Here is a 54,172-nt window from a genome sequence, read left to right as displayed (position 1 = left end):
ACTGCGCAGATGCATTGTCGCCGCTCCTGGCCGCTGGCTACTTGCCATGACGGGCAGCGCCCGACCCACAACGGGCATTCGACTTTCTCCAAAGCGGCAACGGTTGCGCAGGTGTCGATTTTTGGTCTCTTCGAGGATGCGCTCGCGGACGTACGCGCCGTATTGGCGCGAACAGCGGCTTCGGGCGAATGATCTGCTGCGCGAGTGCGGCCAGCGGCTGGAAAGGTCATAGACCAGCGGTACGGTCGCTGCCCGCGAGCATCCGCGCTACGGGTGCGAAAAACCGCAATGTTCCTGCGGGCGCTTTTTTCCGTTTCGTCGAGAGCCGTGGAGATTTTGGGCTGTCGCCCATGTACGGACTGCCTGTCGCACGGTAATCATCTGACTGCTGTCAACCCCGGCAGCGCCTTCAGATAGACCATCGACACACCTATGTCCCTGTCCGTACTTGAAATGCACTCCGTAGAGCTGTTCTGCCAGCGGCCACCGGGTGGCTGTTATGTCATCTGCGACGAACGGCACTATAAAGCGTGCCTCGGCAAGGCCGCAGACCTTGAGAGGGCCAGGGCGGAGACGCGGGAATTTCTTGCTATCGCCGCACTGAATCGCAGGAAGTGGGAGGAGGACCGGAAGCTGGTCAGGAATCTCATTGGCCGCAGCTGGCTGTTTTTTCATAGGGTCCGGGACCGCGATCCTGACGCCGATGGCTGGTGGGTCATCGTTGCGCTTCTCGAAGAGGTTCGCCGGGGCAAACTGCTTGCCGTTAAAGGTCCGCGTCACGGCCTGTTTCCGTCACCGTACAGCAGCACGCCGTTAATGAATCCCGTAGCGAGGACAGGCAGTCACCCGGACGGCGAACCCATTTTGTCCGTCCAGTATGATCCGGCCACCTGGCAAACCCAACTGAACGCTGCCCGCGCAGCCAGAGCTAGCGATAGAGGCGCATCAACGCTGCTCGGCGACGCGCAGCCGTTTGAGTATGTGCCTGATGCGTTGAGCGGCGATGTGGTTGAACTCGCCGCGAGCACGAACAACCCAAACTACGCGGCGAAGATGCTGGGGTATGACCGCAAGACGTTTGGGGCTATCTTGCACAGGTTCAAGCCAGGCAATGGCTTGGGGCCAGCCGATAACGTCATCTGGCATGACAACGGCGACGTGTACTTTAATGGTAACCACATCGGAAATTTTCATGACTGGGCAAACTGAGGCCGCTCCAATGGCAGATCACCAACTTGCGCACGCGACCTTTTACATATCTGGCGACTCATTGGAGCCAGCCTTTTGGACGGCGTATTTCGACATCAAGCCGGATACAGCGATTACCAAGGGACAGCCGTTCACCACACCGTCTGGGCGACCGAGCAGCGCGCCGGGCCGCGTTGGCCTTTGGGGCGTGCGCAGTGAGGGCGCAGTTCGTAGCGATTCACTTGAGCCGCATTTGCGTTACCTGATTGGGCGCCTGAATCTGCCGAGAGCGGAACTTGGCCAACTGCTCGCAGACAAGGGACTTCGGATGCGCTTCTTCTGTTACTGGTACAACGAGAGCGGCGACCGCGTGCCTGATGTGCCCGACGATATTCGCACCATGATGGAAGCCATGGGCGGCACGGTTGAGATTGATGAATATCGATAGAGCCTCGCTCGAATGCACAAGCCGATCCTCGCGAGTCGGCTTTTTTGTGCGAGCTTGTAAGGCACAGCGCGAGTGTTATGGGCCGCACTTCTGAACTAATCCTCTATGCCGCAAACATACACGGCCCACGCTTCCATCATCGGGCGGCGCTGTTCCAAATGGTTGTCCCGCTGAGGTAGTAAGGCGACCGTCCCGCCTTTGATCGGAATGACTTCGGCCCCGGCCTTGATCCGGTCAAGGTAATCGGCCCAGCGATATCGACCCGCTTTCAACGGACTGACCGCGCTCTTCCATCCAGGCGAGCGCAACGGCTTTGAATGAATTGGCAGCAGCAAGGCGGGCGGCGCGTTTCCGGCCTTTTTGGCTTCCCCGGGATCAATGTTTTGCTGCCAGTTTTTCGCGGGCGTCGTCCCGACGCTTGCGGGCATCGGCAAGCGGCACGTCTGGATAGACGCCAAGTGCGAGGCTCTTTTCCTTTCCGGCGAAACGGTACTTGAAAATCCATCGCTTGCTGCCCGTTGGCGTGACAAGCAGCAGGCCGCCACCGTTGTACAGCTTCTGCTGTTTTTTACCCGGCTTCGTGTTACGGATCGTGACATCGGTCAGCGCCATGTTTGCGTCTCCGGTTGTCGCGCCGCTGCTGGGGGCGTTTTCCATCCGACGGGCGCTTGAATCTTGGCAACCCCCGAAATGACCCCCTGGTGGGGGTTGTAATCGCTGGTGAACCCTTGGAGACTGCAGCAAACAAAAGCCCCGCTCAGCGATAGCTGTCGGGGCTTCGTGATGAACCGTTGAAACCGGTTGAAGAGTGTTTGGTGCCCAGGGCCGGAATCGAACCGGCACGCCTTGCGGCGGGGGATTTTGAGTCCCCTGCGTCTACCAATTTCACCACCTGGGCAGATACTGCAGCGCGCGCATCGGGAGTTCAGCGCGCGAGGAAGACGCAGATTATGGCCGAAAATCGGTAGACGGGCAAGTCGATTGCCTTCACCCGCCGCAGCGCGTTCGCGGCGAGCGGTGCTCAGACCGTGCGCGAGAATCGTGTGAGCGTCTGCTCGCCCAGATAGCGGTCAAATACCATCGCGAGATTGCGCACGAGCATGCGGCCGGCCATTCGCACTTCGAGCTTGCGTGCGCCGAGCGAGATCAGCCCGTCGTCCTCGAATGAACGCAGACGCGAGAGTTCCGGCGCGAACGTGTCGGCGAAGTGGATGCCGTACGCCGCTTCGAATTCGTCGAAGCGCAGTTCGAGGTTGCACATCAGCTGCGTGATCACGTCGCGCCGCAGACGGTCGTCGGCGGACAGGCGGATGCCGCGCGCGATCGCGAGCCGGCCCGCATCGATCGAGTCGGTGTAAGCGGGCAGCTCTCGCGCGTTCTGCGCGTACACGTCGCCGACCTTGCCGATCGACGAGGCGCCAAAACCGATCAGATCGCACTCGGCCCGCGTGCTATAGCCCTGGAAATTGCGATGCAGCGTGCGCTGCGCCTGCGCGCGAGCGAGCTCGTCGGTGGGCAGCGCGAAGTGATCCATGCCGATGTACACATAGCCCGCTTCAGTCAGCCGTTCGACGACCCGTTGCAGCAGAGCCAGCCGCTCCTCGCTCGACGGCAGCGTCGCGGGATCCATCTGGCGCTGCATCTTGAAGAGCTGCGGCATGTGCGCATACGCGAACACCGACAGCCGGTCCGGCGCCAGTTCGAGCATCGTGTCGAGCGTGCGGCTGAAGCTCGCGACGGTTTGATGCGGCAGCCCGTAAATCAGATCGACGCCGATCGAATGAAAACCGTACGTGCGCGCCGCCTGCATCACCGATGCGGTCATCTCGAACGGCTGGATGCGATTGATCGCCTGCTGCACGCGCGGATCGAAGTCCTGCACGCCCAGGCTCAGCCGGTTGAAGCCGAGGCGGCGCAGAAACGCGACCGTGTCGGGCGACGCCTCGCGCGGATCGACCTCGATCGAATATTCGGCTCGATCGTCGGACAGAAGTTTGAAGTGCTCGCGCGTCGCGGCCATCAGCTCGGCCATCTCGTCATGCGACAAAAACGTCGGCGTGCCGCCGCCCCAATGCAATTGCGAGACGGGCCGCTGCGTATCGAAACACGCGGCCTGCAAACCGATTTCGCGTTTGAGCCGCTCAAGGTACGGGCGCGCATGCGCGCGATTTCTCGTCACGACCTTGTTGCAGCCGCAGTAGAAGCACACGGTGTCGCAAAACGGAATGTGGAAGTACAGAGACAGATCGGTCGACGCGGCACCCGGGTCGGCGGCGGCGCGGTGATAGTCGGCGGTGTCGAACGATTCGCGGAACTGCGGCGCGGTCGGATAGGACGTATACCGGGGACCGTTCGCGCTGTAGCGCGCGAGCAGGTCGGGGCGGAACAGGGCGTCGGTTTGGGACATGAGCGGTGTCGGACGGTGGGCGGCTCTCGCAGCGTGCCGCGTGTCATGGTCAGTCAGCAGCTTCGAGTTTACGTGCGTGCCCGCGGCACCCGATTGTGTAAAAAGGTCACACGGACAGGCAGTGGCACAATGCGGGTCTGGCAATACGTTGCCAAGGTTTGAGTTCAGGAAAGATGACGTGGATCAAAGGTTGAACGGTGCATGGGTGGACGCTCACGCGTGCCGTCCCGATTGCGGCGCGTGCTGTATCGCGCCGTCGATTTCGAGCCCGATTCCAGGCATGCCGAACGGCAAGCCGGCGGGCGTGCGCTGCGTGCAACTCGGCGACGATCTGCGCTGCGCGATCTTCGGCCGGCCGGAGCGGCCCGCATGCTGCTCGGGTCTGCAGCCGCAACTCGAGATGTGCGGCGCGAATCGCGGCGAAGCGCTCGCGTGGCTCACGCAACTCGAGGCGCAAACACAACCGGCATCCCATCCATGACGCACGGCATGTGGTAAACGCCGTCGCTGACCACACCCGTCAACGCAAGCCGATGTCCGCAAGGGCTTCCACAGGAGATTTCGCATGACTCGACCCGCAGCGCCGGCCCGGCGCCGCTTTCTGCGCGCTGCGCTGACCGGCTGCAGCGTGCTTGGCATCACTGTGTCGCTCGCGGCTTGCGCGAGCCCGACGTTTCCGTTCATGCCGTCGCACTACACGTTCTCGCAGAAGCAGGTGCAGGAGGCCGTGCAGCGCAAGTTCCCGTATCAGCGCACGGTGTCGCAGGTGTTCGATGTCGCGCTGAGCAATCCGGTGGTGGGCATGCTGCCCGATGCGAACCGCGTGCAGGTAAAGCTCGACGCGCGTTTCGCGAGTCCGTTCCTGCGGCAGCCGGTCGATGGCGTGTTCACGCTGTCGAGTGAACTTGCATACGACGCGGCGAGCCGTTCGGTGATCCTCAAGTCGCCGAGTGTCGACAACGTCAGCGTGAGCGGCGAGGCGCAGATGTACACGCAGCAGATCAACGCGGCCGCGGCGCTGCTCGCGACCCAATTGCTGACCAACTATCCGATCTACACGTTCAAGCCCGAGCAACTGCAATTTGCCGGCGTCAACTACGAACCCGGTACAATCACGATCCTTACAAACGGCATACGCGTGCAGATCGTCGAAAGATGACTGGCACGCGCGGCCACGTGGGCCGCGCATGCCAGTCATGACCGTGCGGGCCCATTTCGTTGTGACAACCTACCGCGATAAGGGGCACGGATGGATTGGTTACTGGCTTGCAAGGCGCTGATTCTCGGCGTGGTCGAGGGTTTGACGGAGTTCTTGCCGGTGTCGAGCACCGGGCATTTGATTGTCGTCGGCAGTCTGCTGGATTTCTCCGACGAGCACGCGAAGACCTTCGATGTCGTGATCCAGCTCGGCGCGATTCTCGCCGTGTGCTGGGAGTTTCGCCGCCGCATCGGCAACGTGATCGTGGGGCTGCCGAGCCGGCCCGAGGCGCGCCGCTTCGCGCTGAACGTGATCATTGCGACGATTCCGGCAGTCGTGCTCGGCCTGCTGTTCGAGAAGTCGATCAAGGAGGCGCTGTTTTCACCGGTGCCGGTCGCGTTTGCGCTGGTCGCGGGTGGCGTCGTGATCCTGTGGGCGGAGGCGCGCCAGCGCGCGCGCGGCGACGCGGCGGTGCGGGTGCGCAGCATCGACGATCTGAGCCCGCTCGATGCGTTGAGAGTCGGCCTCGCGCAGTGCTTCGCGCTGATTCCGGGGACCTCGCGCTCGGGCTCGACGATCATCGGCGGCATGCTGTTCGGCATCGAGCGCCGCGCCGCGACCGAGTTTTCATTCTTTCTCGCGATTCCGATCATCTTCGGCGCGACGGCCTACGAGCTGTACAAGGACTGGCACCTGCTCACCACCGATGCGCTCGGCAGCTTCGCGCTCGGCTTCGCGGCCGCGTTCGTCAGTGCGTTCGTCTGCATCCGCTGGCTGCTGCGCTATGTCGCGTCGCACGACTTCACGGTGTTCGCGTGGTATCGGATCGGCTTTGGCCTGCTGATCCTGCTGATCGGTTATAGCGGCGGGTTGAGCTGGGCCGATTGAGATTTGCCGTGCGATGAAAAAAGGTCCGCGTATGTGCGGACCTTTTTTCGTTGGCTTGCCGTCTCGTCGCGTTACGCGGCGCCGCGCTTGCGGAACACGAGGTCCCACACGCCGTGGCCGAGCCGCAGGCCGCGCCGTTCGAACTTCGTCACCGGACGATAGTCGGGCCGCGGCGCGTAGGTGTCGGCGGTGTTTTCGAGCCGCGGATCGGCGCCGAGCACTTCGAGCATCTGTTCGGCGTAGTTCTGCCAGTCGGTCGCGCAATGCAGATACGCATCCGGCTTCAGACGCGACACGAGCAGGGCGACGAACTTCGGCTGGATCAGCCGGCGCTTGTGATGGCGCGCCTTGTGCCACGGGTCGGGGAAAAAGATGTGCACGCCGTCGAGGCTGTCGGGCGCGATCATGTGCTCGAGCACTTCGACCGCGTCGTGCTGGATGATGCGGATGTTCGTCAGCGACTGCTCGCCGATCAGCTTCAGCAACGCGCCGACGCCGGGCTCGTGGACTTCGACGCCCAGGAAGTCGTCGGAGGGACGGTGCGCGGCGATCTCCGCGGTGGTGGCGCCCATGCCGAAGCCGATCTCCAGCACGCGCGGCGCTTCGCGGCCGAACACGCCGGTCCAGTCGGGTTGTTGTGGTGCATAGGGCACGACGAAGCGCGGGCCGAACTCATCGAGCGCGCGGCGCTGGCCGGTCGACACGCGACCTGCGCGCGTGACGAAGCTGCGGATGCGGCGGTAATGAAGCGTGTCTGCCGGCGTTGCACCCGGCGTGCCGTCGACGTCGTTCGTCTCGTTGCCGGCGGGCTGGTCGGCTGCGCTCGTGGGGGGCGGGGCGTCGTCCGGGAGACCGGAGTCGTTTGGATCGTGGATCATCGTCGATGCTGCTGCAAGGGTGGGGGCTGCGCGGCTTGCGCGCTGTGCCGGGCCGTTGCTACTACAAAAAAGCCGCCTTCAGGGAGGCGGCTCTTGCTGGATTCCGCTGAACACTCAGCGGGAAAGTGGAGCGGGCGATGGGAATCGAACCCACGGCTCTAGCTTGGGAAGCTAGGGTATTACCATTATACGACGCCCGCAGAACTCGCGATTTTACAGGCTTTTGGGCCGTTTGGGCAGGGGTATGGCTCGCGCGCACGAGCAGCCGACCCGTCTTTTCGCTTCTGCGGTTCGAACGGCGCGAGCCTTCAGACTTTGTCTGCGCCTGCCGTTAATCCGAATACTGCCCAACACCGTGCGCTTGCGCTCCCGCAAGCCGGCACAAACCCGGCGCTTCCCATCCCGATCAAGAGATCTTCCCAAGATGCAGTGGCTTTCCAATCTGAAACTGAGCCAGAAGCTTGTCGGCTCCTTGATGCTGTGCGCGTTCGTAACGGCCATCGTCGGCACGGTCGGTGTGCTGAAGGTGCGCGAAGTCGCGACGATGCAAACCGAAATGTACGACCGCGAATTCGTGCCTGTGCGCGACGACGGCACCGCCGCGTGGCAGGCGGCTTCGCACTTCCGGCGCCTCTATTCGTACATCCTGAATCCGGAGCCGGCAGGCCGCGCCGATACGGTGCGCCTGAATCACGGCGGTGAAGCGGCGATGCTGTCGGCATTCGACTACGAGCGCAAGCATGCGACCACCGACGCGCAGAAGCAATTGCTGAGCGACTTCGACGCCGCCTATCCGGCCTATATGAGTTCGGTCGCGAAGGTGATGGCGCTGGCCGATCAGGGCGATCAGAGCGGCGCGCTCGCCGAGCTCAAATCGACCACCGACCCGCTGCACGTCAAGCTGCGCACGCTGATGATCAAGCTGTCCGACGTGCGGGACGAGTTGGCCAGGCAGCGTGTCGCGAACGGCGTCGAGATGGTTCGCTCGGTGACGTGGTGGATCGCGAGCTGCGCGGTCGTCGGCGTCGCGGTTGCGATCGGCCTGGGGCTGCTGGTGACGCGCGCGGTCGTGCGGCAGATCGGCGGCGAACCGGCCGAAGTCGCGAAGGTCGTCGAGCAGATCGCGGGCGGCGACTTGAGCCAGCGACTGCACACCGGCGCCGCCGACGACGGCAGCATCTTGCGCGCGGTCGCGCACATGCAGGAGCGTCTCGCGGCGACGATCGGTTCGATTCGCGAAAGCGCCGAGTCGGTCAGCATCGCTTCGCAGCAGATCGCGAGCGGCAACATCGATCTGTCCGCTCGCACCGAAGAGCAGGCCGCTTCGCTCGAACAGACCGCGGCGAGCATGTCGGAATTGACGCAGACCGTCACCCGCAACAGCGACAACGCGCGCAACGCGAGCGCGCTCGCGACTGAGGCGGCACAGGTCGCCAACACCGGCAACACTGCCGTCGAGGGCATGGTGCGCACCATCGGTGATATCAGCGGCAGTTCGACGAAAATCTCGGAGATCACCGGCGTGATCGAGGGCATTGCGTTCCAAACCAATATTCTCGCGTTGAACGCGGCGGTCGAGGCCGCGCGCGCGGGCGAGCAGGGGCGCGGTTTCGCGGTGGTCGCGAGCGAGGTGCGCAACCTCGCGCAGCGCTCGGCGAGCGCGGCCAAGGAGATCAAGGAGATGATCACGACGTCGGTCGCGATCATCGAAGGCGGCACGCAGCAGGCAGCCGAAGTCAGCACGACGATGGCGGATATCAAGGCCGCGATTCATCGCGTGTCGGATATCGTCAGCGAGATCGCAACGGCCTCCGAAGAGCAGAACCGCAGCATTCACCAGGTCGGCCAGGCCGTCACGCAGATGGATGAGACCACGCAGCGGAACGCGGCGCTCGTCGAACAGGCCGCGGCGGCCGCGCAATCGCTCGAGACGCAGGCGCGCAGGATGAAGAAGACGGTGTCGGTGTTCCGGACGGGGGAGAGCCGCGATTTCGCGGCAGCCGTGTAGAAGCCGCGCCGACTCAAGCGGCCGCCGCGCGTCAGCCCAACTTTCCCGCGCAATCAGCTCAGATCACAATATAAGTCAGCTGAACCGCCGCGCGCGTGACGACCATCTGCAGCACCTGCACGATCACGAACAGCAGGATCGGCGACAGATCGATACCGCCGAATTTCGGCAGCACGCGACGCAACGGATTCAGAAACGGCGCGGTCAGCTGATACAGAATCGGCATCGCGGGCGAACGCGGATTGAGCCACGACAGCAGCGCCATCAGGATCGTCATCCAGATGATCAGATTGAGCGCCCACTTGATCGCGGTGAGCACCGCGACGATCAGCAGCGTCGGCACGAGCGTCAGCGGATCCGCGCCCGTCAGCACGATCATCAGGACGACGTAGATGATCGCGGCGATCAGCGTCGCGACCACGCTCGCCCAGTCGATGTTGCGCGTGCTCGGCAGGATGCGCCGCAGCGGCAGCACGATCCAGTTGGTCGCCTGCAGCACGGCGTTCGAGACCGGGTTGTACGGCGGCAGGCGCACAACCTGTAGCCACGCGCGCAACAGCAGCGCGGCGCCAAACAGCGTGAAAACGGTATTGAGCAGAAAACGGGCGATATCGCCAAACATCTCGTGTCCTTATGCTTCTGATGACGGCCGCCGACCGGCCGCGGGCTGCCGGCGTCGCCCGATCGGTGCGTGCCGGCGGTTTTCTGGATTTACCCGGTTAGCCAACCGGAGGTTCGACGTCATTGCGCGCCGCCTCCCGATGGCTGTCTGTCCGGCATCACACGGAAATCCGGACCTCGCTGATCAGGATTGTGCCGTTGCCGCCGTCGGTGTAGTTCGGGATATCCGCTAATAGTTGCTCGGACGCGGGCTTGAACACTTTATAGAAGTCGTCCGCGCTATCGAACAGGAAGTGTCCCGCGGCCACGTAAGGCGGTGGCGTGCCGGGCGGCCCGGCGTTCAGGCCCGCGTCGACCGACCAGCCTTTCAGCGCCGGCCCGAACAGCTTCGCCGCGAGCGGCATATGGGTCGCGCAGTAGTAGTCCATGTCGAAGCGGCCGTTTTCCCGGTACGGGTAGAGGATGCTGACCTTGATCATTGTGCGTTCTCGTCTGTTGGTCCCGAAGCGCGGCGCGGGTCGTCGCGTGGTTCGCCCGGCGCGCCGGACGTCACATTATCACGGCTTACTTGACGCTTGCACCTGCCGCGGCCTGATTCAGCGAGCGGCCCAGCGATTCTTCCACAGCTTCGGAGATCGCTTCAATCGTCGCGGCCGGCGTTGCGCGACGTCGGGCGAGGTTGACCGCGCGGCGCGTCAGCAGACCATACAGCGCGGCATGGTCGCCGCCGAAGCCTTCGAGCAGCGCGAGCTGCTTCTCGACGACACCCGTGTCGCCGCGCGATACCGGCCCCGCGAGCGCGTTCGGCAGGCCTTTGTCGCGCGCGGTTTCGATCGTGCCGGCGAGCATCGGCAGCAGCGCGCGCAGCGCGTCGTCTTCGGCGAAGCCGAGCGTGCGCCACAACGCCACGCATTCGGCGAGGCTGCAGAGCGCGAAGCTCGCCGCGTAGTGCGCGGCGGCGTGATACAGCATGCGGCCGCCCGGCGGAATCGACAGCGGATGGCAGCGCAGCGCGAGCGCGAGCGCGGTCAGCGTCTCCTTCAGTTCGCCGTCGGCTTCGATCGTCACCGAGCAGCCGACGATACGCTCGAGATCGGCGAGCTCGCCGCTAAATAGATACAACGGATGAAAGCCGCCGATCGCCGCGCCCTGATCGCGCGCTGGCGCGAGCAGTTCGACCGGCGAGGCGCCGCTGCAGTGCACGAGCGCTTTGCCGGGGTGGCTGGCCGCATTGCCTCCAAAGCGGAGTGTGTGCGCTGTCGTACCGATGCTGTCGTCAGGAACGGCTAAAAAAACGATATCGGCGGCGTCGACGGCCTGTTGCGGGTCGTCAGTGGCCGCGCAGTGTGCGATCTGGGCGGCGAGCCGGTGCGCGGAATCGGCCGAGCGGCTCGCCACCGCGGTGACCGGATAGCCGGCGCGCGCAAACGCGAGCGCGAGACAACGCGCGAGCCGCCCCGCGCCGATGAAGCCGACGCGCGGCAAGGAAGACTGGGACATGGTCACCTGCTCCAGACGGATCGTGTGAACGGGAAAGCAGCAGTATCTCGCATCCGGCGAAGCGCGGCCGCGATCCGGCCCCTTGCACGGTTCGACAGCGGTCGTCGGATAAGTTTGCGGGCGATATGGCGCCAACGTTCGGTCATCGGGTGGCGTGACGCCCACGGTTGTGAAAACTGTTCACAATCGTGACAGGAACAGTGGTCGACGAGCCGGTTTTGGCGGTCGTATTTTCCGTACTTCGTTCGCAGTCAGAAATTCGGGAGGGTCGAGATGAGTATTTTTTCTTACCGAAAGCACTTGCGGTTCCTGACGCGCGCCCAGCGCCGTCGCTGGTGGGATCAGAAAAAACGCCTTACGCCGCGCGTGCGGATCAGCGGCGCATACGTGCCGCCCAACGTGTCCCGCGAATTCGTGTACGTGAAGGTCGGCTAGTCGCGCGGTCTTCGCAGGTGACAAAATGCCCGGCCTCGAGCAATTGAGCCGGGCATTTTTTGTTGGGAATTTTCTTCCGGCTGTCAGGATTGAAGCGAATTTGTAATTAAAGATTACCGATGCGCGAACTCAAACCCCCGCGCTCGATCAGACCTGTGACGCGCGGCCCGTCGCCCGCGTGCAACCCCTTGATTCCCGGCTGATTTCGCTCAGGTCGCGGCGGCGCGTAGGCGCGCTCGCGCCGCGCTCGGCAAAACGCTTCGGCTCGCCCTTGCAATTTGCAACAAATGCGAACAGTTCGGCCGGGGCTTTTTAGATACATTGATTTCGCAGCATGCGAGGCATGCGCAGTCGGCGACCTTGGCAGGCCGCGCTAGGAGAATAGAAGTGAAAAAGATCGTTCCGTTTGTCGTTGCAGCCGCACTCGGCTTGGGACTTGCCGGGACCGCTGAGGCAGGTGTTTCCGTCGGTATCGGCCTTGGGGTGCCGATCGCGCCGGCCTATCCGGTCTATGCGGCGCCGCCGCCTGTCTATTACGCCCCGCCGCCTGCGCCGGTGTACGCGCCGCCGGTTGTGTTCGCGCCGGCTCCGGTGGTGGTCGGAGGCTATTACGGCTATGGCCGCCCTTACTATCGTGGCTACTACCACGGCTACTATCGCGGCTACGGGCACTCGTACTATCGTCATTAAGAAGGGCGGGCGGGCCTGACGCGCGTGGGAACGTCGACGGCGTAACGCCGGCTTGTGCCGGGTTACGTCGTTTCTTTTTGTGTCGCTGTTTTTTGCTTTCCGCAGCGTTCCTGGCTGATGTCGCGCGCTCGCGCGAGCGCCGTTCCAAAGCATCGAGGAAGCTGGGAGAATGGCTGCTTCGCCACCGCCCCAGGAGAGTTTCGCCGATGCAAGCGCTTCCCGCTCCCACCTTCGATGACGTCCTCGACGCCGCCGCGCGTCTCGAAGGCGTCGCGCACCGCACCCCCGTTCTGACGTCGAGCACATTCGACGAGCGCACTGGCGCGTCGGTGTTCTTCAAGTGCGAAAACTTCCAGCGCATGGGCGCGTTCAAGTTCCGCGGCGCGTACAACGCGATTTCGCATTTCGATGCGGAGCAGCGCAAGGCGGGCGTGCTGACCTATTCGTCGGGCAATCACGCGCAGGCGATCGCGCTGTCGGCGCGCCTCGCCGGCATTCACGCGACGATCGTGATGCCGCACGACGCACCCGAGGCCAAGGTCGCCGCGACCAAAGGCTACGGCGGCGAAGTGATCAGCTACGACCGCTACAAGGAAAATCGCGAGGAAATCGGCCGCCGGCTCGCCGAAGAGCGCGGCATGACGCTGATCCCGCCGTACGATCATCCGCACGTGATCGCCGGCCAGGGCACCGCGGTCAAAGAACTGATCGACGAAACCGGCCCGCTCGACATGTTGTTCGTGTGCCTCGGCGGTGGCGGGTTGATCAGCGGCAGCGCATTGTCGGCGGCCGCGCTGAGCCCGGCCTGCACGGTGATCGGCATCGAGCCCGAGGCGGGCAACGACGGCCAGCAGTCGCTCGCACGCGGCGAGATCGTTCATATCGACGCGCCGCGCACGATTGCCGATGGCGCCGCCTCGACGCATCTGGGCCACTATACGTTCGCGGTCATCCGCCAGTTGGTCGCGCGAATCGAAACGGTCAGCGATGCGCAACTGATCGAGACGATGCGCTTTTTCGCGCAGCGCATGAAGATCGTCGTCGAACCGACTGGTTGTCTCGCGGCGGCGGCGGTGCTGAACGGCGTCGTGCCGGTGAAGGGCAAGCGCGTCGGCGTGGTGGTGAGCGGTGGCAATGTCGATCTGCCGAAGCTCGCGCAGTACCTCGCATGAGCGGCTCACGTCGAGTCGCATGAAGAAAAACGGCTCGCCGATGCGAGCCTTTTTTTGTTCGCGAGCCGCTTCAGCTTGCCACTTGCGCGGTGCTCTGCACGATCAGATCGCGATACCCGTTGACGATCACGCTGTACGAGAAATAGGCGAACAGCAGCGCCGACAGAACGTGACACGCGCGCAGCAGACCGGCGCCCGCGCGCTTGCGTCCGTGGCTGCCGAGCCCGCAGATGAAAAGCGTCCAGCACAGGCCGCCCAGAAAGAATCCGCCGAGGAAGATCAGCGCGGTTGTCGGGCTCGTTGCGCCGGCCTTCGCGATCAGCGCGCCGCCGACCGCTGCGAACCACAGGATCGCCGACGGCGACGACACCGCGAGCAGCACGCCGCGCAGAAACCCGCGCCATGCCGACTGATGCGGCGCAGCCGCGTCGCCTTCGCCGGCAACAGCTTGCGCCGCGGCCGGGAACATCGCTTCACGCGCCATCTTCCAGGTGAGAAACAGGAGGATCGCCGCGCCGCCGATCCATACGACCCAGCGCACCGATTCGAACTGCAGCAGCGCGGCCATGCCCGCGAGCGCGAGCGTCGCGTAAATGAGATCGCCGACGCACGAGCCGAGGCCGAGCCAGAAGCCCGGCCGAAAGCCGTGCGACAGCGTCAGCGAAATGATCGCGACGTTGACGAGACCGATATCGAGGCACAGCGACAAGGACAGAAAAAAGCCGTCCGACATCATTGAAAAAGCGTGCATCCGCGCGAGCGCTCCATCCGTTATTGATTGTGTTGTCCCGCGCGCGTTACAGGTCGAGGCCCAACTCGTTCCACAAGCTATCGATACGCTGTTTGACCGCGTCGTCCATCACGATCGGGCGGCCCCATTCGCGGTCGGTTTCGCCCGGCCACTTGTTGGTTGCGTCGAGCCCCATCTTCGAGCCGAGGCCGGCTACCGGCGACGCGAAATCGAGATAGTCGATCGGCGTGCGGTCGACGAGCACCGTGTCGCGCGTCGGGTCCACTCGCGTGGTGATCGCCCAGATCACTTCCTTCCAGTCCCGGATATTGACGTCCTCATCGACGACGACGATGAACTTCGTATACATGAACTGCCGCAGGAAGCTCCACACGCCGAACATCACGCGTTTCGCGTGGCCGGGGTAGCTCTTCTTGATTTGCACGATCGCCATGCGGTAACTGCAGCCTTCGGGCGGCAGATAGAAGTCCGTGATCTCGGTGAACTGCTTCTGCAGCAGCGGTACGAACACTTCGTTCAGCGCGACGCCGAGCACCGCCGGCTCGTCGGGCGGTCTGCCGGTGTAGGTGGAGTGATAGATCGCGTCGCGGCGCATCGTGATGCGCTCGACCGTGAAGACCGGGAACCACTCCTGTTCGTTGTAGTAGCCGGTGTGATCGCCATACGGGCCTTCGAGCGCGTGTTCGTACGTGGCCGACGCACCCTTCGACGGACGCGGCGGTGCGCCGGCCGGGGCGGGCGAGGGCGCGCCTTCCTGCGGATAGATGAAGCCCTCGAGCACGATCTCGGCGCGCGCGGGGACCTGCAGACCGTCGACGCCCGGTGTGACGCATTTCGCGAGCTCGGTGCGCCCGCCGCGCAGCAGGCCGGCGAACTGGTATTCGGACAGCGTGTCGGGTACCGGCGTGACGGCGCCGAGAATCGTCGCCGGGTCCGCTCCGAGCACGACGGCCACCGGATACGGCTTGCCGGGATTTTTAAGCGCGAACTCACGAAAATCGAGCGCGCCGCCGCGATGCGCCAGCCAGCGCATGATCAGCTTGTTACGCCCGATCAGTTGCTGGCGATAGATACCCAGGTTTTGTCGACTCTTGTTCGGCCCCTTCGTGACAGTCAGACCCCAGGTGATCAACGGCCCGGCATCGCCGGGCCAGCAGGTCTGAATGGGCAATTTGGCAAGGTCGACGTCATTGCCTTCCCAGACGATTTCCTGGCAGGGCGGTGCGTTGACCGTCTTCGGCGCCATGTCCCACACGGCCTTCGCTAGCGACAGCAGCTTGCCGGCGTCCTTGAGCCCTTTCGGCGGCTCGGGTTCCTTCAACGCGGAGAGTAGCCGACCGACATCGCGCAGCGATTCGAGCGCCGCCTGGTCGCCCGCGCCCGCTTCGGCATCGATGCCCATGCCAAGCGCGACGCGGCGCGGCGTGCCGAACAGATTGCCGAGCACCGGGCACGCGTGCCGCTCGGTGTTCTCGAACAACAGAGCCGGGCCGCCCGCGCGGAGCACACGGTCGCAAAGTTCGGTCATTTCGAGATTCGGCGACACTTTTCGCGAAATTCGGCGCAATTCACCGATCGCCTCGAGGCGGCCGATGAAATCGCGTAAGTCTTTGTATTTCATCTGTGACGGTTCAGGGCCGCATGCACGGCGCATAGGACGGGGAGGCAGGAGGAACGGCGTTGGTACCTATCTGACGCAAAAAACGATTGTCGATTTTACCTGCGTTAGCCGCCGCACGTAGATCGACCAAATGGTCTAGTCCAAACAGCCAGGGTCGGATCGCCCGAAACGCGCATTGAGCGCGGTTCTCGGGTGACTGAACACTGTTCATAATTACGAAAAGTTATCATTCTTATATTCTATAGTGTTGACGATCTATAAAACCGTGCATAGAATCCGTCCACATTGGTTGCAGGGCGTTAACCTTTTTACCGTCGCCCCCGGTCCTCAGACGCAACGCGTCACCGTTTTGCTTCCCTGCAGGGTAGAACGGCATTATTGAAGTCCCTCACCAGCGTCCACCAACGCTGGTTTTTCGCGTGGGAGCCAAGCCCGATACACATCGAGTATGTGTGGGCTGTTTTTGAGATGGCTCCCAAAACGGTATATGTTGCCGTTTTCCCGACGTCGCTGCTGCCCAACCAGAGAGCACGCGATGTCTTGACTCTGCGAGCGCGCCGTACCGCCTGATTTGTCCCGGCGGAGTTCGCGGATCATGCAAGATGGGAGATCTGAATGAACGCCTGGTTATCGTGGCGTCCCGATGAGCGTATTGCGCAGATTGTGCGCGGTGCGCTGCGCAGCGGGACGCGACTGAGTCATCACCTATTCAGCATTGTCGGCGGGATCGCCGTGGTGCTGGCTCTCGCACTGTGGCTGATGCCGACCTGGCGCGGCGCGCTCGCCGCGCGTCTGATGCCGGTCATTTCCGCCGCCGTGCAAGCGGGCCCCGCCCGCCTGCTGCAAGGCAATCCGCTGCCCGCCATCGGACCGACCAGAAACGCCGACGCATCCTCCGACGAACCGCTGTCGGCCAATTCGCCGAACATGCTGACCACGCCGAGTCCCACCGATGGCTCGAACGACGGCAGCATGACCCTCACCGCGGCCACCACCGGCTTCGACGGCGCGTTCGACGGCGCCGGCACGTCGGGCACGAGCGCCGCCGCGCTCAACGGCCTCGATCCGCGCACGATGCAGGGCGTCAGCGCGCTCGCACGTCTGATTCCGCAGCAGCGCGTGTCCGCCGATGCACGCGATGACCGCGTGCTCGTGTCGAGCCACGAGCAGGACCTGGTCGCGTCGTACCTCGCGCGGCGTTATCGCGTCGCTCAGGAGCCCGTCGGCGAGCTCGTAAAAGCCGCGTTCGACACCGGCCGCGAAGTCGGCCTCGATCCGCTGCTGCTGCTGTCAGTGATGGCGATCGAATCGGGCTTCAATCCGTACGCCGAGAGCGGCGTCGGCGCGCAGGGCCTGATGCAGGTGATGTCGAAGGTGCATTCGGACAAATTCCAGTATTTCGGCGGCCAAAGCGCGGCGCTCCAACCGCTCGCGAACATCAAGGTCGGCGCGCTCGTGCTGAAGGATTGCATCGCGCGTGGCGGCTCGCTGCCGGGCGGCCTGCGTCTGTACGTCGGCTCCACCACGCCGGATGACGGCGGGTACGGCGCGAAGGTGATGGCCGAGCGCGGTCGTCTGCGCGACGTCGCGCGCGGCCGTAAGGTGCCGATCAATGCGCCGCAAGCTCCGGTGCTGACCGCGTCGGCCACGCCGTCGCCAGCCGCGGCGACGAGTGGTGGCAACGGCAAGCGCGTTCAGGTGACGCTGCAAGGCGGTCACGCGCTGAGCCAGGCGACGCCGGCGGTGCATACGCAGCCGGCCGATCAGGACGACGCGAGCGCCAATTCGACGACGCGCCACGTGGCGTCGGCCTCGGAGCTGGGGGCTTGAGTTAGACGTTGCCGTGCCGCATGAAAACAACAAGGACACCCTCGGGTGTCCTTTTTTGCGTCTGGCACGGTTGCTGCCGAATCAATCCCGATGCGTCAATGCCGCCCGAACAGCTTTGCCAGCCGCTCGACCGCCTCTTCGAGCTTTGGATAGGCGGTCGCATACGACAGCCGGATGTAGTCCTTCGGCGCGTGCGTGCCGAAGTCCATGCCCGGCACCAGCACGACCCCGGCATCGTGCAGCATCGCCTTCGTGAGCGCCGCGCTGTCGCCGGCCGCCGGATGCGCAACGCCTCGGCAGTCCGCGTACACGTAGAACGCGCCGTCCGGCATCACCGGCACGGAGAAGCCGAGCGATTCGAGCGCCGGCGCGATGAAGTCGCGGCGTCGCTTGAATTCGAGGCGCCGCGCTTCGTAGATCGCGATCGTCTCCGGCTCGAAACAGGCGAGCGCCGCGTGCTGCGCGAGCGCCGACGCGCAGATGAACAGGTTCTGCGCGAGCTTTTCGAACGCGCTGACCATCGCGGGAGGCACGACGAGCCAGCCGAGCCGCCAGCCGGTCATGTTGAAGTACTTCGAGAAGCTGTTGACGGTGACCACGTCGTCGCCGAACGACAGCGCCGACACCGGCTTGGCGTCGTAGCTGAGGCCCTGGTAGATCTCGTCGACGATCGAGAAGCCGCCGCGCGCGCGCACGGCCTTGACGATGCGCTCGAGTTCGGCCGGCTCGATCGACGTGCCGGTCGGATTCGACGGCGACGCGAGCAGCACGCCGCGGGTGCGCTCGCCCCACAGGCGTTCGACGTCGGCGGCGGTCAGCTGGAAGCGCTCGGCCGGCCCGCTCGGCACCATCACCGGCTTGCCTTCGGCGGCGATTACGAAATGGCGGTTGCACGGATAGCACGGGTCGGGCATCAATACTTCGTCGTCGCGATCGACGAGCGCCGCGCACGCCAGCAAGAGCGCGGCCGATGCGCCCGCGGTCACCACGATCCGCGCCGGATCGACGTCGATGCCGTAGAACTCGGCGTAATGCGCGGAAATCGCATCGCGCAGCGCGTGCACGCCGAGCGCGCTGGTGTACTGCGTGACGCCGCGGCGCAGCGCGCTCGCGGCCGCCTCGATGACCGGCTCGGGCGCCGTGAAATCCGGCTCGCCGATGCCCATGTGAATGATGTCGCGCCCCGCGCGTTCGAGCAGCACGGCCTCCTTGGCCAGTTCCATCACGTAGAAAGGCTGGATGGCATCGACGCGCGCGGCAAGCCGCACGAGAGGTTCGGTCACGGAGTTCATACGGTCAGTCCAGTTCAGAAGCAGGACGGCGCCTACCCATCAAATGATGCGTTCATCGATGCGCGCAGCGCCGTCCTTGCGGGCGATCGAGGTGCTTCGCCCTGTGCAGTGCGACGTGGCAGGGAGCCGATGCGCGGCATGGCCCCACCGGCGCCGCGCTCAGCTCTTGCGAGCCGCCTGCGTCTCGGTGGCGCGCAGTTGCGCCGAGAGCTTGTCGAGCACGCCGTTCACGTACTTGTAGCCGTCCGAGCCGCCGAACGTCTTGGTCAGCTCGACCGCTTCGTTGATGACCACGCGATACGGAATGTCGACGTGATTCTTCAGTTCGAACGCGGCGACCAGCAGCACCGCGCGTTCGACCGGCGACAGTTGATCGATCGGACGGTCGAGGCACGGCGCGATCGCGGCGGAAAGTGCTTCGGAATCGCGCATCACGCCATGCAGGATCGCGTCCAGGTGCTCGTGATCGGCCTTGTCGTAACCTTGCGCGCCGCGTAGTTGCGCGTCGATCTCACCGCCGGGCGAGCCCGACAGCAGCCACTGGTAAAGCCCCTGCGTGGCCAGTTCGCGGGAGCGTCGGCGTGCGCTCTTCATGCCTCTTCCTCGTCGTCTTCGTCTTCATCTTCGTCATCGCCGCCGAGTTGCTCGAGCGCGACCGCGAGGTTCGCCATTTCGACAGCCACGCGCGCGGCGTCGCGACCCTTCTCGGTCATGCGCGCGACGGCTTGCTCGTCGTTCTCGGTGGTCAGCACCGCGTTCGCGACCGGAATGCCGAAGTCGAGGCCGATGCGCGTGATGCCCGCGCCGCTTTCGTTCGAAACCAGCTCGAAGTGGTAGGTCTCGCCGCGGATCACCGCGCCGAGCGCGATCAGCGCGTCGAATTGCGCACTTTCCGCGAGCTTTTGCAGCGCGAGCGGGATTTCCAGCGCGCCCGGCACCGTGACGAGCAGCACGTCTTCGCCGGTCACGCCGAGGCGTTCGAGTTCTTCGATGCAGGAGTCGGCGAGGCCGTTGCAGACGGGTTCGTTAAAGCGCGCCTGGACGATGCCGATGCGCAGTCCGTCGCCGTCGAGATTCGGTTGGTATTGTCCGATTTCCATATGAATTCCGTAGTGTTTGAGTGGGCGCGAGGCGCGTGAGTGGCCGGATCAGAGTTGCGGGGCTTGCGTTTTGCTGCCGGGCATCGGAATGAAGCCCGTGACTTCGAGACCATAACCCGACATGCTGCCGAGCTTGCGTGGATTCGACAGCACCTGCATCTTGCCGACGCCGAGATCGCGCAGAATCTGCGCGCCGATGCCGTAGGTCTTGAAGTCGACCGGCCGGCGCTTCAGCGCGTCCGCTTTTTCCTTCGAGTCGAACGCCTTGAAGACGTCGATCAGATGGTCTTTCGAGTCGCCGCAGTTCAGCAGTACGACCACGCCGAGATCGCGTTCTGCGATTTCCTGGATGGCCGCGTCCAGCGTCCACGAATGGGTGGATTCGCCGACTTCGAGCAGATCCAGCACCGACAGCGGCTCGTGCACGCGCACCGGCGTGTCGCGATCGGGCATCGGCGTGCCGCGCACCAGCGCGATGTGCGGCTGGCCGCTCGGCTGATCGAGATACATGACCGCGCGGAACGCGCCGTGCGCGGTTTGCATCGTACGTTCGCAGACACGCTCGACGATCGACTCGGTGCGGCTGCGATAGTGAATCAGATCGGCGATCGTGCCGGTCTTCAGGCCGTGCTCGTTGCCGAACTCGAGCAGGTCCGGCAGACGCGCCATCGTGCCGTCGTCCTTGATCACTTCGCAGATCACCGCGGCAGGCGTGAGGCCCGCGAGCCTCGTGAAGTCGCAGCCGGCCTCGGTATGGCCGGCGCGCACCAGCACGCCGCCCGGCTGGGCCATGATCGGGAAGATATGGCCCGGCTGCACGATGTGCTCGGCTTTCGCGTCCGGCGCGACCGCGGCCGCGATCGTGCGGGCCCGGTCGGCCGCCGAGATGCCGGTCGTCACGCCTTCGGCCGCTTCGATGCTGACCGTGAACGCGGTGCCGTACTGCGTGCCGTTGCGGTAGGTCATCAGCGGCAGGTTCAGCTGCTGGCAGCGATCCTGGGTCAGCGTCAGGCAGATCAGGCCGCGGCCGTAGCGAGCCATGAAATTGATCGCTTCCGGAGTGACAAACTCGGCGGCGATCACGAGGTCGCCCTCGTTCTCGCGGTCTTCTTCGTCGACGAGGATCACCATCCGGCCGGCTTTCAGTTCGGCAATGATCTCTTGGGTGGAGGCGAGCGTCATGTTGGCGAGTTTTTCGGGAAAGCGCGTATTTTACGCCACGCGCGAGCCCAAGTCGCCTCCGCCAGACGACATAGGCCGTTCGGCCGACCGTGACGAGCCGGGCGGGGTTGCCATGCTCGTCGAAACGGTGGGCGCGCGCGCGAGTGGCGTTGGCGGCAACGCGAAGTGTGCTCCAGCGCGGCCCGCTTTACGGATTGCAATAGTGCGGAACGGTACTTGCGACGCAGCAGGCAGCTTCGTCTCACTACCACCTGGAGACCGGAATGTCGGGGACCGTCGGCTGTTGCATCAATGAAGGGCGTCACGCGCGCGCGCAAGGAGCGCGTCGATGAAGCGCGGCGCCACGAGCGGGGGCTCGTCGCAAGCGCCCGTGAGCGCGCTGCGCGCGAGCGCGTACCGCATTCCGACCGACGCGCCGGAGGCCGACGGCACGTTCGCGTGGGACGCGACGACGCTGGTCGTCGTCGAGGTCGACGCGGGCGGCGACACCGGCATCGGCTACACGTACAGCGATGCGTGCATCGTCGCGCTGATCCAGGGCGCGCTCGCCGCCTGCGTGCTGAATTACGACGGATTGGACGTCGGCGCGCATTGGCAACGGTTGCAACGCCAGGTGCGCAATCTCGGCCGCGCGGGACTGGCCGCGACAGCCATTTCGGCAATCGACTGCGCGCTGTGGGACCTGAAGGCGAAGCTGCTCGGCGTGCCGCTCGTCGGGCTGCTCGGCGCGTTGCGCCCGGCCGTGCCGGCTTACGGCAGCGGCGGCTTCACCACGTATACGAACCAGCGCTTGCAGCAGCAGTTCGCCGGCTGGGTCGCGCAGGACGGCTGCCGGTGGGTAAAGATGAAAATCGGCAGCGAGCCGGACAAGGACCCGGCGCGCGTCGCGGCGGCGCGCGCGGCGATCGGCGGCGCGGGCCTGTTCGTCGACGCGAACGGCGCGTTCACGCCGCAACGGGCGCTGTACTACGCGCAACGTTTCGCCGAGCACCAGGTGAGCTGGTTCGAGGAGCCCGTGTCTTCGGACGACGAAGCGGGCCTGCGCGGCGTACGCGAGCGCGTGCCGGCCGGCATGGAGATCGCCGCCGGCGAATACGGCTACACGCTCGACGACTTCCGCCACCTGCTCGCGGCGGGGGCCGTCGATGTGCTGCAGGCCGACGCGAGCCGTTGCGGCGGCATCACCGGCTTTCTGCAGGCCGCCGCGCTGTGCGACGCGTATCACGTGCCGCTGTCCGCGCATTGCGCACCGGCGCTGCATCTGCACGTCGCGTGCGCGGCGCCGCGCTTGCGCCATCAGGAGTGGTTCCATGACCACGTCCGGATCGAAGCCATGCTGTTCGACGGTGCGCCGCGGTTGCGCGACGGCCAGATGGAGCCGGATCTGTCGCGGCCCGGTTGCGGGCTCGAGTTCAAGCATGGTGACGCCGAGCGCTACCTCATCAAATAAAGCAAGGCCACGACAAGGAAGGGATATCGATGGGCTCTTCACGCGTACCCGGATTGCTGTACACGGCGGCGGCGGTGACGGCCGTCGCGGCCTTGGCCGCGCGCGGCGCGGGAAGACCTGAGTCGCATCGCGAACGGCGTGAGAGCGGCCCGCAACACCACGAGCGTCGGGCATCCGTGACGTTCCCGACGTGTGCCGCCCGCAGCCATCAGCGCGCGCCGGCGCGCGTGCACGCGAGCGAACCCACCGCCGAGGTGGAGGCACACGTCGAAGCGGCCCGCACCTTCAACCACAGCTCCGCGCTGCTCGCGCTGTCGGTGCTCGCCGACAGCGCGATGGAGCACTACCGCGGCTCGTTCGACAACCCCGCGATGTTCACGCCACTCGTCAGCGCGACTCTGTCGCTCGCCGCGGGCCTGCATGGTGGCGCGGATCGTCGCGGCCAGACGCATCGCGCGCGCCATGCGATCTATCTGGCCGCGGCGGCTTCGGGCATCGCCGGCACGGGCTTCCATTTCTACAACGTGATGAAGCGGCCGGGCGGCTGGAGCTGGAACAACCTGTTTCACGCGGCACCGCTCGGCGCGCCGAGCGCGTTGCTGCTGTCAGGCGCGCTCGGTGCCGTCGCCGAACGCTTGCGCGACGAGCCCGCAGACGACCCGCAACTGCTCGGCATGCCGGCCGGTCAGGCGCTCGGTCTGCTGGTCGCGGCGGGTCTCGTCGGCACGGTGGGGGAGGCCGCGCTGCTGCATTTTCGTGGCGCGTTTCAGCATCGCGCGATGTACGCGCCGGTCAGCATTGCGCCCATCACCGCCGCGCTGCTCGCGCATGCCGCGCTGTCCGCTCCGCGCGAGCGCTGGTACACGCGGCTCTGGTTACGCGTCACGACCGTGCTCGGCTTTGTCGGCGCGGGTTTTCACGCGCGCGGGATCGCGCGTCGTCAGGGCGGCTGGCGCAACTGGAGCCAGAATCTGTTCGACGGGCCGCCGCTGCCCGCGCCGCCGAGCTTTTCCGCGCTGGCGCTCGCCGGGCTCGCCGCACTGCGTCTGCGGGAGACTGAAAAATGACCAACCGACCACGCTCGACCCGAGTTACCCGCTATCCCGGCTACGACGTGCTCGACAAACGCACGACGCCGTCGTGGGACGCGCACACCCGCGCGGTGATCGCCGAACGCCTCGCGACACCACTCGAGCCGCGCTTTTTCAACGCGGTCGAATGGCTCGCGGTCACGTCGCTGTGCGCCCGCATCGTGCCGCAAGCGAATGCGCAACCGGTGGTGCCGCTCGCCGCCCTGCTCGACGCGCGGCTCGCCGGCAATGGCAACGACGGCTACCGCGACGCCCGTTTGCCGCCGATGCGCGACGCCTGGCGCATCGGGCTCGCCGCGCTCGATGCCGAGTGCCGCGAACGGGGCGGCCTGCCGTTCGCGAGCCTCGCAGAGGACACGCAGATCGCGCTGCTCGGCGAGATGCAGCGCGGCGAACTGACGAACCCCGCGTGGCGCGGCATGCCGTCGAAGCTGTTCTTCGGCGAGCGCGTGCTGCACGACATCTGCGGGCTCTACTACTCGCACCCGCACGCGTGGAGCGAGATCGGCTTCGGCGGCCCGGCGAATCCGCGCGGCTATGTGCGCATGTACCTGAACCGGCGCGATCCGTGGGAGGCGGTCGAAGCGACGCCCGACACCCATGAGCAGGCCGCGAAGGAGAACCGCCGTGTCCGATGACGCGCAGCAACGGCCACGCGGCAAGGACGGCCGCGCACCCGATGTGTTCCAGCGCGGCGGCTGGGTGCCGATGCGCACGTACGCTGACAGCGAGGAAGTCGATTTCGCGATCGTCGGCACCGGCGCCGGCGGTGGCACGCTTGCGTGCCGGCTTGCGGAAAAAGGCTTCAAGGTCGTCGCGTTCGATGCCGGCGCGTGGTGGCGTCCGCTCGAAGAGTTCGCGTCTGACGAAGCGCATCAGGAAAAACTGTTCTGGACCGACGAGCGCATCTGCGACGGCGACAATCCGTTGAAGCTCGGCAACAACAACAGCGGCAAGGCGGTGGGCGGCAGCACGGTCCATTTCGCGATGGTGTCGCTGCGCTTTCGGCCCGAGTGGTTCAAGTCGCGCAGCGTGCTCGGCTATGGCGCCGACTGGCCGCTCGACTGGCGCGAGATGTGGCACTACTACGGCGAGGTCGAGGACGCGCTGAAAATCTCCGGACCGGTGAACTATCCGTGGGGGCCGAAGCGGCCGCGTTATCCGTATCGCGCGCATGAGCTGAACGCGGCGGCGCTGGTGCTCGCGCGCGGCGCCGAGGCGCTCGGCATCGGCTGGAGCCCGACGCCGCTCGCGACCCTCTCCGCGCCCCGTGGCCGCGCGCATCCGTGCGTGTACCGCGGCTTTTGCGTGTCCGGCTGCGCGACCAACGCGAAGCAAAGCGCGCTCGTCACGTGGATCCCGCGTGCGCTGCGAGCCGGCGCCGAGGTGCGCGATCTGGCGATGGTCGGCCGCGTCGTCACCAACGACGCGGGGCTCGCCACCGGCGTCGAATATCTGCGCGAAGGACGCTGGCGATTCCAGCGCGCGAAGCACGTGGCGGTGGCCGGCTACGCGATCGAAACGCCGCGCCTGTTGCTGATGTCGGCCAACAGCCGCTTTCCCGACGGACTCGCGAACAGTTCGGGACTCGTAGGCAAAAACCTGATGGCGCAGTCGAATCAGGGCGTCTACGGCACCTTCGATGAAGACATCCGCTGGTACAAGGGGCCGCCGTCGCTCGCGCTCACCGAGCACTGGAACTACGAAGACAAGGGCAAAGATTTTTTCGGCGGCTACTGCTACATGAGCCAGGGGCCGCTGCCGAACGGATGGGTCGCGGTGCAGAATGGCCGCGGCTTGTGGGGCGACGCGCTCGGCGCGGAGATGCTCAAGTACAACCACCAGGCGGGGCTGAAGATCGTCGGCGAGATGCTGCCGCAGCAGCGCAACCGCGTGACGCTTGCCGACGAGAAGGACCAGTACGGGCTGCCGATCGCGCGCGTCACCTATTCATGGTGCGACAACGACAAGCGGCTCATCGCGCATTCGCTCGACTTCATGGAGCAGGCGCTCGCGGCCGCGGGCGGCAAGGAGATCTGGCGCGAGACCGACGACACCTGCCACCTGAACGGCACCGCGCGCATGGGTGACGATCCGTCGACGAGCGTCGTCGACGCGGACTGCCGCAGTTGGGACATCCGCAACCTGTGGGTGTGCGACGGCTCGGTGTTTCCGACCGTGGGCGGCGTGAATCCGTCGCTGACGATTCAGGCGATCGCGTGTCGCACCGCCGAGCGCATCGCCGCGCTAGCCGCGCGCGGCGAGTTGTAGGGGCAGTGTTGCCCGCGCGCATGAACCGCAGTCCGAAACGACGGAGTACTCACTGCGCGATCCGGGTGGTTACACAACATGCTCTCCATGCATCGAACATTGACTTACGTCATGTTTGAGGCGCAAAAACGGGCCTCATTTTCGATGCCCCACCTGCATGGTGCAATGCAAAATCCATAGAAAGGCCGGGCTTGCTGGCCTCACCATACCCTGCAGGTATGAAAAAGGACAGGAAAAGTATTGGACGGGCCAAACGGGCGAAGGGTATAAAAACATCCAATGAACTCACTTCCCGCCGCAGCCGCCATGACCCAAGCGACCATCGAACGTATCGAAACCCGCCTCGTCGATCTGCCGACGATCCGCCCTCACAAGCTGTCGGTCGCCACGATGTACGGGCAGACGCTGATGCTGGTCAAGGTCTACTGCAGCGACGGCATCGTCGGGATTGGCGAAGGCACCACGATCGCCGGCATGGCCTACGGCCCGGAAAGCCCCGAAGCAATGAAGCTCGCGATCGACGCCTACTTCGCCCCGGCGATGATCGGCAAGGACGCGACGCAGATCCAGGCGCTGATGGCGCACCTCGGCAAGCTGGTCAAGGTCAATCATTTCTCGAAGAGCGCGCTCGAAACCGCGCTGCTCGACGCGCAAGGCAAACGTCTCGGCGTGCCGGTGAGCGAGCTGCTCGGCGGCCGTCGCCGTGAGCGCCTGCCGGTTGCGTGGACGCTCGCGTCGGGCGATACGGCGAAGGACATCGCCGAAGCCGAGCACATGCTCGACGTGCGCCGCCACAAGGTCTTCAAGCTGAAGATCGGCGCGAAGGAACTGAAGACCGACATCAAACACGTCACCGAGATCAAGAAAGCGGTCGGCGAGCGCGCCGCGGTGCGCGTCGACGTGAACATGGCGTGGAGCGAGACCCAGGCCGCCTGGGCGATTCCGGCGCTGGCCGATGCGGGCTGCGATCTGGTCGAGCAGCCGGTCGCGTCCGCCGCGGCGCTCGCGCGACTGATGCGCCGCTTCCCGGTCGCGCTGATGGCCGACGAAGTCTTGCAAGGCCCGGACAGCGCGTTCGAGATCGCGAAGAACGGCGGCGCCGATGTGTTCGCGATCAAGATCGAACAGAGCGGGGGCCTGTTCGCCGCGCAGCGCGTGGCCGCGATCGCAGATGCCGCCGGCATCGAGTTGTACGGCGGCACGATGCTCGAAGGTGCGTGCAGCACGGTGGCGTCGGCGCATCTGTTCGCGAGCTTCGCGAATCTGCAATGGGGCACCGAGCTGTTCGGGCCGTTGCTGATCACCGAAGAAATTCTGACCACGCCGCTCGACTACAGCGACTTCGAACTGACCGTGCCGAAAGGCCCGGGTCTCGGCATCGAACTCGACGAGGCGAAGGTCGAGCGATTCACGCGAGACGGGCTGATGAAGGTCACCCGCTAAACGGATTTAGATCAAGAGGATTCAACGATGCTTTTCCATGTGCGAATGGACGTGCACCTGCCGGTCGACATGCCGGCCGAAGTGGCGAACGAAATCAAGACCCGCGAGAAGGCTTACTCGCAGGAGCTCCAGCGTAGCGGCAAGTGGCGTCATATCTGGCGCCTCGTTGGCGAGTACGCGAATTACAGCATCTTCGATGTAGAGAGCAATGCCGAACTTCACGACATTCTGTCCGGCTTGCCTCTGTTCCCGTACATGAAGATTTCGGTGACGCCTCTGTGTCGTCACCCGTCGTCGATTCGGGACGGCGACATCTGAGCCCAGGGGCCAGGCGCTTTTGACGGCGAGCGCATCCAAAGCCATCTTTTCCCCCTATACCAACTGGAGACAGTCATCGTGAGCGTCAAAGTATTTGAAACCAAAGAAGTGCAGGATCTGCTGAAAGCCGCTTCCAACGTCGATGCCGGGAGTGGCAACGCGCGTTTCCAGCAGATCGTTTTCCGTCTGCTGGGCGACCTGTTCAAGGCAATCGATGACCTCGACATCACGCCCGACGAAGTCTGGGCCGGCGTCAACTATCTGAACAAGCTCGGTCAGGACGGCGAAGCGGCGCTGCTCGCGGCCGGCCTCGGTCTCGAGAAGTATCTCGACATCCGCATGGACGCCGAGGACAAGAAGATCGGTCTCGAAGGCGGCACGCCGCGTACGATCGAAGGCCCGCTGTACGTCGCCGGCGCGACGGTGCGCGAGGGCGTCTCGAAGATCGACATCAACCCGGACGAAGACGCGGGCCCGCTGGTGATTCGCGGCACGGTCAAGGATCTGGACGGCAAGCCGGTCGCCGGCGCGGTCGTCGAGTGCTGGCACGCGAACTCGAAGGGCTTCTACTCGCACTTCGATCCGACCGGCGCGCAGAGCGACTTCAACCTGCGCGGCGCGGTGAAGACCGGCGCCGACGGCAAGTACGAGGTCCGCACGCTGATGCCGGTAGGCTACGGCTGCCCGCCGCACGGCTCGACGCAGCAGTTGCTGAACGTGCTGGGCCGTCACGGCAACCGTCCGGCGCACGTGCACTTCTTCGTCAGCAGCGACGGCCATCGCAAGCTGACCACGCAGTTCAACATCGAAGGCGATCCGCTGATCTGGGACGACTTCGCGTACGCAACGCGCGAAGAGCTGATTCCGCCGGTCGTCGAGAAAAGCGGTGGCGCGGCGCTGGGCCTGAAGGCCGATACGTACAAGGAGATCGAGTTCAACTTCACGATCACGCCGCTGGTCCAGGGTAAGGACAACCAGCTCGTCCATCGTCCGCGCGCTTCGGCCGAAGCGTAATCGCACGAGGCGGCGCCGTGGCGACACGGCCGCTGCCTTTCGTTGCCAACGGCCGGTGGTCTTTGCCGGCCGAATCCCTGAAGCGTCGTGCTGCCGTTGCTTGGCGTTCTGGGCGAGTCGTCGCAAGGGGCGCTCGCAAGGCTCGAGCAACAGCGAAGAACCGGTCGCGCCCGCGGGAGAAGACGGCGGTCGCGGGGAGTCCGCGTTGCTCGCGGCCGCCGCGACGCCTGCGCCGGAGTGAGCCGTATCGCCACTCGCGTGCGGTAGATTGAAAACGAAATTCGTTTCGACCGCCACAGGCTGATTGTCCATGCCCGTGAGCGCGCTGCGCTGGGCACGCCGCGATGCCTGAAGGGCGAGGTTGTCGAACGCTGGATTGCCGGACGAGACTTCGACGACCGCGTCGCTGATCAGTCCACGTTCGTCGACCGATGCACGCACGATCGCATGGGGACGCGGCGCCTGCGCGACCGCAGCGCCGGAGCAGGTGCGGCTCTTTCATTGTGTTTGTCAGCTTCGGATCGTGCACGCGCGCTGGGTCACGGCCCCGGATTCGCCTCGCTCAAACCGGCTTGCTGCGCGGATCGATCGCTGTCCCGATACGCACCGAGCATGCGCTCCAGGTATCGCGTAACGGTCTCGAGGGAAGTGGCCAGGTTACGTCGAGGATGGATCGCCATCGCGCGGCGCATTGAGCATCCGCTCCACATAGCGCGCAATCAGATCGATCTCCAGATTCACTTTTACCCCGTCGTGCAGATGCTTGAGCGCCGTCACCTGCACGGTATGCGGAATCAGATTGATCGAGAACTCGCAGCCGTCGTCGCGATCAACGACGGAGTTCACGGTCAGGCTCACGCCATTGACCGTAATCGATCCCTTGTACGCGAGATAACGACCGATGTCGCGCGGCGCGAGAATGCGCAGCTCGTGCGATTCGCCGACCGGGGCGAAACGCGTGACGATACCGAGTCCGTCGACGTGTCCGGACACGATATGTCCACCGAGCCGGTCATGTGCGCGCAGCGCTTTCTCGAGATTGACCTCGCCGGTTTCGCCGAGACCGGCCGTGCGGTTCAGGCTCTCGCGCGACACGTCGACCTCGAACGAATGAGCGGTCTTCGCGACCACCGTCATGCAGGCGCCCTGGATCGTGATGCTGTCGCCGAACTGCACATCGGCGAGGTCGAGCCCGCCCGCCTCGACGTTCAGGCGCACGCCCGCGTCGCCGCCCGTGCCGAGCGGCTTGACTGATTCGATGCGGCCCACTGCCGCGACGATTCCTGTAAACATCGTGCTAGTCCTTGATCATTTCGAAACGGTGGGAGACACGGTGTCGGTCCCGGGTAAGGCTGTCGGCGCGAAACGCGCGAGGATCCGCAGATCGTCGCCGATCCGCTCGACCGTGTGGAAATTCAGCTTCACGCGGTCTTCGAGCTGGTCGGGCGCGTCCAGATTGAACATGCTCATCGAGTCCACGCCGAGCAGGCTCGGCGCGAGATAGACCAGCAGTTCATCGACGCAGCCTTCGCGCAGCAGCGAACCGTTCAGCTTGTAGCCGGCTTCGACGTGCAGCTCGTTGACGTGACGCTCGCCGAGCACGCTCAGCATGCGCGGGAGATCCACCTTGCCGAACGCGTTCGGCAGCGGCACGATCTCGGCGCCGCGCTCGCGCAGCGCGCTCGCGCGTTCTTCGAGACGCGCGTCGAGCTCGCCGCAGAAGATCAGCGTCGGCGCGCCGGCCAGGATCAGCGCGTCGAGCGGCACGTCGAGCTGGCTGTCGATCAGCACGCGGTGCGGTTGGCGCGGCGTATCGACCGCGCGCACGGTCATGCGCGGATTGTCCTCGCGCACAGTGCCGATGCCGGTCAGGATCGCCGACGCGCGCGCACGCCACGCATGACCGTCGGCCCGCGCGGCCGCGCTCGTGATCCACTGGCTCTCACCCGACGGCAAGCCGGTGCGGCCATCGAGCGACGCCGCCACTTTCATGCGCACCCACGGACGGCCGCGCGTCATGCGCGACACGAAGCCGATGTTCAGCTCCCGCGCTTCGTTCGCGAGCAGCCCGCAGCGTACTTCGATACCGGCTTCGCGCAGCATCGCGAGACCGCGGCCGGAGACCTGCGGGTTGGGATCTTCCATCGCCGCGATCACGCGGCCGATCTGCGCTTCGATCAGCGCGTTCGCGCACGGCGGCGTGCGGCCGAAATGGCTGCACGGTTCGAGCGTCACGTAGGCGGTCGCGCCGCGCAGGTCGTGGCCGCGCGAGCGCGCGTCCTTCAGCGCGCGAATTTCGGCGTGATCCTGGCCGGCCGGCTGCGTGAAGCCTTCGCCGATCACCTCGCCGTTTCTGACGAGCACGCAACCGACCCGCGGATTCGGGTCGGCCGTGTACATGCCGCGCTTCGCGAGCGCGAGCGCGCGTTCCATGTGGACGAAATCGGTTTGCGAGAACATCGGTGTCCGTTGTGGTGCGGTGTCTGGGTCGTGCGAGTTGCGGCCTTTGCTTCGGGCCCGGCTTCAGCCTTTCAACGCTGCGAACGCGCCGCGCGCGGCGTCGATCGTCGCGTCGATCACCGCGTCGTCGTGCGCGCTCGACACGAAGCCGGCCTCATACGCGGACGGCGCGAAGTACACGCCCGCGTCGAGCATCTTGTGGAAGAACGCGTTGAAGCGCGGCACATCGCTCTTCGTGACGTCGGCGAAGCTCGTCGGGGTCGATTCGCGAAAGTAGATGCCGAACATGCCGCCGAGCGCATCGGCCGCGAACGGCACGTCCGCTTCGCGTGCCGCCCGCGCGAGCCCTTGCGCGAGACGCGTGGTGCGCGCGGCGAGCGTGTCGTAGAAGCCGGGCGCCTGGATCAGCTGCAGCGTCTTCAGGCCGGCCGCGACCGCGATCGGATTGCCCGACAGCGTGCCCGCCTGATAGACGCCGCCGAGCGGCGCGAGGTGAGCCATGATGTCGCGCCGGCCGCCGAACGCCGCCGCCGGCATGCCGCCGCCGATTACCTTGCCGAGGCAGGTGAGGTCCGGCGTGATGCCGTAGAGTTGCTGCGCGCCGCCGAGCGCGACGCGGAAGCCGCACATCACTTCGTCGAAAATCAGCACCGCGCCGTACTCGGTGCACAGGCGCCGCAGCGCCTGCAGGAATTCAGGGGTCGCGCGCACGAGGTTCATGTTGCCAGCGACCGGCTCGACGATCACCGAGGCGATCTCGTTGCCGAACGCCTTGAACGCTTCTTCGAGCTCGGCGACGTTGTTGTATTCGAGCACGGTGGTGTGCTTCGCGATATCGACCGGCACGCCCGCCGAGGTCGGATTGCCGAAGGTCAGCAGGCCCGAGCCGGCCTTCACGAGCAGGCTGTCCGCGTGGCCGTGATAGCAGCCTTCGAACTTGACGATGCGGCTGCGGTTCGTGAAGCCGCGCGCGAGACGCAGCGCGCTCATCGTCGCCTCGGTGCCGCTCGACACCATGCGCACCTGTTCGATCGACGGCACCAGCTTGCAGATTTCCTCGGCGATCTCGACTTCCGACTCGGTCGGCGCGCCGAACGAAAAGCCATTCACGAGCGCGCGCTGCACGGCTTCCAGCACTTCGGGATGAACGTGGCCGAGGATCATGGGGCCCCACGAGCCGATGTAGTCGGTATAGCGCTGGCCGTCCGCGTCCCAGAAGTACGGGCCTTGCGCGCGCTCGATGAAACGCGGTGTGCCGCCGACGGAACGGAAAGCGCGCACCGGCGAATTCACGCCGCCCGGGATCGTGCGTTGCGCGCGTTCGAAGAGGGTTTCGTTTCTGGACATGGCGATGGCTGGAATAGGGAGCAGGGGTTGCGCAGCGGCGCAAAGGGCCTCGGACGATTCCCGCGGACCCTTCGCGCGATGCTGGGGTGGATCGAGAAATTGTACCGGAGTCGGCGCCTGCGGGCTGTGCGGGCGGGCGGTCGCGGCGGCGCGTGTTTCGCCTAGCTGCCCGGTGCGGGTATCGTCGGCGGCTTGCGCCTGCCGGTCAATTCGGCCCAGCGCTTCTCCAGCGCGCCTTCGGCGATCGGCTTGATGATCGTGCCCGAGCTTTGCGCATCCCACGTCTGCACCGAGAACGGATGCACACGCAGCTGATCGCGCGTGATGACCGGCGCGTGATGCGCATCGACGAGCCAGTCGTAGACGAAATCGATGCACAGCCGGTAGCCGCGTTTGGTCGACGCGTCGGGGACTTCGTAGGGCGCGCGCGTCACGTAGCCCGAACCGAAGATGCCCTTCGGCTCCTGCGCGACGCGATGCAGGAACACGCGATCGCCGGGCAGGATGCCGCGCGCAAAGCCGCAGCCCCACACGTCGGCCACCGCGTCGCCGGCCGCCACGCGTTTCGCGATGTCGGGCAACTCGGGCCACGGCCATTTTTTGGGGCTCCAGATGAGCAGGAAGGCGGTCATCGCGGGTTCGAACGGGATCAGGGGGAAGGCTGTTGCGCGACGTCGAGCCTTTATGTCGGGCCGTCAAGCTGCGCATACGGAAGCGCGTTGGGCATGCTGGCGGCAGCTTAACCGATCGAGGCTGATTGCGCCGCGCCGCGCCGCGCCGCGCGGTGCTGTCGCGCAACGTCCACGCAGCGGGCCACGAGCGCCGTCAGCGGATTAACCGTCGCGTACAATCGAGCCGGTCAACTGATGGCCGTTCCCGCTTCACCCGTTCCGCTGCCGATGCCGGCGCGGCGTTCCATCCGGATTTCCCATGTCTCACGTCGTCAGACGCCGGCCCGATGGCCGGCTGATCCTGTTGCTCGGCGCGCTGGCCGCGTGCGGGCCGATTTCCATCGACATGTATCTGCCGAGCCTGCCGACCATCGCGCAGGCCTTCGCGGTCGGCACGGGCGCCGCGCAATCGACGCTGACGAGCTTCATGTTCGGCTTTTCGATCGGCATGCTGCTGTACGGTCCGCTGTCCGATACGTATGGCCGTCGGCCGATCCTGCTTGGCGGCATCATCATGTATGCGCTCGCGAGCATCGCCTGCTCGCTGTCGGTCTCGATCGGCTCGCTGGTCGGTTTCCGCTTCGTGCAGGCGTTGGGCGCGGGCGCGGCGTCGGTGCTGGCTCGCGCGATCGCGCGCGACGCGCACGAGCCGGGCGACGCGGCGCGCGTCCTGTCGATGATCGCGATCGTCACGGCGATCGGTCCACTGCTCGCGCCGCTGATCGGCGGACAGTTGCTGCTGCTGGGCGGCTGGCGCGCCGTGTTCGTCGCGCTGACGCTGTTCGGTTCCGTGTGCGCGGTGACCGCATTCCTGAAGGTGCCGGAGACGTGGCCGCGCGAGATGCGCGCGCAGTCGGCGCTGCTGAAGTCGTTCGGCGCGTATGGCACGCTGCTGCGCGATCCGGTCGCGTGGGGACACATGTTGTGCGGCGGCATGGCGTTCGCGTCGATGTTCGCGTACATCACGGCGACGCCGTTCGTATACATCGAGTATTTCCACGTGTCCGCGCAGCACTATGGATTCCTGTTCGCGCTGAACATCGTCGGCATCATGTTCGGCAATTACCTGAACACGCGGCTCGTCGGCCGGCTCGGGCCGGTGCCGATCATCTCGTTCGCGGCGACCGTGAGCTTCGTCGCGTCGCTGTTCGTGTCCGTCGTGTCGCTGACGGGGTGGGGCGGCTTATGGTCGATCGTGTTCGGGCTGTTCTTTGTCGTCAGCGTGGTGGGCGTGTTGTCCGCCAACTGCACGACCGATCTGATGCATCGCTATCCCGCCAACGCGGGCGCCGCGGCGGCCGTGTTCGGCGCGGTGCAGCTCGCGCTCGGCGCACTGTCGAGCCTCGCGGTCGGACTGTGGCAGGACGGCACGCCGAAGGGCATGGGTATCGTGGTCGGCGTGGCGGGCTGTCTGTGCTTTGTCGGACGCATGCTCGTGATGCGTTGGCACGGGACGAAGTCGCCGGTTGCGGCTGTGTGAGCGTGTTGTTCGGATATCGAGGGTGAGCGCTGCGCGAGCGCTGTGAAAACGGCGTGAAAACCGGATGGCGATCGTGCTATTGCGGCTGTGGGCATCGGCCGACGCGTGAGTTCATCGGACGCGTCTCCGGAAAACACCTGGTGTTGCGCGCGCACCACCGTGCGTTGCGGTTTGCATTGCTATGATGAAGTCACTGTTCCTCGGAGCGGCACTCATGGCGATCAAAGACCTGATGAACGGCGAACGGCAATTTGCGGCATTCGCCGAAGCGCAACGGCTGGCCGACAGCGGCGCTTATTACGATTACACCGACATCGAATACGTCTTGCGCTTTGATCACGGGTTGACGGATGTATCGGCTCTGCTCGATAGCCAGTTGATGCATCGCGATCTGAATCGTCGTTGCGCGGATGCGCGCGAAAAGCTCGAGATGGCGGACGCGTGATGCGTGATGCGTCGTGCGCGGGTTCGTGCTGAATGAAGCACGGCGATGAATCGCTCCGAGATTTTCACTTCTGGAGTGGTCGATGACCGATAGCACGCACGCCTCACGTTTGCCCCACACCGACAATCCGGCCGCGCTGGCGAAACCCGGCGGCCACTACAGTCATGTCGCGGTCGCGAATGGCTTCGTCTTCGTGTCCGGGCAGTTGCCGATCAACGCGCAAGGCGAAAAGCTCGCCGATGCGTCGTTCGACGCGCAGGCCGAACAGGTTCTGGCCAATGTGAAGGCGGCGCTCGAAAGCGTCGGCAGCAGCGTCGCGCAACTGGTGCAGGTACGCGTGTATGTCGTCGATGTCGAACATTGGGCGAGCTTCAATCAGATCTATGCGGGCTGGGCCGGCGAGGCAAGGCCGGCGCGCGCGGTCGTGCCGGTGCCGCAGTTGCACTATGGGTTCAAGATCGAGGTTGAGGCGGTGGCGGTGGTTTAGGTCGTGATGGTGGGTACGGGGGCCGTGCATGTTTGCGACATAGAGGATTAATTCAGAAGTGCGGCCCATAACACTCGCGCTGTGCCTTACAAGGTCGCACAAAAAAGCCGACTCGCGAGGATCGGCTTGTGAATTCGAGCGAGGCTCTATCGATATTCATCGATCTCAGCGGTGCCGCCCATGGTTTCCATCATGGTGCGAATATCGTCGGGCACATCAGGCACGCGGTCGCCGCTCTCGTTGTCCCAATAACAGAAGAAACGCATCTGTGCGCCCTTGTCTGCGAGTAGCTGGCGCAAGTCATCTCGCGGCAAGTTCAGGCGATCAATAAGATAGCGGAGATGCGGTTCCAGGGAGTCGCTACGAACGGCGGCTTTGCTTCTCACCCCCCATACGCCGGTACGCCCCGGAACGCTGCTCAGTCGCCCCGACGGAGTCATAAACCGCTCCCCTTTGACTATCGCCGTATCCGGTGTAACGCTGAAATATCGGGTCCAGACTTCGGGATCTAAATCATCCCCGGCTATCGAAAATGATGCATGTGCGAGTTGATGTGCGTTCATCGTATGAAGATCAGTTTGCATAGTCCTGCATATTGCCGATGATGTTTTTCTAGATTCGTCGCCGAGCAGCGTTGACGCGCCTCTATTGCCAGCCCTGGCTGCGCGCGCAGCGCCCGCAATCCGCGAGCGCATCCTCGAAGAGACCAAAATCGACAATTGCGCAGCCTATGAAGGCGAACAGCAACACGCCGGGGCGCACGGCGACATTGCACGGCTTCCGTTCAAGCTCCCGCGATTGGGCCAGCGAACAGGGCTATGCGCGCGACCTTGCCGAGCGGGCGCTTGCCCATACCGTGTCGAACAAGATTTAGGCGGCTTATCACCGCACCGATTTGATGGAACAGCGCCGGCCGATGATGGAAGTGTGGGCCGTGCCTGTTTGCAGCATAGAGGATTAATTCAGAAGTGCGGCCCATAACACTCGCGCTATGCCTTGCAGGGTTGCAAAAAAAGCCAATTCCCGAGCATCGGCTTGTGCATTCGAGCGAGGCTCTATCGATATTCATCGATCTCGACCGTGCCGCCCATGGCTTCCATCATGGTGCGAATATCGTCGGGCACGTCAGGCACGCGGTCGCCGCTCTCGTTGTCCCAATAGCAGAAGAAGCGCATCTGCGCGCAAGTGCGCTCGATGAGTTCTCGCAAATCGGCACGGGGTAGCCCGAGGTGGCCCACCAGATAGCGAAGATGAGGCGTCAGATCGTCGCTCATTATTGCCTCCGCGCTCGAAACGATCCATGTGCCTTGCCGCCAAGGAATGCTGCTCATCATGCCGGACGGCATTAACCTGGGCTGCCCTTTGGCTCCCGCGCGAGATGGTGATACGCCAAAATAGTTCGTCCAGAATTCGGGCGGCTCGGTGTCCTGATAGATCGTGAACGCTGCGTGGGCGAGTTTGTGTTCGGGTGCCATCTCTGTTTCTCTCAGGGTGCCCAGCTATGCATGTTGTCGATGATCGCGCCTCTGAACTCGACATTCCCATCGTCGTGCCAAATAACGTTGTCGTCCCCGCGCATTCGATTGTCTTCTTTCATCATATGGATCATCCTGCCGAAGGTCTTGCGGTCATACCCCAGCATCTTCGCCGCGTAGTTTGGGTTGTTCGTGCTCTCGGCGAGTTCAACCACATCGCCGCTCAACGCATCAGGCACATACTCAAACGGCTGCGCGTCGCCGAGCAGCGTTGATGAGCCTCTATCGCCAGCCCTGGCTGCCCGCGCAGCGTTCAACCGGGTTTGCCAGGTGGCCGGATCATACTGGACGGACAAAATGGGTTCGCCGTCCGGGTGACTGCCTGTCCTCGCTATGGGATTCATTAACGGCGTGCTGCTGTACGGTGACGGAAACAGGCCATTACGCGGACCTTTAACGGCAAGCAGTTTGCCCCGGCGAATCTCTTCGAGAAGAGCAACGATCACCCACCAGCCATCGGTATCAGGGTTGCGGTCCCGTACATCATGAAAAAACAGCCAGTGACTGCCAATGAGATTCCTAATCAGTTTCCGGTCCTCCTCCCACTTCCTGCGATTCAGTGCGGCGATAGCAAGAAATTCCCGGGTCTCCGCCCTAGCCCTCTGAAGGTCTGCGGCCTTGCCGAGGCACGCCTTATAGTGCCATTCGTCGCAGATGACATAACAGGCACCCGGTGGCCGCTGGCAGAACAGCTCCACGGAGTGCATTTCAAATACGGACAGGGACATGGGTGTGTCGATGGTCTATCTGAAGTCGCTGCCGGAGTTGACAGCAGTCAGATAATTACTGTGCGACAGGCAGTCCGTACATGGGCGACCGCCCAAAATCTCGACGGCTCTCGACGAAACGGAAAAAAGCGCCCGCACGAACATTGCGGCTTTTCGCGCCCGTAGCGCGGATGCTCGCGGGCAGCGACCGTACCGCTGGTCTATCAGAGCGGAGAACTGCTCCACCTCGGGCCAGAAAAACAAAAAGCCCGTAAGTCACTGAACTTACGGGGTTTTTCTTGAAAGCCTGGCGGAGGCGGTGAGATTCGAACTCACGGAAGGATTGCTCCTTCGCCGGTTTTCAAGACCGGTGCCTTAAACCACTCGGCCACACCTCCAAGCCGCAAATTGTAACCTGAAAAGATTTCGCTGCCGAGTCTAGGTGACCCGCCATCACTGCGGATCTTTCAGGAACAGCGTCTGCAAGTCGTTCAGGAACGCCTGCCCAAGCGGCGTCGGCGCGATCCGTTCGTGGTCGCGTGTGATCAGCTTGCGCTGTTCCGCTACCTGCAACGCCGGCTCGATCGTCGTGATCGACAGGCCCGTGCGCTCGATGAACCGATGCACCGGAAATCCTTCTACCAGGCGCAGCGCGTTCAGCATGAACTCGAACGGCAGATCGCGCGGCCCGACCTCATGCTCTTCCTGCACGCTTGCACCAGCCCTGGCCTGCTCGATGAACGTGGTCGGATGTTTGTAGCGCGCCTGGCGCACGATGCGATTAGGAAACGACAGCTTCGTATGCGCGCCCGCGCCGATGCCGAGATAGTCGCCGAAGCGCCAGTAGTTCAGATTGTGTTTGCTCTGCCGATGCGGCTGCGCATACGCGGACACCTCGTAGCGCCCGTAGCCGGCCTCGGCGGTGCGTTGATGAATCCAGTCCTGCATGTCCGCGGACGCGTCATCGTCGGGCAACGCGGGCGGAAACTTGGCGAATAGCGTGTTCGGTTCGAGCGTCAGGTGATACAGCGACAGATGCGGCGGGGCAAACGACAACGCCGTTTCCACGTCGGCCTGACATTCGGCGAGCGTTTGCCTGGGCAGCGCGAACATCAGGTCGAGGTTGAAGTTGTCGAACGTGGTCGCGGCGACTTCGACCGCGTGGCGTGCCTGCGCCGCGTCGTGAATGCGGCCGAGCGCCTTCAGATGCGTTTCGTTGAAACTCTGGATGCCCACCGACAGCCGGTTCACGCCGCTCGCGCGAAACTGCGCGAACTTGTCGGCTTCGAACGTGCCGGGGTTCGCTTCGAGCGTGATTTCCGCGTCGGCGTCGAGCGGCAGCAGCGCGCGAATATCCGACAGCATGCGATCGAGCCCCGCCGCCGACAGCAAACTAGGCGTGCCGCCGCCGATGAACACCGTATGCACCTGGCGGCCCCAGATCAGTGGCAAGGCCATTTCCAGGTCGGCGCGCAACGCGTCGAGGTAGTCGTTCTCCGGGAACGTCTCGCCTTTCCACTCGTGCGAATTGAAGTCGCAGTAGGGGCACTTGCGCACGCACCACGGGAAATGCACGTACAGCGCAAGTGGCGGCAGCGACGTCAAACGGATGCTGCCCGGCGACGTGAACGCACTGACGACACCCTTGCCGATGTCCGCCGGCGTCGATCGGATCGGAATCACGCTTCCCCCGACAGACGCGCGAGCAGTTGCCGCAGCGCGATCGCGCGATGGCTGCTCGCGTTCTTGACCGCCGGCTCGAGTTCGGCGGCGCTCGCGTTCAGCGACGGCAGATAGAAGTACGGGTCGTAACCGAAGCCATGCTCGCCGCGCGGCGCGTCCAGGATTTCGCCATGCCAGCGGCCTTCGGCGATCAGCGGTTCGGGATCGTCCGCGTGACGCACGAGTGCGAGCACGCAGTAGTAATAGCCGCGGCGGTCGCTCACGTCCCGCAGTTCGTCGACGAGGCGCGCGTTGTTCGCCGCGTCGCTTTTCTCGCCGCCGGCGAGTTGCGCGAAGCGGGCCGAGTAGACGCCCGGCGCGCCGCGCAGCGCGCGCACGCAAAGGCCCGAGTCGTCGGCGAGCGCGGGCAGGCCGGTGAGCCGCGCAGCGTGACGGGCCTTCGTCAGCGCGTTTTCAACGAAGGTGGGATGCGGTTCTTCCGCTTCCGGCACGTTGAGTTCGCCTTGCGCGATCAACTCGATGCCGGCCGCGCCGAGCAGCGCCGCAAATTCGCGCAGCTTGCCCGCGTTGTTCGACGCGAGCACGACCTTTTTCAGCGGCATTCCCGACGTTACGCCGTGAGCATTGTTCCCGCCACCGTCCTGACGAACCTCATTCACTGCTGCACTCCCAGCGCCTCTTTCTGCTTCGCGATCAGCGTGCTGATGCCGTCGCTCGCGAGATCGAGCAGCGCATTCATTTCTTCGCGCGAGAACGGCACGCCTTCCGCGGTACCCTGAATTTCGACGAAGCCGCCCGCCCCCGTCATTACGACGTTCATGTCGGTGTCGCACTGCGAGTCTTCGTCGTAGTCGAGGTCGAGCACCGGCACGCCGTCGTACACGCCGACCGAAATCGCGGCGACGTAATCCAGGATCGGCGAGCTTTCGATGCGGCCCGTGGCAAGCAATCTGGCGACCGCATCATGCGCGGCGACGAACGCGCCCGTAATGCTCGCGGTGCGTGTGCCGCCATCGGCCTGGATCACGTCGCAGTCGAGATTGAGCGTGCGCGCGCCGAGCTTCTCGAGATCGAACACCGAGCGCAGCGCGCGGCCGATCAGCCGCTGGATTTCCTGCGTGCGGCCGGTTTGTTTGCCGCGCGCGGCTTCACGGTCGCTGCGGGTATGGGTGGCGCGCGGCAGCATGCCGTATTCGGCGGTGAGCCAGCCCTGGCCGCGATCGCGCAGAAACGGCGGTACGCTCTCGCTGACGCTCGCGGTGCAGATCACCTTGGTGTCGCCGAATTCGACCAGCACCGAGCCCTCCGCATGCTTCGTGTAGTGACGCGTGATGCGCACGTCGCGCAACTGGTGGGGCTGGCGGCCGCTGGGGCGTTGGGTGTCGTTGCTCATGTCGGAATGGGTCGGGATGGGCTGGAGGAGGGCGGAGGAAAAACGCTAATTTTACCGCCGATCGGATAGGGCGGTTGCCCATACGGATGGCTGCGACAAAAATGGGATAATGCCGATTCCCCGCCCCGCGTCTCGTACACGCCGGGCGATCCGCTTCTCAGGCCATCGTCTACCGCATGGCCCCAATCGCGAGAAATACGATGATCTACAGCATGACTGGCTATGCGAGCGCCACGCGCGAACTCGTGGCAGCCTCGGGCACGGGTGGCGTCAGCGTGTCGGTCGAATTGCGCACGGTGAACTCGCGCTTTCTCGATCTGAACTTCCGCATGCCGGAAGACGTGCGCGTCGTCGAACCGACGCTGCGCGAGATGCTGATGAACAAGCTGTCGCGCGGCAAGGTCGACATTCGCGTGAATCTGCAGCGCAGCGAGCAGTCGGCGAACGCGGGCGCGATCAACCGCGACGCGCTCGCGCAACTCGCGCAGCTGGAACGCACGGTGCTCGGCACGTTTCCTGAAGCGGGCCGTCTGCGCACCGGCGAAATTCTGCGCTGGCCGGGCGTGCTCGCCGAAAGCGGCATCGCGCCCGAGACGCTGCGCGAAGCGGTGCTCGGATGCGGCAAGCAGGCGATCGCGGACCTGATCGACGTGCGCGCGCGTGAAGGCGCGCAACTCGCGACGATGCTGCTCGCCAACGTCACCGAAATGGAGACGATCGTCGTGAAGATCACCCCGCTCGTGCCCGAACTGATTGCGCGACATCAGCAGAAAATCGTCGAGCGTCTGCAGGAAGCGCTCGGCATCGCCGCGCCGGATGCGGCCGTGACGATCGTATCGCGCGAAGAGATCAACGAGCGGATTCGCCAGGAAGTGACGATGTACGGCATTCGCATCGACATCGCCGAAGAGCTGTCGCGCCTCACCGCGCACCTGAACGAAACGCGTCACGTGATCGAGAAGGGCGGCAAGGTCGGCAAGCGGCTCGACTTCATGATGCAGGAGCTGAACCGCGAAGCGAACACGCTCGGTTCGAAGGCGGCGGCGAAGGAACTCGCGGATTCGTCGATGACGCTGAAGCTCTTGATCGAACAGATGCGCGAGCAGGTACAGAATCTCGAATAAGGCTGGAGCACCACACATCATGACCGACCACCATCCACGCGAAACCGGCGCGGCGCGCCATTCGTACGCCGGCGCGTATCCCGGCAACCTGTTCATGGTCGTCGCGCCGTCGGGCGCGGGCAAGTCGACGCTCGTGAACGCGCTGCTCGCGAGCGACGACGCGATCCGTCTGTCGATCTCCTACACGACGCGCCCGCCGCGTCCGAAGGAGCAGGACGGCGAGCACTATCACTTCACGAGCGTCGAAGATTTCATGCAGCGTCACGACGCGGGCGAGTTTCTCGAAAGCGCGGAAGTGCACGGCAACTATTACGGCACGTCGCGCGTGTGGATCGAGGAGCAGATGAAAAACGGCCATGACGTGCTGCTCGAAATCGACTGGCAGGGTGCGCAGCAGGTGAAGAAGCAATTCAACAACGCGGTGGAGATCTTCATTCTGCCGCCGTCGCTCGAAGCGCTCGAAGAGCGTCTGAAAAAGCGCGGCCAGGACGAGCCGAACGTAATCACGCGACGCTTGCTCGCGGCGGGCGGCGAGATCGCGCACGCGGCCGAAGCGGAGTACGTCGTGATCAACGAGAACTTCGATCGCGCGCTGGCGGAGTTGCAGTGCCTCGTCGGCGCGACGCGCTCGCGCTTCGCGTCGCAGTACGCGCGTCACACGCAGCTTTTCATGCAGCTCGGCATCCACCTGCCGCACGCGTGAGCGCGGCGTGGTGTCAAGCACATAAGGTAGAATAAGCAACATACTGAGAAGGAACCCAACATGGCCCGCATTACCGTCGAAGACTGCCTCAAACAGATCCCGAACCGTTTCGAACTCGCGCTTGCCGCAACCTATCGCGCGCGTCAGCTCGCTCAAGGCCACACGCCGAAAATCGAAAGCCGCGACAAGCCCACCGTCCTCGCGCTGCGTGAAATCGCATCGGGTCAGGTCGGCGTCGAAATGCTGAAGAAGGTGCCGGTCTAAGGCGCAAGGATTTTCGTTTTCGACTTGCCGGTATTCGCCACACCGGATTGCTCAACGTGCAGAACTGTGTCCAACCCTGACCGCTACCGGAGGCGACCATGAGTGCTACCCCGCCCACCGCCACGGAAGCGGAGCACGACACCGACTCGCCGTCCTCTGCACGCAAGTACATCGACGCGGTCCTCGAGCAATCGTTTCGCCATCTGTTCGGGCCGACCGCCACGCCGGAGCAGCCGCGCCGGCATGATGTCGTCTCCATCGCCAATCTGACGTCTGCGCTGTCCGGCTATCTGCAGCCGGAAGAGATCAAGGACATCAAGGCGGCGTTCCACTTCAGCGACGAAGCCCACCTCGGCCAGTATCGCCAGAGCGGCGAGCCCTACATCACGCATCCGGTCGCCGTCGCGGAAATCTGCGCGGGCTGGAATCTCGACGCCCAGGCGATCATGGCGGCGCTGCTGCACGACGTGATGGAAGACCAGGGCGTGACCAAGGCAGAGCTCGCCGAGCGCTTCGGCGCGAAGGTCGCGGAACTGGTCGACGGGTTGTCCAAGCTGGACAAGATGGAGTTTCGCAATCGCGAGGAAGCGCAAGCGGAGAATTTCCGCAAGATGCTGCTCGCGATGGCGCGCGACGTGCGCGTAATCCTCGTGAAGCTCGCCGACCGGCTGCACAACATGCGCACGCTCGGCGCGGTGCCGTCGGAGAAACGTCGCCGTGTCGCGCGCGAAACGCTAGACATTTACGCGCCGATCGCTCACCGGCTCGGCCTGAATAATACCTATCGCGAGCTGCAGGACCTGAGTTTCGCGAACTTCAACCCGCACCGTTACGCGACACTCGAAAAAGCCGTGAAGGCGGCGCGCGGCAATCGTCGCGAGGTGGTCGGCAAGATTCTCGAATCGGTGCAGCGCGCGATTGCGGACGCGAAGCTCGACGCCGAAGTCACCGGTCGCGAGAAAACCATCTTCAGCATTTACAAGAAGATGCGCGACAAGCAGCTGTCGTTTTCGCAGGTGCTCGACGTGTATGGTTTTCGCGTGGTCGTCGAGAGCGCGCTCGAGTGTTATACCTGCATCGGCGCGTTGCATGCGCTTTTCAAGCCTGTTCCGGGCAAGTTCAAGGATTACATCGCGATCCCGAAGGTGAACGGCTATCAGTCGCTGCACACCACGCTCGTCGGCCCGTTCGGCGCACCGATCGAGTTTCAGGTGCGCACACGCAAGATGCACGAGATCGCCGAGGCGGGCGTTGCCGCGCACTGGCTGTACAAGAACGGCAGCGCGGATCTGAACGACGTGCAGAAGCGTGCGCACCAGTGGCTGAAGTCGCTGCTCGACATTCAGAGCGAAGCGGGCGATTCGAGCGAATTCCTCGAGCACGTGAAGATCGACCTGTTCCCGGATGCGGTCTACGTGTTCACGCCGAAGTCGAAGATCATGGCGCTGCCGCGCGGCGCCACCGCGCTCGACTTCGCGTACTCGATCCACAGCGACCTCGGCAACCAGTGCGTCGCGGTGAAGATCAACAACGAGCTGTTGCCGTTGCGTACCGAGCTGAAGAGCGGCGACATCGTCGAAGTCATCACGGCGCCGTATTCGAAGCCGAACCCCGCATGGCTCGGCTTCGTGCGCAGCGGCAAGGCGCGCTCGGCGATCCGTCATTATCTGAAGACGATGCGTCTGAACGAGTCGGTGCAGCTCGGCGAGCGTCTCGTCGATCAGGCGTTGAAGGGCTATGGCCTTGCGCTATCGGATGTGACACCGGAGGCGTGGGAAAAGCTCGTGCAGTGGACGGGCAACAAGAACCGTCAGGAAATTTTCGCGGACATCGGTCTCGGCCGGCGAGTCGCCGCGGTGATGGCCAAGCGCATCGAAGTGCTGATGAGCGGGCGCGACGCCGACGACGACGGCTCGCGCTCCGAGTCCGGTTCGACGCCGCACGCGCCGCCGGTCGTCATCACCGGTACCGAGGGCATGTCGGTGCAGCTGTCCGCGTGTTGCCGTCCGATTCCGGGCGACGACATCATGGGCTATATCGGCATCGGTCTCGGCATGGCGATTCATACCACCGACTGCCGCGTCGCGCAGCGTATCCACCGGCGCGATCCGGGCCGCTGGATCGACGTCGCTTGGGCACCGCAGCCGGGGCGGCTGTTCGATGTCGCGGTCAAGGTACTGGTCAAGAACACCAAGGGCGTGTTCGCCCGCGTAGCGGCCGACATCACATCGGCGGACGCGAACATCGTCCATATCGCGATGGACGAAGATCTGTCGCAGGAATCCACGATTCTGCGCTTCGTGATCCAGGTCAGCGACCGGGTGCATCTGGCCAATGTGATGCGGCGCGTGCGCACGAATCCCGATGTGATGCGCATCACGCGTGAGCGGCCGAGTGAAGAGGGGCATCACCGCCACGACGGCGGCATGCGCATCGACCGCGAGCGCGCGGATTACTGAACGGCTTCCGGCTGGGCGTCGGCGCGGCTTGGACTGGCGCTTCACGCCAGTCAGGCATCTTTCGTGCGGCGGCTCAGGATACAACTCAAGGCTGGTCTCACCTGAACTCCAGGGGGAACGCAGATGAACGTGTCCGACCTCGCTGACGTGGCGCTCGATTACTGGGTGGCGCGCAGCCTGCACGACTTCGTGCGCGAAATCTACTTTACCGATAGTGGCGAGACTGTTGCGATCCGCGGCAACGATCGTGGTCGTCCGTGGGACGGGCGTTTCACGCCTTCCGCATCATGGGAGGCGGCTGCCGTTGTGCTCGAGCGCGCGATGCGGCTCGACGTGCGCGAGCAGAGCGATAAAGGGGCGGTATGCGTCGCTGAGTTCAAGGGCGGGCAGCGAGCCTCGGAGGGAATGGGCGACTCGCTGCGCATTGCTTTGCTGCGGGCGTTTGTCGTGAGCCGTTTCGGCGATACCGTCGACGACGTGCTGCGCGAGCGCCAAGCACTGACCGGCATGCGGACCGACACGATCAGCGAGCAAACGGTGGGCGGGGTCGTCGAGGACTTGCCGCACCCGGATGGGCAAATTGGGGATATCCAGTCGCCGCCGCGATGAGTTGCTGGCGCAAGGGCACGGCATGGTGCGCCAGAAAAAACAAAGGGCCTTCCGGTTGGAAGGCCCTTCATAGGTGGTGCGGCTGGCAGGATTCGAACCCACGACCCCTTGGTTCGTAGCCAAGTACTCTATCCAACTGAGCTACAGCCGCACGCAAAACGGTGATGCTTACTATAAAAACTGATGAAACCTGAGAGCTCCCTGTAAGGGCGCTCTCGAATAAGGTGGCGCGGCTGGCAGGATTCGAACCCACGACCCCTTGGTTCGTAGCCAAGTACTCTATCCAACTGAGCTACAGCCGCACACAGAAACGAGATTATAGCCAACAGATCTGAAAAACGGAAGCCCATCACGGCGATTTGTGTCCCCGGCCCGATCGTGTAACCTTTTATGAGATTGTTGCTAGTTGCTGTTAATGGATGATTATGAACAAGGCCTTTGTCAAAGAGTCGAGCGAAGACAACGATGACGATCTCGACATCGCCCAGCCCGACGTGCCCGCAGGCACCAAAAACTACATGACTCCCGCCGGTCATCGGCGTATGCGTGATGAATTGCTGCATCTGATCGATGTCGAGCGGCCCGAGGTTGTCAAGCTCGTGTCGTGGGCGGCGTCGAACGGCGACCGCTCGGAGAATGGCGACTACATCTACGGCAAACGCCGTCTGCGGGAAATCGACCGGCGCATCCGTTTTCTGACCAAGCGGCTCGATCTAGCCGAGGTCGTCGATAGCAGCCGGCAGGAGAACGTCGACCAGGTGTTTTTTGGCGCGACGGTCGACTATGCGACCGAGGACGGCGAAGAGCATCAGGTGACGATCGTCGGTGTCGACGAGGTCGACCTGGACATCGGGCACGTAAGCTGGATTTCGCCCATTGCGCGTGCGCTGCTAAAGGCTAAAGTCGGCGATACGGTCATGCTATTCACGCCGGGCGGTCCGCAGTCGATCGACATTCTCGACGTCAAGTATCCGCTGCCTGATAGCGGCCGCTAGGCCTCTGGCGAGGACCTGGGCTCACGTGCACGCACGTGGGCCTGCGCACAAAGCGGCAAAAACCCACGTCGGCACGGACATAAAAAAAGGCGCCGCGAACGGCGCCTTCTCTACTGCCAGTCCTTGCGCAGTGCTTAGAAGCGGTGACGCAGACCTGCGGTCACAGCGACTTGCTTGTTGTTGCCCGAAGCACCGCCCACGCCATTGATGTAGGCGTTAACGATCGAGTCTTCGTTTGCTGCCTGATACACGCCTTGCAGATACACGTCGGTACGCTTGGACAATGCGTACGCGGTTTGCAGGTTGACCTGGTTCCAGTGCACGTGCGAGCTCGACAGGTTGGCGCGGGTGTACGTGTACGCGCCAGCGATGCTGATTGCCGGCGTCAGCGCGTAACGGGCGTTGGCTTCAAAGTTCTGGAACTGAGCGCTGTTGGTCGGGAAGCCGATGCCGCTCGTTATGCCCGATGCGGCCGCGCTGATACCTGCCAAGCCATGCAGGTTCGTCTGCGAGTACACGAGGCCGACCGTTGCCGGGCCGAACGCGTAGTTGGCGCCTGCGCCCCACGTTTGCTGACGCTGAGCGAAGAACGTGTTGTCGCCCGACACCGCGCCACCCGAGTTGAACGCAGCGGCTGCGCTGTTCGCGCCATTGCTGTTCAGTTGCATGTACGCAGCGGCAACGTTCAGGCCGCCCCAGTTATACGACGCGCCCGCACTGTAAGCGCGGTTGTTGGCGAAGCCGGCAGCCTGGTTCGAGAAGCCGTACAAGCCGCCAAACTTGAAGCCGCCGTAGTTCGCGCTCTGGAATTTGGCCGAATTGTTGATACGGAACGAGTTGTTCAAGTTGTCGTTGTCGAACGGGTGCGCGAACTGCGTGCCGCCGTACTGCGTGCCGGTCAGTGCCAGCGGGCCGACGTAGTCGACCATGCTGTCGTATTGACGGCCGAGGGTCACGGCACCGAACTGGTCGCTCGACAGACCGACGAAGGCCTGACGGCCGAACAGACGGCTGTTCTGCTTGAGCGTGCCGTCATTGATGCCGAAGCCGTTCTCCAACGTGAAGATGGCCTTCAGACCGCCGCCCAGATCTTCAGCGCCACGCAGGCCGAAACGGCTGCCGTTCACCGAGCCGCTCGTCATCGCCACGTTGGCGCCGTGCTGGTTACTACTCGGATTCGGATGCTGGTTGTTCGTATAAGTGATTCCGGCGTCGATCAGGCCATACAGGGTGACGCTACTTTGCGCGTGCGCTGCCGTTACGAAAACGCCCGACAGGGCAGCGACCATGAGTGTCTTCTTCATTGATATAACTCCAAGAGCGAGAGAGGTATAAAACCCTGGCTTAGGAGACCTTCACGCGAGCGCTGCGAGAAGCGGAATCCGCGTGAGAAGCGCGTTGACCACATCCGCGCCGGTTTCCGATTAGGCAGAGTTTAGAGAGACACTTCCGGGAGTTGGCGTTCCGATTCGCGCAATAAAGTATTACGCGAGGAGAAACGATCGCTAATCGCCATTCAAGCCTTATGGATAAAGGCTTTGCGTCGACTGGGCGGATTCGGCGTCTGAATTTTCCTAAAGCGCGTTGCTGATTCGCGACACCGAACGATGCGGAAAAACAACGGGAAGAAATGCGGGAAAACGATTGTTGTTGTGGCGGCAATAGACGATTGTTAATTATGTGAATAATCGAACTTGCATATGACCGCTATACTGTTATTTCTGCTTTCCGAAGCAGACTTTTTCGTTGACGAAAAAGATCTCCAAACCTTTGTCAGCGCGACCTTCCAGTCGCGCTTTTTTTATGGCGGACGAGTTTCGCGAATGTCTCTAATGAGCGGGCGCAGTACCTTCCGCGTCGTCCCAGTCCGCCTGCGCGGGCACGCTCCAGTCTTCCATCACATAACGGCGCGCATCCATTGGCGAGGAGAGCAGGTTCTGCCAGTGGTCTCCGTGCCACATCGGATCGAAGTCGAAAACGGTGCATGAATCCCCGATCTGTGCGGGCTGGTCTGATATGACCTTTGCGTGCGAATGAGTGAGCCAGGTGAAGAGACGGTGAATTTCCTTGGACAGCATGGCAACCTCCTGAAGCGCATCGCTACAACTGACTTCCATCATGCGAGTGAGGCGGCGCCGCAACAAGTCGGACAAACACTTACGAAAAGATAGACTTTGTTACATTTGTATTGCATATTTTCGCAAATTTTCCCGTTTGCGGACTCCGATTATTTTCGTTCAGGTAAATTTGACGCGCCGACCTATATCCGTGTAGTTTGAAGTCTTATCTTTTTATACGCTAAACGCATATGAAAAGTTTACTTGACGGTCATTCTCTGTTCCCCGTATAACGGCAAAGCCGAATTTGATTGGCTGTTTCTGCCTTGACCAGATATAGGCAATTGAATCGGGGTTGGATCGATTCAAGGGCAACGCCCGCTTTGGATAAATCACAGAGGAAACAGGAAATGGAAACTGGTATCGTCAAATGGTTCAACGATGCTAAGGGTTTTGGCTTCATTACGTCGGACGTGGGTGGCGAGGATCTGTTCGCGCACTTTTCGGAGATCCGCAGCGAGGGCTTCAAGTCGTTGAAGGAAAATCAGCGCGTGTCTTTTGAAGTCAAGACCAGCCCGAAGGGCAAGCAGGCGGCCAACATTCAGCCGCTGTAAATGCGCTGGGCTGGGCGCGCCGCCCGCGCAATCGGGAGCGAAAAACCCTCGCCGTCGCGCGAGGGTTTTTATTTTTATCTAGATGTCTCCCAGGTCGGATCTTCGGTAACTGCGTGGTTCAACAATACGCATTATTGTCGGAAGATAATCCATCGAAACGAATTGACTACGTCAGGATTAATGGTCTGGTTTAAGCGTCTGCGGGATTTCAGCGCAAAATCGACGGCCCATGCCGACGCAGTTTCCAGCTGCGCACGCGGCGCGGTCTGGATGCGCAACGTCCAACTGGTGCATACTTCCCGCAAATTCATGCGCCGGAATCCCTTGTCCCATGTCTGAACTGCTTTCGCCGGAACCGGCACTCGACTCACCCATCGTTTTCGTAGATCTCGAAACGACCGGCGGCTCCACGAGCGAGCACCGCATTACTGAGATTGGCGTCGTCGAAGTCGGGCTGGCCGGCGTCTCGCGCTGGAGCAGCCTGATCGACCCGCAGCAGCCGATTCCGTCGTTCATCCAACAGCTGACCGGCATCACGAACGACATGGTGCGCGGCGCACCGACGTTCGAGTCGATCGCGCCCGCGTTGTTCGAGCGTTTGAACGGCAAGCTGTTCGTCGCGCACAACGCGAATTTCGATCGCGGATTTTTACGCAGCGAATTTCGTCGCGCGGGAATCGCGTTCGATCCGGACGTGCTGTGCACGGTGCGGCTGTCGCGCGCGCTGTTTCCCGGCGAAAAGCGCCACGGTCTCGATGCGCTGGTCGAACGCCATGCGCTGGTGCCGTCCGACCGCCACCGCGCGCTCGCCGACGCCGATCTGATCTGGCAGTTCTGGCAGCGTCTGCCGACGCTCGTGCCGCTGGAAGCGCTGCGCGCGCAGATCGAGCGCACGACGCGTCGCTACCGGCTCGCCGGCGACATCACCGAAGATTTGCTCGACACCGCGCCGGCTGGCTGTGGCGTGTATGCGTTTTATGGCGAAGACGATGCGCCGCTGTATGTCGGTCGCAGCGTGCGCGTGCGTCAGCGGCTGCGCTCGCATCTGACTGGCGAGCGGCGTTCGTCGAAGGATATGCGGCTAGCGCAGCTCGTGCGACGCGTCGAATGGCACGCGACCGGCGGAGAACTCGGCGCGATGCTCGCGGAGGCGCAGTGGATCGCAACGCTGCGGCCGGGCCACAACCGCTTGCCGCGCGTGACGAAGAGCGATCCCGCGAACGCGCCGTGGCCGTTCGAGGGGCCCATCGTGTTCGAGGAGCGTGAGGACGCGCAGGGTATCTTCCACGTGGTCGATCGCTGGCGCTACCTCGGACACGCGTCCTCGCTCGTCGCGGCGGCGCAGCTGCATGCGTCGACGCTGGCTGGGTCGTTCGAACTCTCGACGTACCGTATCCTGCAAAGCCATCTGGCGCGAGGCCTGCGCGTGATGCCGTTGAGCGTGTCGCGTGACAGCCCTGAGTCGAGCATCGTCGCGTGACGTTTATGCGACGTGCGCGCGCCGTGGCGTTACCGGAATCAGCCGGTGGCGCCGACTCCGCCCGTCTCGCACACGTGACCGAGTGCGTGCGTCAACGCGCGCGAATGCGCAGAGTCATAGCGCGTCAGCGCCTTCCAGTTGGCCAGCGATTGCGCGACCCGCGACGGACAATCGTCCGCCGCGCGCAGCGGCTGCACGCGCGCCAGACTCGCCATCAACGACTGTGTCAGCTTGTCGAGCTGCGGTCGGGTGCTGGTTGCGAGATCGGGTGCGGGACCTTGCGGTGGCTGGGTGCGACGCCAGTTCGCGAAGAGCGCGTTCTGCACGTCTTTGCTCGCATCGATCTGATCCTGGAAGAACGCGCGGGCGAACGCCGGGTCGACGTTTGCCGCCGCGGCGCGCTTTTCCACCTCGGCGAGCAGTGCGTTTTCACGCGGCGTATCGGTGATCGGCTGGTGGTTCGCCCACTTCCAGCGTGCGACCGGTTCCGCGAGTGCAAGGCGCTGCGAAACCAGCGCGATCAGGCTCGTGAGCGCGGTGTCGTCACCGTCGGCGAGGGCGGGGGCGGGCGAGAAGGCGAAGGCGGCGGCGATGACGAGCGCGCATGACGCGCCGAAGCGATGCAAATGGTTCATGAGGTGGATATGGCCGGGCGGCCGTTGACGGAAAAACCAGAAGAATAAATGATGCGCCGCAACCTGCGAGCACCGGGTCGATTCACACGGATCGTCGGGGCGAAGTGGGCGAGAGAAGGACGCGCGTACACGCTCGAGCCGCGTGGCCAGTGCAACTGCTGTACTCAGGCGAGCTGATCCAACGTCATGACGGAGATGTCGGACGCGGAATGAGGACGCGAGTATTCGCTGCGCGTGAAATCGACGAGAGCGAATGCTGCGCCGCGCCAAGGAACCGTTACTTCGGATCGCACGACTTGCGTTGTTCGTCAAAGAAAGCGCGAACATGCTCGGGCAGCTCGGCTCCCAAAAACTCGACGGCCACAGGTTCCGGATCCGGGTAAAGAACTTTGTCCGGGGTCGGAATCTTCGGTGGTTTGGCATCCATGATCTTTCTCCTTTGCGAATCGATTATCGGCCTCGTTCCCTGCATCGCACCAGTGTCCGATGCGAGTCATACACACTCTGTTGCTTTAACGGCACAAGCCGACACACCAGCGGAGGGATTGAATAAAATTTATCGTCTGACTATTGCCTGCGTTTCGCGGTCTGTTTGATCCGCTTAATTGCCAGCGCGAAATCATCTCTTTCCCGCTCCTTCTGCCAGTCCCTCTCGAGCCTTGCCAGCCTATGTTTCAGCACGACCGATCGATATTTTCGCCGCGCTGCATCTAACGTTGTTGCATGACTAAAACGTGACAAACTTGTGCATTGCCGCATCGACAGGTTTTTCGCTTTTCCTGAACTGAACGTACGCAATTTGCCGATTGCATAACTTGCAGTCTAATTCTTTGTAAACGAACCATTCCCCATCGCGTTGACCGCGCAAAACACTATTTAAAGATTTGGTCATTAATCAACTGACTGACAGGGGTTGGCAAACACATTCCCGCATTGCCGTGACAAAAGAACCTCATTTGGTGACAAGTCATGCGCAGCGCACCGGGCCACCTATGATTGAAGCGACTACTGATGGCTCGACGTGCGCTGGCAGACGGACACGCGAGGCGCAGCGCGGATGATGACGTTCTTCATGTTCGGGAGAGGTCGCGATGGAAAACGCTGTCTACTGGAACGGACGTCAGGTTGGCCTGGAATGCACCGGCAGGATCTTGTGGTTCGCGTCGGCACCCGCGCAAGCGATAGCCGCATACGGCGCGCCACGCCAGCAGCCGAGCGCACAGGCCGATACCGTCGTTGCGCGCAACCTCGCGATGCCACGGTCGTACGACCCGCTCCACGTTCCCGACCAGGCTGGCCATGCGTTGCGCCACGACATCGCGCCGGACGCGGCGCAACGCTGACCGAAAACGGCTGTATCAGGCCCGAAGCGACTCGTCGGCGCACCCTCGAGACCTTACCGATCAAGTGGGGTGTTAGCGCACACACCGCGTTGCGGCGAACTTATACGATGCAATTGCCGGGCTGCCGTCGGCCTCTCACCCGTTGTCGGGTGAACCGGCAACCACACCCGCATCAGTCTGCAAACAGCCGATACCGAAGGCCGGCTGCGCGAGGAGGGTAGGCCTGTCTCGCAACATCGTTACATCAACACTATTTGCCGCTGGGAGCCGCGCATCGCGTGGCCGCACCTCTTTTACCTGGCGCTGCGTCGTGCTCACTTGCGTGATCGCCGGGCAATTCAATGGGAAAGATCTACGGCCTGACTGGACCGCGTGCGTTCGCGGCGTTGCTCGCCGTCGTTCATCACTTTGCCGACAACGAAGGGGGCTGCCACTGGGCATTGTGCAACTCATCGATAACTGGGTCTGGGGCGTTGACATCTTTTTCATGCTGCGCGGCTTCATCCTTGCCTATACGTATCTTCCTTCGCGAGCGACCGCGTTCGGCTGGGTCGACTATCGATCGTTTATCGTCAAGCGGTTTGCGCGCGTGTATCCGCTGTATCTGGTGACGTTTCTGGTGTTCGTCGGCCGATGTTTCGTCGCGAAGCGAGCTGGAACTTCGTGTCGTGGTCGATCAGCGCCGAATGGTTTGCCGTTCTGTTTCTGTTTTCGCTGTGCGCGAGAGTGCTGAGCCGGCTGTCGCGCGTGACTTTCGGTGTGATCGTGCTGGTGTGCTGGCTGACGTTGTGCGGTAAGCACCTCACGACGACCGTCGTAGACGACGGCGAGAAGCGACATCAAAGTGGTGCCCATCATTTTCGATTTGATGGACATCACTGTGAC

56 protein-coding genes, 5 tRNA genes and 2 pseudogenes are annotated in these 54,172 nt (G+C 63.7%); 31 read left to right on the top strand and 32 right to left on the bottom strand.

Features of this window, described 5'->3' with window-relative positions; all coding sequences use genetic code 11:
* Window positions 1-432 precede the first annotated feature (432 nt).
* Window positions 433-1,209: a hypothetical protein gene (locus tag HWY30_RS16835; RefSeq protein ID WP_090801513.1), complete on the top strand. Its 777-nt coding sequence runs from the start codon at window positions 433-435 to the stop codon at window positions 1,207-1,209.
* A 10-nt stretch (window positions 1,210-1,219) separates the two neighbouring features.
* Window positions 1,220-1,636, top strand: coding sequence for a DUF4279 domain-containing protein (locus HWY30_RS16830; protein WP_090801512.1), 417 nt, complete (start codon window positions 1,220-1,222; stop codon window positions 1,634-1,636).
* A gap of 279 nt (window positions 1,637-1,915) precedes the next feature.
* On the opposite strand, the pseudogene HWY30_RS16825 reads toward HWY30_RS16830, so the two are convergent.
* The 3 genes and pseudogenes from HWY30_RS16825 to hemN form a co-directional block, all read right to left on the bottom strand.
* Window positions 1,916-2,248, bottom strand: a pseudogene (locus HWY30_RS16825) (Arm DNA-binding domain-containing protein); the annotation flags it as partial.
* 201 nt (window positions 2,249-2,449) lie between these two features.
* Window positions 2,450-2,534 (bottom strand) — tRNA-Leu (locus tag HWY30_RS16820).
* A gap of 123 nt (window positions 2,535-2,657) precedes the next feature.
* Window positions 2,658-4,043 (bottom strand): oxygen-independent coproporphyrinogen III oxidase, encoded by a 1,386-nt coding sequence (gene hemN / locus HWY30_RS16815; protein ID WP_090801510.1) that lies wholly within the window; start codon window positions 4,041-4,043, stop codon window positions 2,658-2,660.
* A gap of 178 nt (window positions 4,044-4,221) precedes the next feature.
* Between hemN and HWY30_RS16810 the strand changes: the two genes are divergently transcribed.
* From HWY30_RS16810 to HWY30_RS16800, 3 genes are all read left to right on the top strand, one after another.
* Window positions 4,222-4,524 carry a YkgJ family cysteine cluster protein gene (locus HWY30_RS16810; protein WP_090801508.1) on the top strand — a complete coding sequence of 101 codons (303 nt, stop codon included), beginning with the start codon at window positions 4,222-4,224 and terminating at the stop codon, window positions 4,522-4,524.
* Between the two features lie 84 nt (window positions 4,525-4,608).
* Window positions 4,609-5,202: a DUF1439 domain-containing protein gene (locus tag HWY30_RS16805; RefSeq protein ID WP_090801507.1), complete on the top strand. Its 594-nt coding sequence runs from the start codon at window positions 4,609-4,611 to the stop codon at window positions 5,200-5,202.
* Window positions 5,203-5,292: 90 nt separating this feature from the next.
* The gene (locus HWY30_RS16800; RefSeq protein WP_090801505.1) at window positions 5,293-6,129 is read left to right on the top strand and encodes an undecaprenyl-diphosphate phosphatase; all 837 of its coding nucleotides are present in this window, start codon (window positions 5,293-5,295) and stop codon (window positions 6,127-6,129) included.
* Between the two features lie 71 nt (window positions 6,130-6,200).
* Here HWY30_RS16800 and trmB read toward each other — a convergent pair whose 3' ends face one another.
* Together trmB and HWY30_RS16790 are read right to left on the bottom strand one after the other, a co-directional pair.
* The gene (gene trmB / locus HWY30_RS16795; protein ID WP_090801504.1) at window positions 6,201-7,007 is read right to left on the bottom strand and encodes a tRNA (guanosine(46)-N7)-methyltransferase TrmB; all 807 of its coding nucleotides are present in this window, start codon (window positions 7,005-7,007) and stop codon (window positions 6,201-6,203) included.
* A gap of 126 nt (window positions 7,008-7,133) precedes the next feature.
* A tRNA-Gly gene (locus HWY30_RS16790) sits at window positions 7,134-7,207 on the bottom strand.
* 224 nt (window positions 7,208-7,431) lie between these two features.
* On the opposite strand from HWY30_RS16790, the gene HWY30_RS16785 reads away from it, so the two are divergent.
* On the top strand, window positions 7,432-9,015 hold the full coding sequence (locus tag HWY30_RS16785; RefSeq protein ID WP_090801502.1) for a methyl-accepting chemotaxis protein: 1,584 nt from the start codon (window positions 7,432-7,434) through the stop codon (window positions 9,013-9,015).
* Window positions 9,016-9,073: 58 nt separating this feature from the next.
* On the opposite strand, the gene HWY30_RS16780 is transcribed toward HWY30_RS16785, so the two are convergent.
* From HWY30_RS16780 to HWY30_RS16770, 3 genes are all read right to left on the bottom strand, one after another.
* Window positions 9,074-9,637, bottom strand: a complete 564-nt coding sequence (locus tag HWY30_RS16780; RefSeq protein ID WP_090801501.1) for a YggT family protein — start codon at window positions 9,635-9,637, stop codon at window positions 9,074-9,076.
* A 157-nt stretch (window positions 9,638-9,794) separates the two neighbouring features.
* Window positions 9,795-10,115 carry an EthD family reductase gene (locus tag HWY30_RS16775; protein WP_090801500.1) on the bottom strand — a complete coding sequence of 107 codons (321 nt, stop codon included), beginning with the start codon at window positions 10,113-10,115 and terminating at the stop codon, window positions 9,795-9,797.
* An 85-nt stretch (window positions 10,116-10,200) separates the two neighbouring features.
* Complete coding sequence (locus HWY30_RS16770) at window positions 10,201-11,136, bottom strand: Rossmann-like and DUF2520 domain-containing protein (RefSeq protein ID WP_090805431.1); 936 nt, start codon at window positions 11,134-11,136, stop codon at window positions 10,201-10,203.
* A 273-nt stretch (window positions 11,137-11,409) separates the two neighbouring features.
* Between HWY30_RS16770 and HWY30_RS16765 the strand changes: the two genes are divergently transcribed.
* The 3 genes from HWY30_RS16765 (at window position 11,410) to HWY30_RS16755 (ending at window position 13,433) form a co-directional block, all read left to right on the top strand.
* Window positions 11,410-11,571 (top strand): hypothetical protein, encoded by a 162-nt coding sequence (locus HWY30_RS16765; RefSeq protein ID WP_167368604.1) that lies wholly within the window; start codon window positions 11,410-11,412, stop codon window positions 11,569-11,571.
* A gap of 387 nt (window positions 11,572-11,958) precedes the next feature.
* Window positions 11,959-12,261 (top strand): hypothetical protein, encoded by a 303-nt coding sequence (locus HWY30_RS16760; RefSeq protein ID WP_090801498.1) that lies wholly within the window; start codon window positions 11,959-11,961, stop codon window positions 12,259-12,261.
* A gap of 206 nt (window positions 12,262-12,467) precedes the next feature.
* Window positions 12,468-13,433 carry a threo-3-hydroxy-L-aspartate ammonia-lyase gene (locus HWY30_RS16755; RefSeq protein ID WP_090801497.1) on the top strand — a complete coding sequence of 322 codons (966 nt, stop codon included), beginning with the start codon at window positions 12,468-12,470 and terminating at the stop codon, window positions 13,431-13,433.
* Between the two features lie 70 nt (window positions 13,434-13,503).
* Here the strand turns inward: HWY30_RS16755 and HWY30_RS16750 are convergent, their stop codons facing one another.
* Window positions 13,504-14,184 carry a LysE family translocator gene (locus HWY30_RS16750; RefSeq protein WP_090801495.1) on the bottom strand — a complete coding sequence of 227 codons (681 nt, stop codon included), beginning with the start codon at window positions 14,182-14,184 and terminating at the stop codon, window positions 13,504-13,506.
* Between the two features lie 46 nt (window positions 14,185-14,230).
* Window positions 14,231-15,805, bottom strand: coding sequence for a UbiD family decarboxylase (locus tag HWY30_RS16745; RefSeq protein WP_090801494.1), 1,575 nt, complete (start codon window positions 15,803-15,805; stop codon window positions 14,231-14,233).
* Between the two features lie 615 nt (window positions 15,806-16,420).
* Here HWY30_RS16745 and HWY30_RS16740 point away from each other — a divergent pair.
* Entirely contained in the window at window positions 16,421-17,635 is a 1,215-nt protein-coding gene (locus tag HWY30_RS16740) for a transglycosylase SLT domain-containing protein (protein ID WP_090801492.1), read from the top strand.
* A 95-nt stretch (window positions 17,636-17,730) separates the two neighbouring features.
* Here the strand turns inward: HWY30_RS16740 and HWY30_RS16735 are convergent, their stop codons facing one another.
* The 4 genes from HWY30_RS16735 to ribBA all read right to left on the bottom strand — a co-directional run bounded on the left by HWY30_RS16735 (window position 17,731) and on the right by ribBA (window position 21,209).
* Window positions 17,731-18,927, bottom strand: coding sequence for a pyridoxal phosphate-dependent aminotransferase (locus tag HWY30_RS16735; protein WP_090801491.1), 1,197 nt, complete (start codon window positions 18,925-18,927; stop codon window positions 17,731-17,733).
* A 159-nt stretch (window positions 18,928-19,086) separates the two neighbouring features.
* Window positions 19,087-19,521 (bottom strand): transcription antitermination factor NusB, encoded by a 435-nt coding sequence (gene nusB, locus HWY30_RS16730; protein ID WP_090801489.1) that lies wholly within the window; start codon window positions 19,519-19,521, stop codon window positions 19,087-19,089.
* Complete coding sequence (gene ribH / locus HWY30_RS16725; protein ID WP_090801488.1) at window positions 19,518-20,027, bottom strand: 6,7-dimethyl-8-ribityllumazine synthase; 510 nt, start codon at window positions 20,025-20,027, stop codon at window positions 19,518-19,520. Before ribH ends, nusB begins: the two co-directional genes overlap by 4 nt.
* Before the next feature lie 48 nt (window positions 20,028-20,075).
* The gene (gene ribBA / locus HWY30_RS16720; protein ID WP_090801486.1) at window positions 20,076-21,209 is read right to left on the bottom strand and encodes a bifunctional 3,4-dihydroxy-2-butanone-4-phosphate synthase/GTP cyclohydrolase II; all 1,134 of its coding nucleotides are present in this window, start codon (window positions 21,207-21,209) and stop codon (window positions 20,076-20,078) included.
* Between the two features lie 328 nt (window positions 21,210-21,537).
* Here ribBA and HWY30_RS16715 point away from each other — a divergent pair, with 328 nt between their 5' ends.
* The 7 genes from HWY30_RS16715 to catA all read left to right on the top strand — a co-directional run bounded on the left by HWY30_RS16715 (window position 21,538) and on the right by catA (window position 28,796).
* Window positions 21,538-22,659, top strand: a complete 1,122-nt coding sequence (locus tag HWY30_RS16715) for an enolase C-terminal domain-like protein (protein WP_090801485.1) — start codon at window positions 21,538-21,540, stop codon at window positions 22,657-22,659.
* A 29-nt stretch (window positions 22,660-22,688) separates the two neighbouring features.
* The gene (locus HWY30_RS16710) at window positions 22,689-23,726 is read left to right on the top strand and encodes a hypothetical protein (RefSeq protein WP_090801483.1); all 1,038 of its coding nucleotides are present in this window, start codon (window positions 22,689-22,691) and stop codon (window positions 23,724-23,726) included.
* The gene (locus HWY30_RS16705; RefSeq protein ID WP_090801482.1) at window positions 23,723-24,388 is read left to right on the top strand and encodes a gluconate 2-dehydrogenase subunit 3 family protein; all 666 of its coding nucleotides are present in this window, start codon (window positions 23,723-23,725) and stop codon (window positions 24,386-24,388) included. The genes HWY30_RS16710 and HWY30_RS16705 overlap by 4 nt, the downstream gene beginning before the upstream one ends.
* Window positions 24,378-26,021 (top strand): GMC family oxidoreductase, encoded by a 1,644-nt coding sequence (locus tag HWY30_RS16700; protein ID WP_090801480.1) that lies wholly within the window; start codon window positions 24,378-24,380, stop codon window positions 26,019-26,021. Before HWY30_RS16705 ends, HWY30_RS16700 begins: the two co-directional genes overlap by 11 nt.
* Window positions 26,022-26,327: 306 nt before the next feature.
* The gene (locus HWY30_RS16695) at window positions 26,328-27,464 is read left to right on the top strand and encodes a muconate/chloromuconate family cycloisomerase (RefSeq protein ID WP_090801479.1); all 1,137 of its coding nucleotides are present in this window, start codon (window positions 26,328-26,330) and stop codon (window positions 27,462-27,464) included.
* A 27-nt stretch (window positions 27,465-27,491) separates the two neighbouring features.
* A complete protein-coding gene (catC, locus tag HWY30_RS16690; protein WP_090801477.1) occupies window positions 27,492-27,782 on the top strand; it encodes a muconolactone Delta-isomerase in 291 nt (96 codons plus the stop codon).
* 78 nt (window positions 27,783-27,860) lie between these two features.
* The gene (gene catA / locus HWY30_RS16685; RefSeq protein WP_090801475.1) at window positions 27,861-28,796 is read left to right on the top strand and encodes a catechol 1,2-dioxygenase; all 936 of its coding nucleotides are present in this window, start codon (window positions 27,861-27,863) and stop codon (window positions 28,794-28,796) included.
* A 324-nt stretch (window positions 28,797-29,120) separates the two neighbouring features.
* Here the strand turns inward: catA and HWY30_RS43000 are convergent.
* The 5 genes and pseudogenes from HWY30_RS43000 to HWY30_RS16660 all read right to left on the bottom strand — a co-directional run.
* Window positions 29,121-29,237, bottom strand: a pseudogene (locus HWY30_RS43000) (TonB family protein); the annotation flags it as partial.
* Between the two features lie 216 nt (window positions 29,238-29,453).
* Entirely contained in the window at window positions 29,454-30,089 is a 636-nt protein-coding gene (locus tag HWY30_RS16675) for a riboflavin synthase (RefSeq protein ID WP_090801473.1), read from the bottom strand.
* 15 nt (window positions 30,090-30,104) lie between these two features.
* A complete protein-coding gene (gene ribD / locus HWY30_RS16670; RefSeq protein WP_090801471.1) occupies window positions 30,105-31,256 on the bottom strand; it encodes a bifunctional diaminohydroxyphosphoribosylaminopyrimidine deaminase/5-amino-6-(5-phosphoribosylamino)uracil reductase RibD in 1,152 nt (383 codons plus the stop codon).
* Window positions 31,257-31,319: 63 nt separating this feature from the next.
* Entirely contained in the window at window positions 31,320-32,603 is a 1,284-nt protein-coding gene (gene hemL / locus HWY30_RS16665) for a glutamate-1-semialdehyde 2,1-aminomutase (RefSeq protein ID WP_090801469.1), read from the bottom strand.
* Between the two features lie 161 nt (window positions 32,604-32,764).
* Window positions 32,765-33,235: a hypothetical protein gene (locus HWY30_RS16660; protein ID WP_090801467.1), complete on the bottom strand. Its 471-nt coding sequence runs from the start codon at window positions 33,233-33,235 to the stop codon at window positions 32,765-32,767.
* Window positions 33,236-33,533: 298 nt separating this feature from the next.
* Here HWY30_RS16660 and HWY30_RS16655 point away from each other — a divergent pair, with 298 nt between their 5' ends.
* The 3 genes from HWY30_RS16655 to HWY30_RS16645 all read left to right on the top strand — a co-directional run bounded on the left by HWY30_RS16655 (window position 33,534) and on the right by HWY30_RS16645 (window position 35,686).
* Window positions 33,534-34,754, top strand: coding sequence for a Bcr/CflA family multidrug efflux MFS transporter (locus tag HWY30_RS16655; protein WP_090801465.1), 1,221 nt, complete (start codon window positions 33,534-33,536; stop codon window positions 34,752-34,754).
* Window positions 34,755-34,968: 214 nt separating this feature from the next.
* Window positions 34,969-35,199: a hypothetical protein gene (locus HWY30_RS16650; RefSeq protein WP_090805429.1), complete on the top strand. Its 231-nt coding sequence runs from the start codon at window positions 34,969-34,971 to the stop codon at window positions 35,197-35,199.
* A gap of 82 nt (window positions 35,200-35,281) precedes the next feature.
* Window positions 35,282-35,686 carry a RidA family protein gene (locus tag HWY30_RS16645; RefSeq protein ID WP_090801464.1) on the top strand — a complete coding sequence of 135 codons (405 nt, stop codon included), beginning with the start codon at window positions 35,282-35,284 and terminating at the stop codon, window positions 35,684-35,686.
* 146 nt (window positions 35,687-35,832) lie between these two features.
* On the opposite strand, the gene HWY30_RS16640 is transcribed toward HWY30_RS16645, so the two are convergent.
* Window positions 35,833-36,270: a DUF4279 domain-containing protein gene (locus HWY30_RS16640; protein WP_244144925.1), complete on the bottom strand. Its 438-nt coding sequence runs from the start codon at window positions 36,268-36,270 to the stop codon at window positions 35,833-35,835.
* A 50-nt stretch (window positions 36,271-36,320) separates the two neighbouring features.
* On the opposite strand from HWY30_RS16640, the gene HWY30_RS41075 reads away from it, so the two are divergent.
* The gene (locus tag HWY30_RS41075) at window positions 36,321-36,560 is read left to right on the top strand and encodes a hypothetical protein (RefSeq protein ID WP_208524317.1); all 240 of its coding nucleotides are present in this window, start codon (window positions 36,321-36,323) and stop codon (window positions 36,558-36,560) included.
* Window positions 36,561-36,741: 181 nt separating this feature from the next.
* Here the strand turns inward: HWY30_RS41075 and HWY30_RS16630 are convergent, their stop codons facing one another.
* The 6 genes from HWY30_RS16630 to rph form a co-directional block, all read right to left on the bottom strand.
* The gene (locus HWY30_RS16630) at window positions 36,742-37,161 is read right to left on the bottom strand and encodes a DUF4279 domain-containing protein (RefSeq protein WP_090801462.1); all 420 of its coding nucleotides are present in this window, start codon (window positions 37,159-37,161) and stop codon (window positions 36,742-36,744) included.
* Window positions 37,162-37,172: 11 nt separating this feature from the next.
* Complete coding sequence (locus tag HWY30_RS16625) at window positions 37,173-37,949, bottom strand: hypothetical protein (protein ID WP_090801461.1); 777 nt, start codon at window positions 37,947-37,949, stop codon at window positions 37,173-37,175.
* A gap of 287 nt (window positions 37,950-38,236) precedes the next feature.
* Window positions 38,237-38,326: transfer RNA gene (locus HWY30_RS16620), tRNA-Ser, on the bottom strand.
* A gap of 55 nt (window positions 38,327-38,381) precedes the next feature.
* A complete protein-coding gene (gene hemW / locus HWY30_RS16615; protein WP_090801459.1) occupies window positions 38,382-39,611 on the bottom strand; it encodes a radical SAM family heme chaperone HemW in 1,230 nt (409 codons plus the stop codon).
* The gene (rdgB, locus tag HWY30_RS16610) at window positions 39,608-40,270 is read right to left on the bottom strand and encodes an RdgB/HAM1 family non-canonical purine NTP pyrophosphatase (RefSeq protein ID WP_090801458.1); all 663 of its coding nucleotides are present in this window, start codon (window positions 40,268-40,270) and stop codon (window positions 39,608-39,610) included. Before rdgB ends, hemW begins: the two co-directional genes overlap by 4 nt.
* Entirely contained in the window at window positions 40,267-41,004 is a 738-nt protein-coding gene (rph, locus tag HWY30_RS16605) for a ribonuclease PH (protein WP_090801456.1), read from the bottom strand. The genes rdgB and rph overlap by 4 nt, the downstream gene beginning before the upstream one ends.
* 200 nt (window positions 41,005-41,204) lie before the next feature.
* Between rph and HWY30_RS16600 the strand changes: the two genes are divergently transcribed.
* From HWY30_RS16600 to HWY30_RS16580, 5 genes are all read left to right on the top strand, one after another.
* Window positions 41,205-42,128, top strand: a complete 924-nt coding sequence (locus tag HWY30_RS16600; RefSeq protein ID WP_090801455.1) for a YicC/YloC family endoribonuclease — start codon at window positions 41,205-41,207, stop codon at window positions 42,126-42,128.
* Between the two features lie 19 nt (window positions 42,129-42,147).
* The gene (gmk, locus tag HWY30_RS16595) at window positions 42,148-42,831 is read left to right on the top strand and encodes a guanylate kinase (RefSeq protein WP_090801453.1); all 684 of its coding nucleotides are present in this window, start codon (window positions 42,148-42,150) and stop codon (window positions 42,829-42,831) included.
* Between the two features lie 60 nt (window positions 42,832-42,891).
* Window positions 42,892-43,095 carry a DNA-directed RNA polymerase subunit omega gene (gene rpoZ / locus HWY30_RS16590; protein WP_008921215.1) on the top strand — a complete coding sequence of 68 codons (204 nt, stop codon included), beginning with the start codon at window positions 42,892-42,894 and terminating at the stop codon, window positions 43,093-43,095.
* Between the two features lie 98 nt (window positions 43,096-43,193).
* On the top strand, window positions 43,194-45,554 hold the full coding sequence (locus tag HWY30_RS16585) for a RelA/SpoT family protein (RefSeq protein WP_090801451.1): 2,361 nt from the start codon (window positions 43,194-43,196) through the stop codon (window positions 45,552-45,554).
* A gap of 123 nt (window positions 45,555-45,677) precedes the next feature.
* Window positions 45,678-46,163: a phage protein NinX family protein gene (locus tag HWY30_RS16580; RefSeq protein ID WP_090801449.1), complete on the top strand. Its 486-nt coding sequence runs from the start codon at window positions 45,678-45,680 to the stop codon at window positions 46,161-46,163.
* Window positions 46,164-46,237: 74 nt separating this feature from the next.
* Here HWY30_RS16580 and HWY30_RS16575 read toward each other — a convergent pair.
* A tRNA-Arg gene (locus HWY30_RS16575) sits at window positions 46,238-46,314 on the bottom strand.
* A gap of 74 nt (window positions 46,315-46,388) precedes the next feature.
* A tRNA-Arg gene (locus HWY30_RS16570) sits at window positions 46,389-46,465 on the bottom strand.
* A 123-nt stretch (window positions 46,466-46,588) separates the two neighbouring features.
* Here HWY30_RS16570 and greB point away from each other — a divergent pair.
* A complete protein-coding gene (gene greB / locus HWY30_RS16565) occupies window positions 46,589-47,158 on the top strand; it encodes a transcription elongation factor GreB (protein ID WP_090805426.1) in 570 nt (189 codons plus the stop codon).
* 134 nt (window positions 47,159-47,292) lie between these two features.
* Here the strand turns inward: greB and HWY30_RS16560 are convergent, their stop codons facing one another.
* Together HWY30_RS16560 and HWY30_RS16555 are read right to left on the bottom strand one after the other, a co-directional pair.
* Window positions 47,293-48,462, bottom strand: coding sequence for a porin (locus tag HWY30_RS16560; protein ID WP_090801447.1), 1,170 nt, complete (start codon window positions 48,460-48,462; stop codon window positions 47,293-47,295).
* A 525-nt stretch (window positions 48,463-48,987) separates the two neighbouring features.
* A complete protein-coding gene (locus tag HWY30_RS16555; protein WP_090805424.1) occupies window positions 48,988-49,236 on the bottom strand; it encodes a hypothetical protein in 249 nt (82 codons plus the stop codon).
* A gap of 389 nt (window positions 49,237-49,625) precedes the next feature.
* Here HWY30_RS16555 and HWY30_RS16550 point away from each other — a divergent pair, with 389 nt between their 5' ends.
* Together HWY30_RS16550 and HWY30_RS16545 are read left to right on the top strand one after the other, a co-directional pair.
* Window positions 49,626-49,829, top strand: a complete 204-nt coding sequence (locus tag HWY30_RS16550; protein ID WP_090801445.1) for a cold-shock protein — start codon at window positions 49,626-49,628, stop codon at window positions 49,827-49,829.
* 331 nt (window positions 49,830-50,160) lie between these two features.
* Entirely contained in the window at window positions 50,161-51,309 is a 1,149-nt protein-coding gene (locus HWY30_RS16545) for an exonuclease domain-containing protein (RefSeq protein WP_090801444.1), read from the top strand.
* Window positions 51,310-51,347: 38 nt separating this feature from the next.
* Here the strand turns inward: HWY30_RS16545 and HWY30_RS16540 are convergent, their stop codons facing one another.
* Window positions 51,348-51,944: a chorismate mutase gene (locus HWY30_RS16540; RefSeq protein WP_090801442.1), complete on the bottom strand. Its 597-nt coding sequence runs from the start codon at window positions 51,942-51,944 to the stop codon at window positions 51,348-51,350.
* A gap of 277 nt (window positions 51,945-52,221) precedes the next feature.
* Entirely contained in the window at window positions 52,222-52,371 is a 150-nt protein-coding gene (locus HWY30_RS16535) for a hypothetical protein (protein ID WP_018421453.1), read from the bottom strand.
* Window positions 52,372-53,035: 664 nt separating this feature from the next.
* On the opposite strand from HWY30_RS16535, the gene HWY30_RS16530 reads away from it, so the two are divergent.
* The gene (locus HWY30_RS16530; RefSeq protein ID WP_090801440.1) at window positions 53,036-53,287 is read left to right on the top strand and encodes a hypothetical protein; all 252 of its coding nucleotides are present in this window, start codon (window positions 53,036-53,038) and stop codon (window positions 53,285-53,287) included.
* A 663-nt stretch (window positions 53,288-53,950) separates the two neighbouring features.
* Window positions 53,951-54,172, top strand: a 222-nt coding sequence (locus HWY30_RS41070; protein ID WP_208524316.1) for a hypothetical protein, incomplete at its 3' end; no start/stop codon positions are given.

This window comes from Paraburkholderia tuberum STM678 (genome assembly GCF_902833905.1).
GTDB lineage: Bacteria > Pseudomonadota > Gammaproteobacteria > Burkholderiales > Burkholderiaceae > Paraburkholderia > Paraburkholderia tuberum.
The sequence above is the reverse complement of the archived record's forward strand: the minus strand, read 5'-3'. Positions and strand labels throughout refer to the sequence as shown.

Coding starts and splice junctions, on each gene's coding strand:
- HWY30_RS16835 (WP_090801513.1), top strand. CDS start 433: ATGTCCCTGTCCGTACTTGAAATGCACTCCGTAGAGCTGTTCTGCCAG.
- HWY30_RS16830 (WP_090801512.1), top strand. CDS start 1,220: ATGGCAGATCACCAACTTGCGCACGCGACCTTTTACATATCTGGCGAC.
- hemN (WP_090801510.1), bottom strand. CDS start 4,043: ATGTCCCAAACCGACGCCCTGTTCCGCCCCGACCTGCTCGCGCGCTAC.
- HWY30_RS16805 (WP_090801507.1), top strand. CDS start 4,609: ATGACTCGACCCGCAGCGCCGGCCCGGCGCCGCTTTCTGCGCGCTGCG.
- HWY30_RS16800 (WP_090801505.1), top strand. CDS start 5,293: ATGGATTGGTTACTGGCTTGCAAGGCGCTGATTCTCGGCGTGGTCGAG.
- trmB (WP_090801504.1), bottom strand. CDS start 7,007: ATGATCCACGATCCAAACGACTCCGGTCTCCCGGACGACGCCCCGCCC.
- HWY30_RS16785 (WP_090801502.1), top strand. CDS start 7,432: ATGCAGTGGCTTTCCAATCTGAAACTGAGCCAGAAGCTTGTCGGCTCC.
- HWY30_RS16780 (WP_090801501.1), bottom strand. CDS start 9,637: ATGTTTGGCGATATCGCCCGTTTTCTGCTCAATACCGTTTTCACGCTG.
- HWY30_RS16775 (WP_090801500.1), bottom strand. CDS start 10,115: ATGATCAAGGTCAGCATCCTCTACCCGTACCGGGAAAACGGCCGCTTC.
- HWY30_RS16770 (WP_090805431.1), bottom strand. CDS start 11,136: ATGTCCCAGTCTTCCTTGCCGCGCGTCGGCTTCATCGGCGCGGGGCGG.
- HWY30_RS16765 (WP_167368604.1), top strand. CDS start 11,410: ATGAGTATTTTTTCTTACCGAAAGCACTTGCGGTTCCTGACGCGCGCC.
- HWY30_RS16755 (WP_090801497.1), top strand. CDS start 12,468: ATGCAAGCGCTTCCCGCTCCCACCTTCGATGACGTCCTCGACGCCGCC.
- HWY30_RS16750 (WP_090801495.1), bottom strand. CDS start 14,184: ATGCACGCTTTTTCAATGATGTCGGACGGCTTTTTTCTGTCCTTGTCG.
- HWY30_RS16745 (WP_090801494.1), bottom strand. CDS start 15,805: ATGAAATACAAAGACTTACGCGATTTCATCGGCCGCCTCGAGGCGATC.
- HWY30_RS16740 (WP_090801492.1), top strand. CDS start 16,421: ATGAACGCCTGGTTATCGTGGCGTCCCGATGAGCGTATTGCGCAGATT.
- HWY30_RS16735 (WP_090801491.1), bottom strand. CDS start 18,927: ATGAACTCCGTGACCGAACCTCTCGTGCGGCTTGCCGCGCGCGTCGAT.
- nusB (WP_090801489.1), bottom strand. CDS start 19,521: ATGAAGAGCGCACGCCGACGCTCCCGCGAACTGGCCACGCAGGGGCTT.
- ribH (WP_090801488.1), bottom strand. CDS start 20,027: ATGGAAATCGGACAATACCAACCGAATCTCGACGGCGACGGACTGCGC.
- ribBA (WP_090801486.1), bottom strand. CDS start 21,209: ATGACGCTCGCCTCCACCCAAGAGATCATTGCCGAACTGAAAGCCGGC.
- HWY30_RS16715 (WP_090801485.1), top strand. CDS start 21,538: ATGAAGCGCGGCGCCACGAGCGGGGGCTCGTCGCAAGCGCCCGTGAGC.
- HWY30_RS16710 (WP_090801483.1), top strand. CDS start 22,689: ATGGGCTCTTCACGCGTACCCGGATTGCTGTACACGGCGGCGGCGGTG.
- HWY30_RS16705 (WP_090801482.1), top strand. CDS start 23,723: ATGACCAACCGACCACGCTCGACCCGAGTTACCCGCTATCCCGGCTAC.
- HWY30_RS16695 (WP_090801479.1), top strand. CDS start 26,328: ATGACCCAAGCGACCATCGAACGTATCGAAACCCGCCTCGTCGATCTG.
- catC (WP_090801477.1), top strand. CDS start 27,492: ATGCTTTTCCATGTGCGAATGGACGTGCACCTGCCGGTCGACATGCCG.
- HWY30_RS16675 (WP_090801473.1), bottom strand. CDS start 30,089: ATGTTTACAGGAATCGTCGCGGCAGTGGGCCGCATCGAATCAGTCAAG.
- ribD (WP_090801471.1), bottom strand. CDS start 31,256: ATGTTCTCGCAAACCGATTTCGTCCACATGGAACGCGCGCTCGCGCTC.
- hemL (WP_090801469.1), bottom strand. CDS start 32,603: ATGTCCAGAAACGAAACCCTCTTCGAACGCGCGCAACGCACGATCCCG.
- HWY30_RS16660 (WP_090801467.1), bottom strand. CDS start 33,235: ATGACCGCCTTCCTGCTCATCTGGAGCCCCAAAAAATGGCCGTGGCCC.
- HWY30_RS16655 (WP_090801465.1), top strand. CDS start 33,534: ATGTCTCACGTCGTCAGACGCCGGCCCGATGGCCGGCTGATCCTGTTG.
- HWY30_RS16650 (WP_090805429.1), top strand. CDS start 34,969: ATGGCGATCAAAGACCTGATGAACGGCGAACGGCAATTTGCGGCATTC.
- HWY30_RS16645 (WP_090801464.1), top strand. CDS start 35,282: ATGACCGATAGCACGCACGCCTCACGTTTGCCCCACACCGACAATCCG.
- HWY30_RS16640 (WP_244144925.1), bottom strand. CDS start 36,270: ATGCAAACTGATCTTCATACGATGAACGCACATCAACTCGCACATGCA.
- HWY30_RS16630 (WP_090801462.1), bottom strand. CDS start 37,161: ATGGCACCCGAACACAAACTCGCCCACGCAGCGTTCACGATCTATCAG.
- HWY30_RS16625 (WP_090801461.1), bottom strand. CDS start 37,949: ATGTCCCTGTCCGTATTTGAAATGCACTCCGTGGAGCTGTTCTGCCAG.
- rph (WP_090801456.1), bottom strand. CDS start 41,004: ATGAGCAACGACACCCAACGCCCCAGCGGCCGCCAGCCCCACCAGTTG.
- HWY30_RS16600 (WP_090801455.1), top strand. CDS start 41,205: ATGATCTACAGCATGACTGGCTATGCGAGCGCCACGCGCGAACTCGTG.
- gmk (WP_090801453.1), top strand. CDS start 42,148: ATGACCGACCACCATCCACGCGAAACCGGCGCGGCGCGCCATTCGTAC.
- rpoZ (WP_008921215.1), top strand. CDS start 42,892: ATGGCCCGCATTACCGTCGAAGACTGCCTCAAACAGATCCCGAACCGT.
- HWY30_RS16585 (WP_090801451.1), top strand. CDS start 43,194: ATGAGTGCTACCCCGCCCACCGCCACGGAAGCGGAGCACGACACCGAC.
- HWY30_RS16580 (WP_090801449.1), top strand. CDS start 45,678: ATGAACGTGTCCGACCTCGCTGACGTGGCGCTCGATTACTGGGTGGCG.
- greB (WP_090805426.1), top strand. CDS start 46,589: ATGAACAAGGCCTTTGTCAAAGAGTCGAGCGAAGACAACGATGACGAT.
- HWY30_RS16560 (WP_090801447.1), bottom strand. CDS start 48,462: ATGAAGAAGACACTCATGGTCGCTGCCCTGTCGGGCGTTTTCGTAACG.
- HWY30_RS16555 (WP_090805424.1), bottom strand. CDS start 49,236: ATGCTGTCCAAGGAAATTCACCGTCTCTTCACCTGGCTCACTCATTCG.
- HWY30_RS16550 (WP_090801445.1), top strand. CDS start 49,626: ATGGAAACTGGTATCGTCAAATGGTTCAACGATGCTAAGGGTTTTGGC.
- HWY30_RS16545 (WP_090801444.1), top strand. CDS start 50,161: ATGTCTGAACTGCTTTCGCCGGAACCGGCACTCGACTCACCCATCGTT.
- HWY30_RS16540 (WP_090801442.1), bottom strand. CDS start 51,944: ATGAACCATTTGCATCGCTTCGGCGCGTCATGCGCGCTCGTCATCGCC.
- HWY30_RS16535 (WP_018421453.1), bottom strand. CDS start 52,371: ATGGATGCCAAACCACCGAAGATTCCGACCCCGGACAAAGTTCTTTAC.
- HWY30_RS16530 (WP_090801440.1), top strand. CDS start 53,036: ATGGAAAACGCTGTCTACTGGAACGGACGTCAGGTTGGCCTGGAATGC.